General features: G+C 47.3%; 63 protein-coding genes and 1 tRNA gene (1 of these 64 only partly in view). 48 read left to right on the forward strand and 16 right to left on the reverse strand.

All coding sequences use genetic code 11. The features are described from left to right. Positions 1-95: 95 nt before the first annotated feature. From CWI81_RS12400 to rraB, 6 genes are all read left to right on the forward strand, one after another. Positions 96-701, forward strand: a complete 606-nt coding sequence (locus CWI81_RS12400; protein WP_420809718.1) for an NUDIX domain-containing protein — start codon at positions 96-98, stop codon at positions 699-701. Positions 702-711: 10 nt separating this feature from the next. Continuing rightward, on the forward strand, positions 712-1,170 hold the full coding sequence (locus CWI81_RS12405; protein ID WP_126785635.1) for a DUF1249 domain-containing protein: 459 nt from the start codon (positions 712-714) through the stop codon (positions 1,168-1,170). Between the two features lie 78 nt (positions 1,171-1,248). Then, entirely contained in the window at positions 1,249-3,141 is a 1,893-nt protein-coding gene (gene parE, locus CWI81_RS12410) for a DNA topoisomerase IV subunit B (protein ID WP_126785636.1), read from the forward strand. A gap of 12 nt (positions 3,142-3,153) precedes the next feature. Continuing rightward, positions 3,154-5,430 carry a DNA topoisomerase IV subunit A gene (parC, locus tag CWI81_RS12415; protein WP_126785637.1) on the forward strand — a complete coding sequence of 759 codons (2,277 nt, stop codon included), beginning with the start codon at positions 3,154-3,156 and terminating at the stop codon, positions 5,428-5,430. Between the two features lie 60 nt (positions 5,431-5,490). Further along, on the forward strand, positions 5,491-6,222 hold the full coding sequence (locus CWI81_RS12420; protein ID WP_126785638.1) for a 1-acylglycerol-3-phosphate O-acyltransferase: 732 nt from the start codon (positions 5,491-5,493) through the stop codon (positions 6,220-6,222). Then, entirely contained in the window at positions 6,219-6,581 is a 363-nt protein-coding gene (gene rraB / locus CWI81_RS12425) for a ribonuclease E inhibitor RraB (protein ID WP_126785639.1), read from the forward strand. The genes CWI81_RS12420 and rraB overlap by 4 nt, the downstream gene beginning before the upstream one ends. A 13-nt stretch (positions 6,582-6,594) precedes the next feature. On the opposite strand, the gene CWI81_RS12430 is transcribed toward rraB, so the two are convergent. From CWI81_RS12430 to pepA, 3 genes are read right to left on the reverse strand one after another with little or no spacing between them, the layout of a single operon-like run. Beyond that, the gene (locus CWI81_RS12430) at positions 6,595-9,444 is read right to left on the reverse strand and encodes a valine--tRNA ligase (protein WP_126785640.1); all 2,850 of its coding nucleotides are present in this window, start codon (positions 9,442-9,444) and stop codon (positions 6,595-6,597) included. Positions 9,445-9,451: 7 nt separating this feature from the next. Continuing rightward, on the reverse strand, positions 9,452-9,901 hold the full coding sequence (locus tag CWI81_RS12435; RefSeq protein WP_126785641.1) for a DNA polymerase III subunit chi: 450 nt from the start codon (positions 9,899-9,901) through the stop codon (positions 9,452-9,454). A 1-nt stretch (position 9,902) separates the two neighbouring features. Then, positions 9,903-11,411, reverse strand: coding sequence for a leucyl aminopeptidase (pepA, locus tag CWI81_RS12440; RefSeq protein ID WP_126785642.1), 1,509 nt, complete (start codon positions 11,409-11,411; stop codon positions 9,903-9,905). A gap of 133 nt (positions 11,412-11,544) precedes the next feature. Here pepA and lptF point away from each other — a divergent pair, with 133 nt between their 5' ends. Both lptF and lptG read left to right on the forward strand, forming a co-directional pair. Beyond that, on the forward strand, positions 11,545-12,645 hold the full coding sequence (gene lptF, locus CWI81_RS12445; protein WP_126785643.1) for an LPS export ABC transporter permease LptF: 1,101 nt from the start codon (positions 11,545-11,547) through the stop codon (positions 12,643-12,645). Then, a complete protein-coding gene (lptG, locus tag CWI81_RS12450) occupies positions 12,645-13,715 on the forward strand; it encodes an LPS export ABC transporter permease LptG (protein ID WP_126785644.1) in 1,071 nt (356 codons plus the stop codon). Before lptF ends, lptG begins: the two co-directional genes overlap by 1 nt. Before the next feature lies 1 nt (position 13,716). Here lptG and CWI81_RS12455 read toward each other — a convergent pair whose 3' ends face one another. Then, a complete protein-coding gene (locus CWI81_RS12455) occupies positions 13,717-14,226 on the reverse strand; it encodes an RDD family protein (RefSeq protein ID WP_126785645.1) in 510 nt (169 codons plus the stop codon). 210 nt (positions 14,227-14,436) lie between these two features. Here CWI81_RS12455 and CWI81_RS12460 point away from each other — a divergent pair. Further along, a tRNA-Leu gene (locus CWI81_RS12460) sits at positions 14,437-14,523 on the forward strand. 22 nt (positions 14,524-14,545) lie between these two features. On the opposite strand, the gene CWI81_RS12465 is transcribed toward CWI81_RS12460, so the two are convergent. After that, positions 14,546-15,439, reverse strand: a complete 894-nt coding sequence (locus CWI81_RS12465; protein ID WP_126785646.1) for a cation diffusion facilitator family transporter — start codon at positions 15,437-15,439, stop codon at positions 14,546-14,548. Between the two features lie 140 nt (positions 15,440-15,579). Between CWI81_RS12465 and CWI81_RS12470 the strand changes: the two genes are divergently transcribed. From CWI81_RS12470 to dnaB, 11 genes are all read left to right on the forward strand, one after another. Further along, complete coding sequence (locus tag CWI81_RS12470; RefSeq protein ID WP_126785647.1) at positions 15,580-16,359, forward strand: PhzF family phenazine biosynthesis protein; 780 nt, start codon at positions 15,580-15,582, stop codon at positions 16,357-16,359. A gap of 131 nt (positions 16,360-16,490) precedes the next feature. Continuing rightward, the gene (locus CWI81_RS12475) at positions 16,491-19,040 is read left to right on the forward strand and encodes an acylase (RefSeq protein ID WP_126785648.1); all 2,550 of its coding nucleotides are present in this window, start codon (positions 16,491-16,493) and stop codon (positions 19,038-19,040) included. Between the two features lie 141 nt (positions 19,041-19,181). Next, positions 19,182-21,500, forward strand: a complete 2,319-nt coding sequence (rnr, locus tag CWI81_RS12480) for a ribonuclease R (protein ID WP_126785649.1) — start codon at positions 19,182-19,184, stop codon at positions 21,498-21,500. After that, entirely contained in the window at positions 21,497-22,243 is a 747-nt protein-coding gene (gene rlmB / locus CWI81_RS12485) for a 23S rRNA (guanosine(2251)-2'-O)-methyltransferase RlmB (RefSeq protein ID WP_126785650.1), read from the forward strand. The genes rnr and rlmB overlap by 4 nt, the downstream gene beginning before the upstream one ends. Beyond that, a complete protein-coding gene (locus CWI81_RS12490) occupies positions 22,233-22,676 on the forward strand; it encodes a signaling protein (protein WP_126785651.1) in 444 nt (147 codons plus the stop codon). Before rlmB ends, CWI81_RS12490 begins: the two co-directional genes overlap by 11 nt. Before the next feature lie 147 nt (positions 22,677-22,823). After that, positions 22,824-23,174, forward strand: a complete 351-nt coding sequence (rpsF, locus tag CWI81_RS12495) for a 30S ribosomal protein S6 (protein ID WP_126785652.1) — start codon at positions 22,824-22,826, stop codon at positions 23,172-23,174. Between the two features lie 25 nt (positions 23,175-23,199). After that, positions 23,200-23,499 carry a primosomal replication protein N gene (gene priB / locus CWI81_RS12500; RefSeq protein ID WP_126785653.1) on the forward strand — a complete coding sequence of 100 codons (300 nt, stop codon included), beginning with the start codon at positions 23,200-23,202 and terminating at the stop codon, positions 23,497-23,499. A 10-nt stretch (positions 23,500-23,509) separates the two neighbouring features. Then, entirely contained in the window at positions 23,510-23,737 is a 228-nt protein-coding gene (gene rpsR / locus CWI81_RS12505) for a 30S ribosomal protein S18 (protein ID WP_006956988.1), read from the forward strand. A gap of 42 nt (positions 23,738-23,779) precedes the next feature. Then, complete coding sequence (gene rplI, locus CWI81_RS12510) at positions 23,780-24,232, forward strand: 50S ribosomal protein L9 (protein ID WP_126785654.1); 453 nt, start codon at positions 23,780-23,782, stop codon at positions 24,230-24,232. Positions 24,233-24,309: 77 nt separating this feature from the next. After that, positions 24,310-25,266, forward strand: a complete 957-nt coding sequence (locus tag CWI81_RS12515; RefSeq protein WP_126785655.1) for a DUF4097 family beta strand repeat-containing protein — start codon at positions 24,310-24,312, stop codon at positions 25,264-25,266. A 48-nt stretch (positions 25,267-25,314) separates the two neighbouring features. After that, the gene (dnaB, locus tag CWI81_RS12520) at positions 25,315-26,709 is read left to right on the forward strand and encodes a replicative DNA helicase (RefSeq protein ID WP_126785656.1); all 1,395 of its coding nucleotides are present in this window, start codon (positions 25,315-25,317) and stop codon (positions 26,707-26,709) included. Between the two features lie 18 nt (positions 26,710-26,727). On the opposite strand, the gene CWI81_RS12525 is transcribed toward dnaB, so the two are convergent. From CWI81_RS12525 to zur, 4 genes are read right to left on the reverse strand one after another with little or no spacing between them, the layout of a single operon-like run. After that, complete coding sequence (locus CWI81_RS12525) at positions 26,728-27,204, reverse strand: chemotaxis protein CheX (protein ID WP_126785657.1); 477 nt, start codon at positions 27,202-27,204, stop codon at positions 26,728-26,730. Between the two features lie 21 nt (positions 27,205-27,225). Next, positions 27,226-27,735 (reverse strand): DUF6702 family protein, encoded by a 510-nt coding sequence (locus CWI81_RS12530; RefSeq protein WP_126785658.1) that lies wholly within the window; start codon positions 27,733-27,735, stop codon positions 27,226-27,228. After that, entirely contained in the window at positions 27,725-30,070 is a 2,346-nt protein-coding gene (locus CWI81_RS12535) for a M1 family metallopeptidase (RefSeq protein ID WP_126785659.1), read from the reverse strand. The genes CWI81_RS12530 and CWI81_RS12535 overlap by 11 nt, the downstream gene beginning before the upstream one ends. Positions 30,071-30,124: 54 nt before the next feature. After that, complete coding sequence (zur, locus tag CWI81_RS12540; protein ID WP_126785660.1) at positions 30,125-30,565, reverse strand: zinc uptake transcriptional repressor Zur; 441 nt, start codon at positions 30,563-30,565, stop codon at positions 30,125-30,127. 141 nt (positions 30,566-30,706) lie between these two features. Here zur and dusA point away from each other — a divergent pair, with 141 nt between their 5' ends. The 17 genes from dusA (at position 30,707) to CWI81_RS12625 (ending at position 44,940) form a co-directional block, all read left to right on the forward strand. Next, positions 30,707-31,711 carry a tRNA dihydrouridine(20/20a) synthase DusA gene (gene dusA / locus CWI81_RS12545; protein ID WP_126785701.1) on the forward strand — a complete coding sequence of 335 codons (1,005 nt, stop codon included), beginning with the start codon at positions 30,707-30,709 and terminating at the stop codon, positions 31,709-31,711. A 182-nt stretch (positions 31,712-31,893) separates the two neighbouring features. Next, complete coding sequence (locus tag CWI81_RS12550) at positions 31,894-32,175, forward strand: hypothetical protein (RefSeq protein ID WP_126785661.1); 282 nt, start codon at positions 31,894-31,896, stop codon at positions 32,173-32,175. A 185-nt stretch (positions 32,176-32,360) separates the two neighbouring features. Continuing rightward, on the forward strand, positions 32,361-33,569 hold the full coding sequence (locus CWI81_RS12555; RefSeq protein ID WP_126785662.1) for a dipeptidase: 1,209 nt from the start codon (positions 32,361-32,363) through the stop codon (positions 33,567-33,569). Between the two features lie 217 nt (positions 33,570-33,786). After that, on the forward strand, positions 33,787-34,098 hold the full coding sequence (gene rpsJ, locus CWI81_RS12560) for a 30S ribosomal protein S10 (RefSeq protein ID WP_053954198.1): 312 nt from the start codon (positions 33,787-33,789) through the stop codon (positions 34,096-34,098). 38 nt (positions 34,099-34,136) lie between these two features. After that, positions 34,137-34,775 carry a 50S ribosomal protein L3 gene (rplC, locus tag CWI81_RS12565; protein WP_126785663.1) on the forward strand — a complete coding sequence of 213 codons (639 nt, stop codon included), beginning with the start codon at positions 34,137-34,139 and terminating at the stop codon, positions 34,773-34,775. Between the two features lie 18 nt (positions 34,776-34,793). After that, on the forward strand, positions 34,794-35,399 hold the full coding sequence (gene rplD / locus CWI81_RS12570; RefSeq protein WP_126785664.1) for a 50S ribosomal protein L4: 606 nt from the start codon (positions 34,794-34,796) through the stop codon (positions 35,397-35,399). After that, positions 35,396-35,698, forward strand: coding sequence for a 50S ribosomal protein L23 (rplW, locus tag CWI81_RS12575; RefSeq protein ID WP_126785665.1), 303 nt, complete (start codon positions 35,396-35,398; stop codon positions 35,696-35,698). Before rplD ends, rplW begins: the two co-directional genes overlap by 4 nt. A 14-nt stretch (positions 35,699-35,712) precedes the next feature. Then, positions 35,713-36,537 carry a 50S ribosomal protein L2 gene (rplB, locus tag CWI81_RS12580; RefSeq protein ID WP_126785666.1) on the forward strand — a complete coding sequence of 275 codons (825 nt, stop codon included), beginning with the start codon at positions 35,713-35,715 and terminating at the stop codon, positions 36,535-36,537. A 16-nt stretch (positions 36,538-36,553) separates the two neighbouring features. Continuing rightward, positions 36,554-36,832, forward strand: coding sequence for a 30S ribosomal protein S19 (rpsS, locus tag CWI81_RS12585; RefSeq protein WP_126785667.1), 279 nt, complete (start codon positions 36,554-36,556; stop codon positions 36,830-36,832). 13 nt (positions 36,833-36,845) lie between these two features. Next, positions 36,846-37,178: a 50S ribosomal protein L22 gene (rplV, locus tag CWI81_RS12590; protein WP_126785702.1), complete on the forward strand. Its 333-nt coding sequence runs from the start codon at positions 36,846-36,848 to the stop codon at positions 37,176-37,178. Between the two features lie 10 nt (positions 37,179-37,188). After that, positions 37,189-37,869: a 30S ribosomal protein S3 gene (rpsC, locus tag CWI81_RS12595; protein ID WP_126785668.1), complete on the forward strand. Its 681-nt coding sequence runs from the start codon at positions 37,189-37,191 to the stop codon at positions 37,867-37,869. A 12-nt stretch (positions 37,870-37,881) separates the two neighbouring features. After that, positions 37,882-38,295 carry a 50S ribosomal protein L16 gene (gene rplP, locus CWI81_RS12600; RefSeq protein ID WP_126785669.1) on the forward strand — a complete coding sequence of 138 codons (414 nt, stop codon included), beginning with the start codon at positions 37,882-37,884 and terminating at the stop codon, positions 38,293-38,295. Next, on the forward strand, positions 38,295-38,486 hold the full coding sequence (gene rpmC, locus CWI81_RS12605; protein WP_126785670.1) for a 50S ribosomal protein L29: 192 nt from the start codon (positions 38,295-38,297) through the stop codon (positions 38,484-38,486). The genes rplP and rpmC overlap by 1 nt, the downstream gene beginning before the upstream one ends. Then, positions 38,486-38,749, forward strand: a complete 264-nt coding sequence (gene rpsQ / locus CWI81_RS12610; protein WP_126785671.1) for a 30S ribosomal protein S17 — start codon at positions 38,486-38,488, stop codon at positions 38,747-38,749. The genes rpmC and rpsQ overlap by 1 nt, the downstream gene beginning before the upstream one ends. Before the next feature lie 175 nt (positions 38,750-38,924). Beyond that, positions 38,925-40,346: a selenoprotein S family protein gene (locus tag CWI81_RS12615; protein WP_126785672.1), complete on the forward strand. Its 1,422-nt coding sequence runs from the start codon at positions 38,925-38,927 to the stop codon at positions 40,344-40,346. A gap of 104 nt (positions 40,347-40,450) precedes the next feature. Beyond that, complete coding sequence (locus CWI81_RS12620; RefSeq protein WP_126785673.1) at positions 40,451-42,892, forward strand: TonB-dependent receptor; 2,442 nt, start codon at positions 40,451-40,453, stop codon at positions 42,890-42,892. Positions 42,893-42,954: 62 nt separating this feature from the next. Continuing rightward, the gene (locus tag CWI81_RS12625; RefSeq protein ID WP_126785674.1) at positions 42,955-44,940 is read left to right on the forward strand and encodes a tetratricopeptide repeat-containing sulfotransferase family protein; all 1,986 of its coding nucleotides are present in this window, start codon (positions 42,955-42,957) and stop codon (positions 44,938-44,940) included. A 26-nt stretch (positions 44,941-44,966) separates the two neighbouring features. On the opposite strand, the gene dbpA is transcribed toward CWI81_RS12625, so the two are convergent. The 7 genes from dbpA to CWI81_RS12660 are packed head-to-tail and all read right to left on the reverse strand — an operon-like array spanning position 44,967 to position 52,193. Next, on the reverse strand, positions 44,967-46,352 hold the full coding sequence (dbpA, locus tag CWI81_RS12630) for an ATP-dependent RNA helicase DbpA (protein ID WP_126785675.1): 1,386 nt from the start codon (positions 46,350-46,352) through the stop codon (positions 44,967-44,969). 50 nt (positions 46,353-46,402) lie between these two features. After that, positions 46,403-46,780, reverse strand: coding sequence for a Na+/H+ antiporter subunit G (locus tag CWI81_RS12635; protein ID WP_126785676.1), 378 nt, complete (start codon positions 46,778-46,780; stop codon positions 46,403-46,405). 11 nt (positions 46,781-46,791) lie between these two features. Further along, positions 46,792-47,061, reverse strand: a complete 270-nt coding sequence (locus CWI81_RS12640; RefSeq protein ID WP_126785677.1) for a K+/H+ antiporter subunit F — start codon at positions 47,059-47,061, stop codon at positions 46,792-46,794. Beyond that, positions 47,055-47,543, reverse strand: coding sequence for a Na+/H+ antiporter subunit E (locus CWI81_RS12645; protein ID WP_126785678.1), 489 nt, complete (start codon positions 47,541-47,543; stop codon positions 47,055-47,057). The genes CWI81_RS12640 and CWI81_RS12645 overlap by 7 nt, the downstream gene beginning before the upstream one ends. Continuing rightward, the gene (locus tag CWI81_RS12650) at positions 47,540-49,063 is read right to left on the reverse strand and encodes a monovalent cation/H+ antiporter subunit D (protein WP_126785679.1); all 1,524 of its coding nucleotides are present in this window, start codon (positions 49,061-49,063) and stop codon (positions 47,540-47,542) included. Before CWI81_RS12650 ends, CWI81_RS12645 begins: the two co-directional genes overlap by 4 nt. Next, complete coding sequence (locus tag CWI81_RS12655) at positions 49,063-49,404, reverse strand: Na+/H+ antiporter subunit C (protein ID WP_126785680.1); 342 nt, start codon at positions 49,402-49,404, stop codon at positions 49,063-49,065. The genes CWI81_RS12650 and CWI81_RS12655 overlap by 1 nt, the downstream gene beginning before the upstream one ends. Next, on the reverse strand, positions 49,404-52,193 hold the full coding sequence (locus CWI81_RS12660) for a monovalent cation/H+ antiporter subunit A (RefSeq protein WP_126785681.1): 2,790 nt from the start codon (positions 52,191-52,193) through the stop codon (positions 49,404-49,406). The genes CWI81_RS12655 and CWI81_RS12660 overlap by 1 nt, the downstream gene beginning before the upstream one ends. A gap of 276 nt (positions 52,194-52,469) precedes the next feature. Between CWI81_RS12660 and rplN the strand changes: the two genes are divergently transcribed. The 11 genes in view from rplN to secY are tightly spaced (at most 26 nt apart) and all read left to right on the forward strand, a layout consistent with a single transcriptional unit that may run on beyond the window. Further along, positions 52,470-52,838 (forward strand): 50S ribosomal protein L14, encoded by a 369-nt coding sequence (gene rplN, locus CWI81_RS12665; RefSeq protein ID WP_053954214.1) that lies wholly within the window; start codon positions 52,470-52,472, stop codon positions 52,836-52,838. A gap of 10 nt (positions 52,839-52,848) precedes the next feature. Then, a complete protein-coding gene (rplX, locus tag CWI81_RS12670) occupies positions 52,849-53,163 on the forward strand; it encodes a 50S ribosomal protein L24 (protein WP_126785682.1) in 315 nt (104 codons plus the stop codon). A 20-nt stretch (positions 53,164-53,183) separates the two neighbouring features. Next, complete coding sequence (rplE, locus tag CWI81_RS12675) at positions 53,184-53,723, forward strand: 50S ribosomal protein L5 (RefSeq protein ID WP_126785683.1); 540 nt, start codon at positions 53,184-53,186, stop codon at positions 53,721-53,723. Between the two features lie 11 nt (positions 53,724-53,734). Continuing rightward, entirely contained in the window at positions 53,735-54,040 is a 306-nt protein-coding gene (gene rpsN / locus CWI81_RS12680; RefSeq protein ID WP_126785684.1) for a 30S ribosomal protein S14, read from the forward strand. A gap of 26 nt (positions 54,041-54,066) precedes the next feature. Next, the gene (gene rpsH / locus CWI81_RS12685) at positions 54,067-54,459 is read left to right on the forward strand and encodes a 30S ribosomal protein S8 (RefSeq protein WP_126785685.1); all 393 of its coding nucleotides are present in this window, start codon (positions 54,067-54,069) and stop codon (positions 54,457-54,459) included. A 14-nt stretch (positions 54,460-54,473) separates the two neighbouring features. Continuing rightward, on the forward strand, positions 54,474-55,007 hold the full coding sequence (gene rplF / locus CWI81_RS12690; protein ID WP_126785686.1) for a 50S ribosomal protein L6: 534 nt from the start codon (positions 54,474-54,476) through the stop codon (positions 55,005-55,007). 9 nt (positions 55,008-55,016) lie between these two features. Then, positions 55,017-55,370 (forward strand): 50S ribosomal protein L18, encoded by a 354-nt coding sequence (gene rplR, locus CWI81_RS12695; protein ID WP_126785687.1) that lies wholly within the window; start codon positions 55,017-55,019, stop codon positions 55,368-55,370. 9 nt (positions 55,371-55,379) lie between these two features. Next, positions 55,380-55,889: a 30S ribosomal protein S5 gene (gene rpsE / locus CWI81_RS12700; protein WP_126785688.1), complete on the forward strand. Its 510-nt coding sequence runs from the start codon at positions 55,380-55,382 to the stop codon at positions 55,887-55,889. Positions 55,890-55,895: 6 nt separating this feature from the next. Next, the gene (gene rpmD / locus CWI81_RS12705) at positions 55,896-56,075 is read left to right on the forward strand and encodes a 50S ribosomal protein L30 (protein WP_126785689.1); all 180 of its coding nucleotides are present in this window, start codon (positions 55,896-55,898) and stop codon (positions 56,073-56,075) included. Between the two features lie 3 nt (positions 56,076-56,078). Further along, positions 56,079-56,513 (forward strand): 50S ribosomal protein L15, encoded by a 435-nt coding sequence (gene rplO, locus CWI81_RS12710; protein ID WP_126785703.1) that lies wholly within the window; start codon positions 56,079-56,081, stop codon positions 56,511-56,513. 5 nt (positions 56,514-56,518) lie between these two features. Then, positions 56,519-56,573, forward strand: partial view of a preprotein translocase subunit SecY gene (gene secY / locus CWI81_RS12715; RefSeq protein WP_126785690.1) — the beginning only. The gene runs 1,274 nt beyond the window's last position; the window shows 55 of its 1,329 coding nt (coding positions 1-55); it begins with the start codon at positions 56,519-56,521; its stop codon lies off the right edge, out of view.

Genomic DNA, 56,573 nt, shown 5'->3' on the forward strand with positions numbered 1-56,573 from the left:
ACTTTAAGCGAAAGATGGTTTCAGATCACGCCTAAGTGTAACAGAATGTATGTTTATCGATGAATTGAACGAGAAATACGATAATAAGGATGACTGTGAAGGCAAAATTTCATAAAAAAGATGTACAGGTTGAAAAACGAGAAGCGTTACACAAAGGCTTTCTTTCTATTTTTCGTTACAGACTGCAGCACCGACTGTTTAATGGGGGCTGGAGCGAGACGATCGATAGGGAACTGATGGACCGCGGCGACGCGGTGATGGTTATTCCTTACGATCCAAAAACTAATGAGCTGGTCGTGTTGGAACAGTTTAGGGTCGGTGCAATGGAAAATGAGCACGGCCCTTGGTTGTTTGAATTTGTTGCTGGTATGTTCGATGCTGATGAGTCGGCCGAGCAAGTGGCCGAGCGAGAACTGATGGAAGAGGCTGGGCTAAAGGCCGAGCAACTGCAATACGCGTTAAGTTATTACTCGAGCCCCGGCGGCACTAATGAACGCCTTAGTATTTATATTGCCAAAGTAAACGCAGCTGATGCCGTTGAGCTAGGCGGTATTGCAGAAGAACATGAGGACATTCGGGTGAGCCGAATAGACTTTAATGAAGCAATTAGAATGTTAGAAAAAGGATATTTTAACAATGCGGCAAGCGTGATTGGGCTACAATGGATGCAGTTGCACACCGAACGATTATTTAACGACTGAGGAGAGTGGCTTGAACGGACAAAAGCAGTATGTAGTTGATGTTGCTGCATTGCATCAGTTGCATGAACGCAACTACGCAGGGCTAGTAAACCTATTGCCTAACTCTGCAGATGTTCCGGTCACTATTCGTGCCGGTCAATTTCTTATGTTCGAGCTGACCATTAAAAGCGAGTCACGTTATACTACTGACGTTGATATTGTTCAGCAGCCCAGTCATTGGGCTGCAAATTACTTACAGGCTAGCCTGGAAGTTCGTTTATACCACGATGTTCGCATGGCAGAGGTCATTGCTAGTCAGGGCGTTAGACGCTTGGCCGTGCATTATCAACAACCTAACCAGGATATGCGTCATCGTGATGAAAAATTTCAGGTTAATCAGTTTTTGGCGGACTGGCTGACGCTTTGTCGAGAGCAGGGTCAGGTAAGAGCGGCGGTTACCGATAAATTTATGCCGCATGGCTTCAAATAAGAAGCTGATAACGGTACATTGATGGCAGCCATTCGGCGTCTATAACAATAAAGCGCTAAGCGATAATAACAGGAACTCATGACAGACTATAAATCCGATTCAATAGAAGTGCTGAATGGGCTGGAGCCTGTGCAGCGCCGACCGGGAATGTACACCGATACAACCCGACCTAATCACCTTGGCCAGGAAGTTATTGATAATAGTGTGGACGAAGCGCTCGCTGGCCACGCTAAAACTGTTACCGTTATCTTACACCAGGATCAGTCACTTGAAGTGTTAGACGACGGACGCGGAATGCCCGTTGATATACACCCTGAAGAAAAAGTTCCCGGGGTCGAACTGATCATGAGCAAACTTCACGCGGGTGGCAAATTCTCCAACAAAAGTTATCAATTCTCCGGTGGCTTGCACGGGGTTGGAATCTCGGTTGTTAACGCACTGTCGAAACGGGTCGAGTTGACCATCAAACGTGATGGTAAGGTCTATGAAATGGCCTACGAGAACGGTGACAAGGTCAGTGAGCTGGAGGTAACGGGCAGCTGTGGCAAGCGCAACACCGGCACCCGGGTTCATTTTTGGCCAGACACCAAATACTTTGATGCGCCGAAGTTTTCGGTGACTAAACTGCGCCATTTGTTGCGCGCGAAAGCGGTACTCTGTCCAGGCCTGACCATTCAGTTTAAAAATCATGTTGATGAACAAGAGGACAGTTGGTTTTATCAGGATGGTCTGACCGACTATTTAATTGAAGCAGTCAGTGACATTCCTACCCTACCAGAAGAGCCTTTTGACGGCAGTTTCTCGGGCCAGACCGAAGCCGTTGACTGGGCAGTCACCTGGCTGCCAGAAGGCGGCGAAGGGGTTAACGAAAGTTACGTTAATCTAATCCCAACCGCTCTTGGTGGCACCCACGTTAATGGTTTGCGGCAGGGTTTATTAGAAGCAATGCGCGAGTTCTGTGAGTTTCGTAATTTATTGCCGCGTGGCGTTAAATTAACCCCCGAAGATGTCTGGGAACGCTGTAGCTATATCCTGTCGACCAAAATGCAGGACCCGCAATTTGCAGGACAAACAAAAGAGCGGTTATCGTCGCGTCAATCGGCAAGTTTCATCTCGGGCATTGTAAAGGATGCTTTTAGTCTCTGGTTAAACGAACACACCGAACAAGCCGAAGCATTAGCAGATCTGTGTATCTCTAATGCGCAACGCCGACTAAAAGCCAGCAAAAAAGTGGTGCGCAAAAAAGTCACCCAGGGCCCAGCATTACCCGGCAAGCTGACTGACTGTAGCAGTCAGGAGCCGTCGCGTAGTGAGTTGTTTCTAGTCGAGGGTGACTCAGCCGGCGGTTCGGCCAAGCAAGCCAGGGACAGAGACTTTCAGGCGGTAATGCCGCTGCGCGGTAAAATTCTTAATACCTGGGAAGTTGAGCCCGACCAAATTTTGGCGTCGCAGGAAATCCACGATATTTCAGTTGCAGTGGGAGTGGACCCCAACACGGTTGACCTGGACAAGCTGCGCTACAACAAAATTTGCGTATTAGCGGATGCTGACTCGGATGGTCTGCATATTGCGACACTGCTGTGTGCCTTATTCGTAAAACATTTTCGGCCTCTGGTGGAGAACGGTCATATTTTTGTGGCGATGCCTCCGTTGTATCGTATCGATGTCGGCAAAGACGTTTTTTATGCTCTGGACGAGGACGAAAAACGCGGCATTTTAGACCGTATTGAAGCTGAAAAACGCAAGGGTAAGGTTAATGTGCAACGCTTTAAAGGCTTAGGCGAAATGAACCCGTTAACGTTGCGCGAAACGACTATGGATCCGAATACTCGTCGCCTTGTTCAGCTGACCATAGATGACGCAGAGCAGATGGAAGAACTAATGGACATGCTGTTGGCTAAGAAGCGTTCTTCAGATCGCAGAGCCTGGTTAGAAAGCAAAGGCAATATGGCCGATTTGGCTGAGCTGTAACGGAGATTATAAATGTCGACGGAAGTTACTGAACAGACACCGTTAAGCCGCTTTACCGAAGAGGCTTACCTAAATTATTCCATGTACGTGATAATGGACCGGGCACTGCCGCATATTGGCGATGGCTTAAAACCGGTGCAGCGACGTATTGTCTATGCGATGTCCGAACTGGGTTTATCAGCACTGGCGAAATATAAAAAATCAGCGCGTACCGTTGGTGATGTGTTGGGTAAGTTCCACCCACACGGCGACAGTGCTTGTTACGAAGCCATGGTGTTAATGGCTCAACCTTTTTCCTATCGTTATCCCTTGGTCGATGGGCAGGGCAACTGGGGCTCCCCGGATGATCCTAAATCGTTTGCAGCAATGCGTTATACCGAAGCAAAGTTGTCACGTTTTAGCGAAGTTTTACTCAGCGAATTAGGGCAGGGCACCTCCGATTGGATACCGAACTTTGACGGTACCATGAAAGAGCCTAAAGTCTTGCCTTCGCGACTACCGCATATTTTGCTAAACGGTGTGACCGGTATCGCGGTGGGTATGGCAACGGATATTCCACCGCATAACGTGCGTGAAGTCGCCAATGCCTGTGCTTTATTACTGGATAAACCCAGTGCCGACTTGGATCAGGTGATGGAGCATTTACACGGGCCTGATTACCCGACGGATGCAGAGATTATTACCCCCGCGGCGGATATCAAAAAGCTGTATGAGAGCGGTCGTGGCACCATCAAAATGCGCGCTAAGTATTTTATGGAAGATGGGGAAGTGGTTATTACCGCACTACCGCATCATGCGTCGGGCGCCAAAATTCTGGAGCAAGTAGCGGCTCAAATGCAGGCTAAAAAGCTGCCGTTAGTGTCGGACTTACGTGACGAATCGGATCACGAAAACCCAACTCGGCTGGTGGTTGTCCCACGCTCGAACCGAGTCGACGTAGAACAGTTGATGGCGCATTTATTTGCTACCACAGACTTAGAAAAACAATATCGGGTGAATCTGAATATTCTGGGTCTGGACGGCCGGCCTAAGGTTAAGCCGCTAGTCGGTATTTTAACTGAATGGCTGCAGTATCGACTGCAAACGGTTACTCGCCGCCTGCAGTACCGGTTAGACAAAGTGATGGCGCGGCTGCACTTGCTCGAAGGTTTGCTGATTGCTTACCTGAATATCGACGAAGTGATAGAAATTATTCGTTACGAAGATAAGCCCAAGCAAGAGCTGGTCAAGCGCTTTGGATTAAGTGATAAACAAGCTGAAGCGATTCTCGAATTAAAACTTCGCCACTTAGCCAAATTGGAAGAGATGAAGCTAAAAGGCGAACAGGACGAGTTAGAGAAAGAACGGGAAAAGCTGGAAACTTTGCTGGGCTCTGATCGTCGCTTAAAAACCTTGATTAAGAAGGAGCTATTAGCGGATGCTAAAGCTTATGGCGATGATCGCCGCTCGCCACTGGTAACCCGCAGTGAGTCAAAAGCGCTAACAGAACGAGAGCTGACCCCTGCTGAGTCAGTGACGGTAGTGCTGTCGAAAAAGGGCTGGGTACGCAGTGCTAAAGGGCATGATATCGATGGCGAAAAGTTAAGTTATAAATCCGGCGACAGTTTTCTGGCATCGGCCGAAGGTAAAAGCAATCAACCGGTGGTGTTTGTTGATTCCTCCGGGCGCAGTTACTCGTGTGAAGCACACCTGTTACCGTCTGCACGCAGTCAGGGGGAACCGTTGACCGGCCGCTTCAATATTGTCGGTGGTGAATCGGTTGAACATGTTTTAATGGGCAAAGAACCGCAACACTACTTATTAGCGTCTGACGCCGGTTATGGGTTTGTGTGTCAGTTTAATGATTTGGTTAGCCGTAATAAAAACGGGAAAGCTATTTTAACACTGCCAACTGGTGGCAAAGTATTAGCGCCAATAACGGTTAACGACGTTAATAACGATAGTGTGGTTGTCGTCTCCAATGAGGGCAGAATGCTGGTGTTCCCGGTTGCTGATTTGCCGCAGTTGAGTAAAGGCAAAGGTAATAAACTGATTAACATTCCGGCGTTACGAGCTCAAGGCCGCGAAGAATACGTAGTGGCACTAGCAACGGTACCCGAAGGCGCTGTGGTGACTTTACAGGCTGGTAAGCGCAAGCTGACCTTAAAACCATCAGATATTGAACATTATCGTGGTGAGCGCGGACGTCGTGGCAACAAGCTTCCACGTGGCCTACAGCGAGTAGATGCTATTACTGTTGAGAATGCTGCAGAGAAAAATGAGGTGGTTGAGCCAACGGATGACGACTGATCGGACGTTTATCAGCATTAAAAAAGCTATACTAGCGGGACTCAATAACAAGGAGAAAAGATGTTAGCTGCGTTTCGCTGGTTATTATTAGGGGTATTTGTTGTTCTTTTTGGTATTGGTGGCTGTTTGTTTTGCATCTTACGGCCATTCCATCGCAACAATACCTTTATATGGGCACGGGTTTTTGGTTGGGCGACCCGCATATTGGGGCTGAAACTTAGGGTGAAAGTACATTCTGATGTGCCTAACGGAGGGCCCTATGTCTATATATGTAACCACCAGAACAGTTGGGAAATATTTACGATAGCGGCAACTCTGCCGCCTAATACGGTCACGGTAGGGAAAAAGAGCCTGCGCTGGATACCGTTTTTTGGATGGCTGTATTGGCTGGCTGGCAATATCCTGATTGATCGCAAGAACAAAGGCAAAGCACACGGCACTATTGCGCAAACAGCTACCGCAATAAAAAAGAGAGATATTTCGGTGTGGATGTTCCCTGAAGGAACACGTAGTAACGGGCGTGGCTTGTTACCATTTAAAAATGGTGCTTTTCACACTGCGTTTCAGGCTGGCGTCGATATCGTACCGGTGTGTGTGTCTAACTTACATGATAAAATCAAAATGAACCGGTGGGATAATGGGGAGCTCCGAGTAGAGTTTTTACAACCGGTTAAAATAGCTAATTTTCGCAAAGAAACTCTGCGCGATTTAAGCAAACAGTGCCATCAGCAAATGGCGCATAAAATTGCTGAACTTGATAAACCACAGCAGTCAGAGAAGGAAAATGCATGACGGTTAATTTAGATGAGCTATTGCAACAAAGTCAGCAAACCATTGAGGCTCTGATTGATGATGGTGCTGACCCGTCGCAGCTTTATGAAATAGAGCACCATTTAGCCAGCCAGGACTTTACTAAGCTGGAAAAAGCGGCCGTCGAGTTGGTTAAAGAAGGCTACCACGTTGATGATGCTGATGAATTTGAAGACGAGCAAGGTCAGCGCTGGTTCGCATTTGCAGCTTCAGTCGATGTTGAACTGGATGAGGCTGTATTAGCTCGCCAGGTCCGAGAAGTCGCAGCGATAGCCAACGAGTGCCAGGTCGACTACGATGGCTGGGGAACGCTGCTCGACGACGAATTTGAAGAAGAGTAAAACAGAAGCGCTATTATAGCGCTTCTATTTTTTCCAGTTGCTCTTTCAGCTGATCAACCAATTCCTCAGCCTCTTTTTGCTTTTCACGCTCTTTAGCAATTACTGCTTCCGGCGCTTTACTAACAAAGTTTTCATTGCTGAGCTTGCCGCTAACGCGCTGCAGGTCTTTTTCCGCCTTTTCTATTGCTTTAGTCAGACGTTTAAGCTCTGCCTCTTTGTCAATCAGTCCCGCCATCGGAATATGCAGCTGCAGGTTATCGACTAAGGCTGTCATACTCGCAGGCGGCTCTTGATCGTCGGCTAAAAACTCAATCGAATCTAACTTGGCTAAGCTGGCTAAAAAGTTTTTATTCTGTTCAATTCGGCCAGTCGCTATTTGGTCAGCATGAGACAGTAACAGCGGCAGCGATTTATTAGGTGATAAATCCATCTCGCCACGAATGTTACGCACTGCAACGATAACCCGTTTTAGCCACTCCATATCTTGCATTGCCTGTACGTCGGTACTTTCTGTAACCGTCGGGAAAGGCTGCAGCATAATGGTCTCGCCACCTATGCCGGCTAATGGTTTAACACGCTGCCAGATGGTTTCGGTGATATAAGGCGTAATTGGATGCAACAAACGCAACAGCTGCTCTAACACTGAAACGAGCGTATGCCGGGTGCCACGCTGTTCTACTTCAGTACCGTTTTGTAGCACTGGCTTGGTCAGTTCAAGATACCAGTCACAGAATTGATTCCAGGTAAATTCATAGGCAATGGAGGCCGCCATATCAAACCGGTAGTTGTCCAGTGCTTGACGGAACTCTTTTACCGTTGCGTTAAAGCGAGCAAGGATCCATTGGTCAGCCAGGGACAGAGACATGTCGCCGCCTTTAGCTCCGCAGTCGTGCTGCTCGGTGTTCATTAACACAAAGCGGCTGGCATTCCACAGCTTATTGCAAAAATTACGGTAGCCTTCCAGGCGCTTCATATCCCAGTTAATGTCGCGGCCAGTCGAGGCAAGTGCTGTTAACGTAAAGCGCAGGGCATCAGTTCCATGCGCCGAAATTCCCTCAGGGAATTGCTTACGCGTGGACTTTTCGATTTTCTCACGCATTTTAGGCTGCATCAGGTTGGCGGTGCGCTTGGCCACTAACTCGTCTGCACTAATACCGTCGATCATGTCCAGCGGGTCTAAAACATTGCCCTTAGACTTAGACATCTTTTGACCTTCTTCGTCGCGAATAAGGCCAGTAACGTACACCTTCTTAAACGGAACTTGTGGTTGCCCTTGTTCATCTTTCATAAAGTGCATGGTCATCATGATCATGCGGGCAACCCAGAAGAAAATGATATCAAAGCCGGTGACCAGCACATCCGTAGGGTGGAAGGTCTTTAAGTCATCGGTTTTTTCCGGCCAGCCGAGGGTCGAAAACGTCCATAGTGCTGATGAGAACCAGGTGTCCAGTACATCTTCGTCCTGAGTTAAAGCGATATCGCCAAGGTTATTCTGCTGGCGCACTTCTTCCTCGTTACGGCCAACATACACATTGCCGTCGTTATCATACCAGGCAGGAATTCGGTGACCCCACCATAACTGGCGAGATATACACCAGTCCTGAATGTCACGCATCCAGCTAAAGTACATATTTTCGTACTGCTTTGGTACAAACTCGATACGGCCGTCTTCGACCGCTGCGGTCGCTTGCTCCGCCAGGGGAGCGGCGCGAACATACCATTGATCGGTTAGGTGAGGTTCAATAGGAACGCCGCCCCGATCGCCATAAGGCACCTTGTTGGTGTGCTTCTCAGTTTTTTCGAGTAAGCCATTACTATCAAATTCTTCAATTAGCTGCTTGCGAGCGTCGAACCGGTCAAGGCCTGCGTATCGCTCAGGCAGTTCGCCATTAAAGCCATTGAGTTCAGTTAGCTGCTCGCCGGTACTGGTATAAAGGCCTGCTTTTGCCAGTACGGTGGCGGTGTCGTCAAACACCGAAATCATCCCCATTTGGTTACGCTTACCAACTTCGTAGTCATTAAAGTCGTGAGCAGGGGTAATTTTAACGCAACCGGTACCAAATTCTGCGTCTACGTAGTCGTCTGCAATAATTGGAATACGGCGATTAACAACCGGTAGCTCGACCTGTTTTCCGACTAAGTGACGGTAGCGCTCATCGTCCGGATGCACAGCAATGCAAATATCGCCCAGCATAGTTTCTGGTCGGGTGGTTGCAACCACCAGGTAGTCTTTACCGTCCTGAGTTTTTGCACCCTCGGCCAGCGGGTAACGCAGGTGCCAGATAAAACCTTGCTGTTCTTTATTCTCTACTTCCAGGTCAGAAATTGCAGTCTGTAGCTTGGGATCCCAGTTAACCAACCGCTTGCCGCGGTAGATTAGGTTGTCTTTATGCAATTGCACAAACACTTCGCGGACCGCTTTTGACAGCCCTTCGTCCATGGTAAACCGCTCGCGATCCCAATCGACAGAGTCACCGAGGCGACGCATTTGCTGGGTTATCGTGCCGCCAGACTCGGCCTTCCACTCCCAGACTTTATCGATGAACTTGTCACGTCCCAGCTGCTGCCGCGATGAGCCTTCAGCAGCGAGTTGTCGTTCGACCACCATCTGAGTGGCGATGCCGGCATGGTCAGAGCCCACTTGCCACAATGTATTACTGCCGTCCATTCGCTGGTAACGGGTCAGTATGTCCATAATGGTATGTTGAAAAGCGTGGCCCATGTGCAAGCTGCCGGTGACGTTCGGTGGTGGAATCATAATGGAGTAGGAGTCACCTTCGCCACTGGGCTTAAAGTAGCCTTTTTCTTCCCACTGCTGGTAGAGGTTCTCTTCAATGTCTTTAGGGGAGTACGTCTTGTCCATAATGACCTTATTTCTGCTCTGGATTTAAAGGCTGGGTGTGCAACTGACACCCATTGGCCCGATAGTGTTTATAACGCTCGCGAGCGAGCTTTTTGCCGGCGTCATCGCTGGGCACAACATCAAATACCGTTTGGCTTTGTTGCGCCTGCACCGGTACTTGGTCTGCTAAGTTCAATAAAACATAGCCAGGCCGACGCTGAATGCCACTTGCTTCCGGCCAGCATAATTCAACAGGTACGCCATTGGCCGGGCCCTCGCCGTAGAGGTTATGCGGTATAAAGGCGTCTGCTGGCCGCTGCCATAACAGCTCGTCGAGGGCCTCGGCGTGAGTCTTATCGCGGCCCCAGACCCGAACTTTTTTGTGCTGCCGAAAAAGGTCCGCAATTCTATCGCAAATCAGGTTGTTTTGCTCGCTTTCGTCGACATCCGGCAGTAAGAAAAAAGTAACGTTTGGCATATCAGTCGTTAGCTTCTGAACTGTTGCAACGGTTGATCAAAAATTGCGTCAGTAAAGGCACCGGACGACCGGTCGAACCTTTATTAGCGCCACCGTTCCAAGCGGTGCCGGCAATATCCATATGTGCCCAAGTGTATTTTTTAGTAAAACGCGATAAGAAGCAGGCGGCGGTAATGGTGCCTGCTTCTTTACCACCTAAATTCTGCATGTCGGCAAATGGGCTATCAAGTTGTGACTGATATTCATCCCATAATGGCAAGCGCCAGGCTTTGTCACCACTTTGCGCTGCCGCATTGAGAATTTCGCTGGCTAGCGGGTTATGCTGACTTAAAACGGCCGATGCGTGGGAGCCTAAAGCGACCACACAGGCGCCGGTTAAGGTGGCCATATCAATAACCAGTTCCGGCTCAAACCGTTCGACATAAGTCAGTGTATCGCATAACACCAGTCGGCCTTCCGCGTCAGTATTTAAAACTTCAACGGTTTGTCCACTCATGGTAGTCAGAATATCGCCCGGGCGATACGCTTTGCCGTCTGGCATGTTTTCGCAGCCCGCCATAACTCCAATAACATTAATCGGCAGTTGTAGCTCGGCGAGCGATTGCATAGCACCAATAACGCCAGCGGCACCCCCCATGTCGTATTTCATCTCATCCATATTGGCAGATGGTTTGATTGAGATACCACCCGAGTCGAAAGTCAGGCCCTTGCCGACCAGAACAATCGGGGCTTGGTCGTCTGGCGCGCCGCGGTAATGCATCAAAGTGAGCACTGACTCGTGATCTGACCCACGACCAACAGCTAAGTATGCGTTCATACCCAGCTCTTCCATTTCTTTTTCCTCAACCGTGGTCACGGTTAGGTTGTCAAACTGTCCGGCAATTTCCTGAGCTTGTTCGGCAAGATAGCGAGGAGTGCAAATATTCGGTGGCATATTGGCCACATCACGACAGCGATCCATGCCAGCTGCAACGCCTAAACCGTGTTGTACAGCTTGTTCGCCAATAGCCAGTTCTTTGCGGCTCGGCACATTAAAGATTAATTTGCGTAACGGTCGGCGTGGCTCTTCTTTTTTAGTTTTTAATTGATTAAAACTGTATATAGAAGCACGTGCGGCCTCAACGGCCTGGCGTACTTTCCAATAAGTGTCACGGCCTTTCACATGCAGTTCGCTTAAAAAGCACACTGCCTCCATCGAGCCTGTCTCGTTAAGTGTATTGATAGTTTTAGCAATAATTTGGCGGTATTGGCGCTCGTCTAACTCGCGCTCTTTGCCACAACCTACCAACAGCACTCGCTCGGCTAACACGTTAGGTACATGATGCAATAGCAGGACCTGGCCCGACTTGCCTTCGAGATCCCCACGGCGCAATAGATTACTTAAGTAGCCCTCGCTGACATTGTCTAATTGCTCGGCTACTCCTGAAAGTCGACGTGGCTCAAACACTCCAACGACGATACAAGCAGAGCGTTGTTTTTCCGGGTTACCACTTTTTACGCTGAACTCCATGAAAAGGCTCCTGTTTCGATAGGGCTAAAGGCCTGCTATAGTTTACCTAAAGCATAAATTTGTTGTTAAAATAACAAGTTTACTTAAAAATCACAGCTATTCCAGTAAAAACCAATGTTAAGAGTTGAGACCAGTGCGCATTTTTAAATATTTAATCAGCGAGACGTTTAAATCTCAGCTCGCCGTTTTGTTTATTCTGATGACGATTTTCGTCAGTCAGAAGTTTGTGCGTGTGCTATCTGACGCGTCTGAAGGCGATATTCCGGGAACCATCATTTTTCAGTTGTTATCGCTGAATCTGCCAGCACTGTTGTCATTGATTCTGCCGTTAAGTTTATTTTTAGGAATTCTGCTGGCGCACGGCCGTATCTATGCAGACAACGAGATGACGGTGTTGCATGCCTGCGGAGTCAGCGAGTGGTACGTTACCCGCGTAACGTTGGTGGTAGCGCTTATTTTGGCGCTGGCAACTGCGGCGTTAACCCTGTGGGCAGTCCCCTGGGCTCTGGATCAGGAGCAACAAATAGAAGATAAAGCTCGCTCGGAGACCGGCTTAACCGCACTGATACCCGGCCGCTTCCAACAGGCTAGCAACCAAAAAGCCGTGATTTTTGTGCAGCAGCAAACAGATAACGGGCAGCTGGATAAGGTGTTTGTCGCCCAACACCAGCACGAGCAGGGCGAAATACAGTCCGGTAGTGTGGTTATGGCCGATACCGGCCGAGTGATCACTGAAACGTCGGGTTCACAGTGGCTGGAACTAAATTCCGGTAAGCGCTTTGCCGGCGACGGAGACAGCTATCAGTTAATGACTTTTGACAGTTATCGGTTGCAGATAAAAGAACAACCGGTGAATGAGCAATTGCGTAAACTTGAAGCTTACAGCACACCAGAGTTGTTGCGCGAGAACAGTACAGCCGCTATCGCCGAATTTCAGTGGCGGGTTGCCATCCCACTGGCAATGCCACTGCTCACTTTAATTGCGGTACCGTTAAGCCGGGTCAACCCAAGGCAGGGGAAATTCGCCCGGATGGCGCCAGCATTGCTGATTTACCTCGGCTATTTTTTACTGCTAATGGCGGCGAAATCGGCTATTCGTGATGGCGTAATTCCGACCAGCATTGGGTTATGGTGGATTCATATAGGGCTGCTGATTTTCGGCATCATTTTAATTGGCAAAGGTCGCCCAACGGGGCTGAGAGTATTAGCGAGTATGCGCTGGGGGCGTAGTTAATGTTTGGAATTTTAGACAGATACATTGGCATTACCGTCCTGCGAACGTCGTTATTAAGTTTAGCGGTGCTGACTGGGCTGTCATCACTTATTCGATTTGTCGAACAGCTAAAATCCGTCGGTCGGGGCAACTACGAAGTGATGGACGCCGCTCTATTTGTCTTTTATAGCCTGCCACGCGATATTGAAGTTTTCTTCCCAATGGCTGCATTGTTGGGGGGGTTAATTGGCATGGGCATGTTAGCCAGTAATTCTGAGTTGGTGGTGATGATGGCTGCGGGCCGGTCGCGGCTCAATATAATCACTGCTGTAATGAAAACCGCAATCATTATGATGGTAGCGGTTATGGCCATTGGTGAATGGGTGGCGCCGCCGATGGAAGCAAAAGGCCGCCTGATCCGTGCTCAGGAGATTTCCGGAGGGAGCTTAATATCGGCGCAACGTGGTGTCTGGGCTAAAGATGGCAACAACTTTATTAATATTGGAGAAGTGCAGGACACCGGTCAATTAAACAGTGTGCTTATTTATCAGTTTGATGGTGAGCAACAGTTAGAAACAGTCACTTATGCGCGTTCAGCGGTGTTTCAGGATCAAAGCTGGCGGTTAAATCAGGTAACCGTAACTGAATTGCTGGAACGAGAAATCATTGAGCGCTCGGTACCCTCGAAGACATGGCAGTCGTCCTTAACGCCCGATAAATTAGGTGTGGTGACGGTCAAGCCCGAATCGCTATCGATTAGCGGCTTAGTGGATTACCTGACTTATTTAGAGAGTAACCAGCAATCGGCGCAGCGTTATGAACTGGCGCTTTGGCGTAAACTACTGGCACCAGTAACTGTAGCCGTGATGTTGCTGGTGGCTTTGTCGTTTATCTTTGGACCGCTGCGCTCGACCAGTATGGGAGCAAGAATCTTGTTAGGTGTAATTACGGGTTTCGGTTTTCATGTCACTAATGAGATTTTTGGGCCATTGGCTCAGGTTTACCAGATTCCTGCGGTACTCGGTGCGCTGTTGCCAAGCCTGGTGTTTGCCGGCCTGGCGGTCTATTTTATGCAGCGAAAAGGTAACTGATTTAGAGATCCTGCCAATAAAATAGCTGGTTGGCTTCTTTTGATAATACCACCAGCTCGGTTCCGGCAACATAGTCTTGCAGCGCTCGACGGTTTTTAAAATCGAGTAACATCCATAGCGAACCTAAGCCTGCCAGACAGGTCAGTAAACGCAGCAGTGTTTGTTTTAGAGTAAGCTTACTACCGTCCCGGTTTTGCAATTTTAAACGCCAGGCTCGCATACCAATAGTTTGACCTGAGCTGCGCCAGAAATAGCCGAAAAAACACGCCAGTACAAGTAATAGATAAATGCCAAACCAAGGGCCTTGCGTTAGCCATGCGGCATGGTCAAAGTCTTCAGTCAGTGTTATAAAACTCATCGTTGCCAGCGCGCCGGCAACAGCCAGCGCGATAGCAGAGGCTAGCATGATGACCGCGGCTGCAACCAATAAATCATAAACCCACGCGGCTAAACGCCTTAAAAAACCTGCACTTGGGAAACTTGCGTGTAATTTTTGAGCTTCAGTAACCATAATGTTGAAGTAATCGTGATCAATTTAATGTGACGTCGATGATAGCACGGTGTTTATCAGCGGGCAGCAGGAAACCAACTTGCTGGGGGATTTGGTTAAGGAATCAGCAGTTGAGCAAAAAGCCGTTAAATTTCTTTAATAATTGCTTGATTAGCGCAAACTCGCGAGTATAATCCATCCCGTCACCAAATATGACATCCCATCTTTAATGCCGAGGTGGCGGAATTGGTAGACGCAGTGGATTCAAAATCCACCGCTGGTAACAGCGTGGGGGTTCAAGTCCCCCCCTCGGCACCAAGCTTCTGTTTTAAGTCAGTTTTCATCTTAGCCCATCGCGGCAGGTTTCGTCCGGATGCTCTAGCTCAATAGTGGTATGGCTTAATTGATATTCAGCTAAAGCTTCGTCAATACTTCTTTTTAAAGCATCGCGTTCTTTTACCTCGAGGTTTTTCGACAGCACCAAGTGCGCCGTTAGTACATGTGATTCGCCGTCAAGTGACCAGAAATGAAGGTGGTGCACGCCCGAGACATGGGGTAGCTGCTGTAATGAGTTGGCGACGTTTTTATAGGTCTGCGCATCGGGTGTGGCCTGGATAAATAATTTTATGGTCGCTGTTAAATTGCGAAATACATTCAACAAAATGAATACTGTAAATGCGATAGAAAGTAGCGGGTCAATAATTGGCCAGTCGACAAACAGCAGCACGACACCGACGATAAGTACCGCAACCCAACCTAAAACGTCTTCTAATAAATGCCAGTTAATGACGCGCTCGTTTAGAGTTTGGCCTTGGGAGAGCTTATAAGCGGCAAAGCCATTAACAGCAATGCCGAGTATGGCCAGCGCTATCATGCCATCAGCCACCGGCATTTGAGGATCCCAAAGCCTTGGCACCGCGGTAACGAGTACCCATATTGAGCCGGCAATTAATACCACAGCGTTAATAAAAGCACCGACTAGATTGAGTCGTTTATAGCCATAGGTGTAAAGGTGATTGGCTTGCTTGTTACCGAGTTTGTTTAGAGCCCATGCAAGCCCTAACGAGAGGCTGTCGCCTAAATCATGAACGGCATCGGCGAGGATCGCAGTACTATTGGTCAGAATACCACCAATAAACTCGATAATGGTAAACACAAAATTAAGCAAAAAAGCCCAGCCCAGGCGTGATGAAGGCATATCTTTCGAATGATCATGACCGTGGTGGTGTCCCATGATAAATTCCTTATCGCTTCTGAGCGTTACTGTGTTTAGCTACTGATCCTTTCTACAGATTTAATTTTGAATATCCAAGATGTTTATGAAAGGCTTATCAATAATCTCATTATGATTAACTTTTTAAAAGGTAAAAACACGTGCAACTCCCTTTGTATCAAGTCGATGCGTTTGCAGAAAAAGCGTTTGAAGGTAATCCTGCGGCAGTGGTACCACTGACTTCGTGGTTAGCCGATGAAGTACTGCAGGCAATAGCCGAGGAAAATAATTTATCGGAAACCGCCTTTATTGTTCCTGGTAACGAACACTTTGAGCTGCGCTGGTTTACCCCAGCTGCCGAGGTAGATTTGTGTGGCCATGCGACTCTGGCCGCTGGGCACGTCGTTTTTCAGCATTTGAACTTTGAGCAGCATGAGGTGCGTTTTCAAACGCGTAGTGGACAATTACAAGTAAGCCGCACAGAACAAGGCTTAATGATGGACTTTCCGGCAACAATGCCGAAAGCGACTGCAACACCAGCCGCTATCTCTGCGGCAATTCCCTTTGAACCTGTTGATGTCCTACTTGGCTTTGATCATATTGTGGTGCTGGAAAATGAAGAGCAGGTCAAACAGCTAAATCCTGACTTTAGCCAGCTGAAGCAGCTAAGCTCGCGGGGTGTGGTAGTAACGGCCAGGGGCCAGGATTACGATTGCGTCAGTCGTTGTTTCTACCCGAAATTAAATGTTGCAGAGGATCCGGTAACAGGATCTGCACATTGCCAGTTAGCGCCTTACTGGGCTCAACAGTTAGGCAAAACGACAATTAATGCTCGGCAGCTTTCTGCAAGAGCCGGCACAATGAGCTGTGAAGTGCTCGGTGACCGAGTTAGATTATTCGGTTCTGCGGTAGATTACCTGGTCGGCACGATAAATATCTGAGTGATATCAACGAAGCGGGTTGCAGGTTCGACCAGTAACTCCCATACTCAATCAGTCAACGAATGAGGTAGTATCGTTTTCATAATAACAAATGTTCGATAAAAGAACGGGCAAGATAAAGGAATAAGACGATGAATTTGCCGAAAAAAACATTGCTGTATAAGGGAATGCTGATGGCCGGAGTCGTTACTCTGGCTGGCTGTAATTTTGATAACGACGTGCCTGAATATGAGGCTCCACCAGTTGCTGAGGAGCCGGACTATAGCAGTCCACTACCAGATCAAGAGCCATTGTCGACTTTTGACGACGACGGCCAGCTCCAGGCTGACATCTCCTGGACTACCTATGGCGTGCCTTATGTCACTGCTGATAACCTGGAAAGTATGGCCTTCGGTGTGGGTTATGCCTACGCTCAGGATAACCTCTGTATCCTGGCTGATCAGATAGTAAAATTTAACTCACAACGTTCACAGTTCTTTGGCCCAGATAACCCGATTGGTTCGGGAAATAGTCAAAACCTTATCGACGACTTTGGATTTTTAGCATTAGGGATCCGCGATAACGCTGAACAGGGCTACGATAGCTTAAGTGAAGAGTCACAGGCACTGTTAGAAGGGTATGCGGCGGGCTACAATAAATATCTGGGCGATACACCCACAGCGAGCCTCGACCCTCAATGTGCCGGACAACCCTTTGTGCGAGAAATTACCCCAGTAGACGTGCTCACCTATGCGCAAGGCGTGGCGTTGCTGCCAGGTGCCAGTAACTTTACCGGCGCAATTTTCGCTGCCGCACCTCCGGGTGAAGACTTTTCTCCAACGCCGGTGATGTCAAGCGACCAGACCGCCAGTATTGATTTGCAGCCGGTTGCTATCGAAATGCCGGAAGCGAATCCGACAGAAATGGGTTCTAACGGCTGGGCTATTGGTCGTGACTTAAGTGCAACGGGGCAGGGGATGTTGTTGGCCAATCCGCACTTCCCACACACCGGTAATCAACGTTTCTGGCAGTTTGGTATTGAAATTCCGGGTGAACTAAAAGTGGCTGGCGGCTCATTATCGGGTATGCCGGGTGTGGTTAATATCGGCTTTAATGAAAACGTGGCCTGGACTCATACGTTCTCCACAGCTAACCGCTTTGTGGTTCACCAATTAGAACTGGATCCAGCGGATGATAATAACCTGACCTATTTGGTGGACGGTGAACCTAAAGAAATGACCACCAAAACTCATCAGATCCAAGTAAATGTCGGCGGTGGCCAGACTATTACCCTGGAGAAAACCAGTTATCACAGCGAATTTGGTGCAATTATCAAAGTACCAGGCTCGCCGATTACCTGGGGTGTTGACGACTTTGGTAAAGAAGTAGCGTACGCGATATATGATGCGAACTTGCCGAACTACGAAGTGCTTGACCATTGGCTGGCAATGAATCGTGCGCGTAACATTGAAGAATACCGTCAGAGCTATATTGATTATACCGGTACGGTATTCAATAACGCGATGGCAGTTGATGACGACGGCGATGCGTTCTTTACTGATGGTTCATCGGTCCCAAATATCAGTGATGACGCGCTAGCCGCGTGGCAGGACAACCAGCTACTGCAGGGGATTAGCTCGACTGCGGGCTTCCCGGTGATGCCAGGTAATTCGGCAATGTTCAAAGCCGATGGCAAGATGCCGTTTAGCCGGGCTCCGTCGTTATTACGGACTGACTTTGTGCAAAACTCGAATAACAGTTACTGGTTAACCAACCCGGCAGAGCCAATTGATGATGTCGCGACGTTATGGGGACCTACTGACAACGAGCAATCCTGGCGTTCGCGCTTGGGTCAAAAAATGCTAGCTGAAGGCGGTTCTGTTGATGGTAAGTTCACTCGTGAAGATATCGCTGAAAAACTGTTAAGTAATCGCAGTTTCTTAGCTGAAGAAGTGCTTGAACCGCTGTTGTCACTGTGTGAACGTCAGGGTGAACAGCCGGTTTCTACCGTTGCTGGGGAGCAAAACATTAAGCCAGCTTGTGATGTGTTGGCTCAGTGGGATGGCACCATGAACAAGGACAGCGTTGGTGCGATGCTATTCCGCGAGTTTGCAACAGAGTTTGCGAATGACCCGAAATGGACAGTGGACTTTGATCCTCAAGATCCACTGAACACGCCGCGCGGTCTGGCTAACAATGTGTCTGTGTTAAGCGATCTTGGTAACGCTATGGTGCGCATTGAGTCTCTCGGCTTATCAATAGATGCTCCGCTTGGCGAAGTGCAGTTTGTTGAGCGTGCGTTACCGACAGGGCAACCATCAGGTCAGCGGCTGCCTTGGGGTGGTGCAAACAATATTGAAGGTGGGTTTAATGTGTTCCGTGCCAATACCGGCTCCGACGGAACTATTTATCCGCGTTTGATTTATCCTGAAGTTGACGGTTCTAATCTGACTGAGGCGGGTCTGGGTTACCATATCAGCTACGGCTCAAGCTGGATGTTTACGATGGAGTTTACCGAGGAAGGGCCTCTAGCTCATGGCCTTCTGAGTTATTCTCAGTCGCGTAACATCTATTCTGATCATTATCTTGATCAAACTCTGCTGTATTCTCAGGAACCACAGCTAAGACCGATTTGGTTTGATAATGCAGAAGTTGAAGAAAATGCGATTCGTCAGGAAACTATCAACCTGACTACGGAATAACAGCTAGCGTTAATAAAAAAGCCTCCGTTGATGTAGCGGGGGCTTTTTTTATGCAATAGGAAGTTAACTGACAATTCGGCATAACAGGCGTATACTGTTGGCGAATTAAAAAGCAATAGTTTGCGAAAAATATAGGAACTTATGACTGAAACCAATAACAGTAGTCCAGAGTACGACGTTGAAATCCCTAGCCGTGAGCAACTGCTTAGCTTGGTAACAGAGCGTCCTAAACCGGTACCTTTTGATGACTTTATTAGCCATTTTAAACTTGATGATGAACGTCAGCAGGTTGGCTTAAAGAGACGTTTACGGGCCATGGAGCGGGACGGGCAACTGGTTTACAACAAGGCAAATTCGTATGGACTGCCTGAGCGGATGCAATTGATTCGCGGCCGTATTATAGGTCACAGAGATGGTTTTGGTTTTTGCCAGCCAGATGAGGGTGGTAAGGACATTTTTATTCCGCATCACCAAATGTACTCGGTGTTGCACGGTGACAAAGTGTTAATAAAACCGGCCGGCACAGACAATCGCGGGCGCCAGGAAGGACGAGTTGTAAGAGTAGTAGAGCCACGTAACAATGATATTGTCGGACGTTACTTTGTCGAAGATAATATTGGTATTGTGGTTCCCGATGACTCGCGCGTTAGTCAGGACATTTTGATTCCTGATAACGATAACATGGGTGCCCGGCATGGCCAGTTAGTGGTGGTCTCTATCACTCGACGGCCAAATAGAAGAACCAGTCCAATCGGTAAAGTTACCGAAGTAATGGGTGATCATATGGCGCCGGGGATGGAAATCGAAATAGCCATCCGCGAACACGATATTCCCAACGAGTGGCCAGAGGGAATTGATGAAGAGCTGGCGCAGTACTCAGAAGAAGTGCCTAAAGAAGCTTATGCCGGAAGAGTCGATTTACGCGACTTACCACTAATTACTATTGATGGTGAAGATTCGCGGGACTTTGACGATGCGGTTTGTGCGCTTCCAGAGGACAAAGGCTGGCGCCTGTGGGTCGCTATCGCCGATGTCTCTTATTATGTTAAGCCCGGCACGCAGTTAGACAACGAAGCGGTTAATCGTGGCAACTCTGTTTACTTCCCCAATAACGTTGTGCCAATGCTACCGGAGAAACTGTCAAATGGTTTGTGTTCTCTAAACCCTAACGTCGACAGACTGTGCATGGTGGCAGAAATTGAAGTAGGTCCTCGCGGTAAACTTAAACAATCGAAATTTTATCCCGCAGTAATGAACAGTCATGCACGCTTAACCTACAACAAGGTTAAGCAAATACTTGATGGCGATAAAGAGCTGCGCGAGCAATATAAAGATGTAATAAGCAATATCGAAGAGTTGCACAATGTCTATAAAGCGCTGGCGGCCGTGCGTAAACGTCGTTCTGCAATTGAATTTGATACTCAGGAAACGCGGTTTATTTTTAATGCTCAGCGGAAAATTGAGCGGATTGAGCCGGTTAAACGCCATGTCGCGCACAAGATTATTGAAGAGTGCATGATAGCTGCCAACGTTGTTACTGCGCGGTTTATCGAAGACGATGACGACGTTAACGCGTTGTTCCGTGTGCACGAGGCTCCTGCGGATGAACGGCTTACTAACTTCCGAGCCTTTTTAGCCGAATTAGGGTTAAGTCTGAGCGGGGGCGACAGCCCGACGCCGACGGATTACGGCAAGCTGTTGGAGGAAGTCAAAGATCGTCCGGATCACGAGTTGATAGAAACCATGTTGTTGCGCTCGATGCAACAAGCGGTTTATCAGCCGCAAAATGAAGGTCACTTTGGCTTGGCACTTAAATCATACTCGCACTTTACCTCACCTATCCGACGCTATCCGGACCTAATTTTGCACCGTGCAATCAAGTCTATTTTGCGCAAAAAAGAAGGTTCAGAGGAAGGTTTAAGCGGGGCCTGGAGCTACAGCGACAAACAGCTGGATGATCTGGGTGTGCATTGCTCAATGACTGAGCGTCGAGCTGACGATGCAACACGGCAGGTTGATGAGTGGCTTAAATGCGAGTTTATGCTGGATCATATTGGCATGGAATTCGAAGGCGTGGTGTCATCAGTGACTAACTTCGGGTTGTTTGTCAGGCTGAATGATTATCAGATTGATGGTTTGGTTCATATAAGCAACTTAGGCGATGACTATTACCAGTACGATAACCAGAAAGGCATGTTGATTGGTGAGAACACACGTACTATTTACCGTTTAGGTGATAATGTAAAAGTTCGCGTTAAAACGGTCGATCTGGATGAACGTAAGATTGATTTAGAACTGATTAATGCAGAGAGCCCAACGGGTAAACAACGTAAAAATAATAGCGGAAAAACCGAGCGTAAGCGTCAGCAAAAAGGTAATTCAAAGCCTCGCTCAGGAAAGCCTCGTAAGCGTAGTAAGAATAAAGCGAGCTCGTCCAACAAAGGAAGCAACAAGTCATGAGCCAAAAGGTCACAGTTTTTGGGCTTCATGCGGTGCGTTCGATAATTGATCATCATCCAGACCGCCTAGTCGAGCTGTATGTCTCAAAAGAACGTCAGGATGATGCGGTTAATGCCATTGTGGCGCAGGCCCATAGCATGGGTGTCAGGCCACAGTGGGTGCCCCGTCAGGCACTCGAAAAGCGTGCTGAAGGCGGCAATCATCAGGGCGTGGTAGCAACCGTTAAGCAGTTGCCGACGTTAACCGAGAGTGATTTCGCTAAGCTGATTGAACAAACTGACGGCACCCCATTGTTTTTAGTGCTTGATGGGATAACAGATCCGCATAACCTGGGTGCTTGTTTACGTACCGCGGATGCGGCAGGAGTGACCGCGGTGGTGGTCCCGAAAGATAAGTCAGCGCAAATAACCCCGATCGTTCGCAAAGTTGCCTGCGGGGCTGCAGAGACTATGCCGTTAGTTGTGGTAACTAATTTAGCCCGAGCATTGCGTGAACTGCAAAGTTTAAATGTCTGGATAGTAGGTACTGCAGGAGAAGCGACTCAGTCTGTTTATCAGGTTGATTACCGCGGCCCTACCGCACTTGTAATGGGTGCAGAAGGTAAAGGAATGCGGCGTTTGACCCGCGAAACCTGTGATGAATTGGTCGCTGTACCACTTGCCGGTACGGTGAGTAGTCTGAATGTGTCAGTGGCTAGTGGTGTCTGTTTGTTTGAGGTAGTAAGACAGCGCGATGGATCTTAAACGACGATTATTTCCTATTGCGATAGCGCTTACGTTAGTCGCAATGGTGTTTATCAGTTGGACACCTAATTGGGAGTCGGCTGAGTTTTTGCGTTCAGCAAAACCTTATGTAGCCTTTGATTATCGCTTTGAATCGGAGCAGACGCAGGTATTGCAAGATGTTGCCGACGATATTCACAACCGATTAGACGTACGCCATGAGTGGCACAACGTTGATGCGGATCAAGCACAATATGACGTGTTGATTCAGCTCCGACAAACGGAGCAGTCGATTCAGTTAGAAGCCTCTATCAATAAGAACGATAAACCCTTTGATCATGTTATTGTACGAGGCCAGTCAGAAGTTAAACACGAGCTATCAGAACGACTGGTAAAGCTGCTGACTAATAGCATTGAGACAGAGCACCAAACCGAAAATTCCTCACAAGACTAGTTAATCTAATTGCATTTTGCTGCGTTATGCGATAGTATCGCGCGGCTTAAATCAGCCACTGTATTTATTACTTTAGATTGAGTTCCTTGCTTCTATGTCAGTGCGGCTGAGCTGAAAAGAGGCTATACGAACCAAAAGGAAACTGTAATGCGTCATTACGAAATCGTATTTATGGTCCACCCGGACCAAAGCGAGCAAGTACCTGGCATGATCGAGCGCTACAGCGAAACGATCAAGCAAGGTGGTGGTGAAATCCATCGTTTAGAAGACTGGGGCCGTCGTCAACTGGCTTACCCAATCAACAAGCTGCATAAAGCACACTATGTTCTGCTGAACATCGAAGCGACTGCAGAAGTTGTGGAAGAGCTGGAAACTGCATTCCGTTATAACGATGCAGTATTGCGCAACATGATTATGCGCAAAAAAGAAGCGATCACAGAACCTTCTCCGCTGACCAAGCCGAAGGAAGATCGCAAAGGTGACAGTGAAGCCGCATAATGGCAAGGCCTTCACAGAGTAGTTTATGAATCGACTGCACATTACGGGAACGGTTTGCAAACCGGCAAAGCTAGAAACCAGTCCTTCAGGGATTGAGCATCTGCTATTAACGGTAGAGCACCGCTCAATGCAGCCAGAAGCCGGAATGAACAGGCAGTCATACGTAAAGCTACAACTCATTTTGAGTGGTGAAGGGTTACAACACTGGTTACATAAATTGACGGTGGGTAGTGAAGTACATGCAGAAGGTTTTCTGCATCGCCATGAAGACAACAATGGTTTGTCGCGGCTAGTTCTTCACGCTCAGCATCTAGAACAGATTTAAGGAGACCATCATGGCTCGTTTTTTCCGTCGCCGTAAGTTCTGCCGTTTTAAGGCAGAGGGCGTAAAAGAGATTGATTACAAAGACATCGCTACGCTTAAGAACTACATTACCGAATCTGGTAAAATCGTTCCTAGCCGTATCACTGGAACCTCTGCTAAATATCAGCGCCAGTTAGCTCGTGCTATCAAGCGTGCTCGTTATTTGTCACTGCTGCCTTATACTGATTCACATCAGTAAGATAGCAACGGTTCGAATACCAAGATTAGGGGTAGCGAAAAAATGAATATCATCTTGTTAGATAAAATTGCTAATCTGGGTGGCCTTGGCGACCAAGTTAGTGTTAAGTCAGGTTATGCTCGTAACTTCTTGTTCCCACAAGGAAAAGCGGTTCCAGCAACCAAGTCGAACATCGAATTGTTCGAGCAACGTCGTGCCGACTATGAAGCAAAACTAGCCGACCAGCTAGCTGCTGCTGAAGCTCGCGCGGAAAAAGTCAACGCATTAGACGCAGTAGAAATTGCATCTAAAGCCGGTGACGAAGGTAAATTGTTCGGCTCTATCGGCACTCGTGATATTGCTGATGCAATCACCGCTGCCGGCGTAGAAGTGAAGAAAAGCGAAGTATTGATGCCGCACGGAACTATTCGTGAAACTGGCGAATTCGATATCGAATTGCACTTACACGCCGATGTTTTTGCAAATGTCACATTAAAAGTAGTTGCTGCTGATTAATTTCTTGCGCACTATGTGATATTAAAAAAGCTGCCCTAGGGCAGCTTTTTTTTTAACAACCGATAAGGAGAGCGTTGATGAGAATTTTAACGTTGTTAGCGGGGCTTGTGTTGACGATGACAAGCTTTTACTCGTTAGCTCAGGAAAGCGTTGATAAAACCTTGGATGTAACGGCTGGAACGCGTGTTTATTTAAATAATGAACGCGGCAACCTAGAAGTTATCACGCATAAAAAAGATCAAGTGCGGTTAGTGGGCACGCTGGATGAGAAGGCGGAAGACTTAGTGTTTGAAGTGCGTAGCAACGGTGTTCGTATCGATGTTCGCACGCCAGAGCAAAAAGGCTGGGGTTCCGACAATAGTTCTGGATCTGACCTTACCTTATACATGCCTGAGAGCAGTCTGCTGAAAGTTGACAGTGTGTCGATGAATATCAATGCATCCAACCTGATGGGTGGTATCGATGTGACATCGGTCAGCGGTGATATCAATTTAGCAGGAGCAGAACAGCAGATTTTATTAAAAACAGTTAGTGGCAACATCGCTACCTCTGAATTGGCCGGTGATGTGACGATCGAAACGGTTAGTGGTGATATTGAAGACTTCGACAATAAATCCCCGGAAGGGAAATACCAGGCCGTGAGCGGAGATGTAACAATACGTTCATCAAAACTTAGAGTGTTTGAGTTGCAAAATGTATCGGGCAAAGTGAGCCTTGAATTGCCGGTTGTCGATCGTGTTTTGTTAAAAAATGTCAGTGGAGATGTTGAAGTATTAATGGGTCTCAGTGAAAACGCCAGGGTTGAAGCATCATCGGTAAGCGGCGACTTAAATATTCGGTTGAATGACCAAATTAACGCATCATTCGCAGTTAATTCGAGTGCTGGCGGTGACATAATTAATGGGTTGACCGATGCAGTGGCCGAACAATCGCGTTGGGGAGCCTCGGCGTCACTTGAGTTTCCGGTAGGAACTGGAGCGGCGGAAGTAAAACTACGTACCGTCTCAGGAACTGTCGAAATTAAACAGGATTAGCGCTATAGTAGGCGCGGTTAATTACCGGATAAAAGAGTAATAAAGTGCATGGCTGAACCAGCAAGAACAAAAGATAGGTCGGTTGAGGCGTTGCGCTCGGCCCCTCACTCTATCGAGGCTGAGCAATCGGTACTCGGCGGACTGATGTTGGATAACGATGCCTGGGATAAGGTGGCAGGTAGTATCATTGCCGAAGACTTTTATCACCGCGGCCATCGCTTAATTTTTCAGGCAATGCAAAAGCTGTCCGATAACAGCCAGCCGATGGATCTTGTTACTGTATCAGAGGTACTCGAGGCACAGGCAGAGCTGGATAAAGTGGGTGGCTTTGCTTACCTTGGTGAAATCTCCAAAAATACCCCTAGCGCCGCTAATATACTTGCCTATGCGAATATTGTGCGGGAGCGTGCTGTATTAAGAGAAATGATCGCAGCGGCGAATGACATCGCCGAATCGGGATATGATACTCAGGGGCGTAATAGCCAAGAGCTGTTAGACGAAGCTGAGAGTAAAGTCTTTCGTATCGCTGAGAAACGCACTAGTGCGACAGAGGGGCCCAAAGGTGTAGGCGATATTCTCGCGCGGACCGTTGAGCGTATTGAAGCATTAAGTAAAATTAAAAACCATAACGGTGTTACCGGTGTTTCTAGTGGTTTTCACGATCTCGACCAGATGACCGCGGGATTGCAACCGTCTGACCTGCTGATTGTTGCGGCGCGACCTTCTATGGGTAAAACCACCTTTGCTATGAATCTGGCTGAAAATATTGCAATGAATCAGGACAAGCCAGTATTAGTGTTTAGTCTGGAGATGCCCGCAGAGCAGATCATGATGCGTATGCTGGCCTCGTTAAGTCGGGTTGATCAAAATAAAGTACGAACCGGGCGACTAGAGGACGATGACTGGGCTCGCATCGCTTCGGTAATGAATATCCTAAACGACAAGAATAATCTCTATATTGATGATGCATCGGGACTTACCCCAACCGAAGTACGTTCCCGATCGCGGCGAATAGCCCGTGACCATGGTGGTTTGTCGATGATTATGGTGGATTACTTGCAGCTGATGACCGTGCCCGGCATGTCGGAAAACCGTACTCTGGAAATTGCTGAGATTTCGCGCTCGTTGAAATCTTTGGCGAAGGAGTTGAACGTGCCAGTGGTAGCCCTGTCTCAGCTTAACCGTTCGTTAGAACAGCGTTCTGATAAACGTCCGGTGAACTCAGACTTGCGCGAGTCCGGCTCTATTGAGCAAGATGCCGATGTCATCATGTTTATTTATCGTGATGAGGTTTATCATCCGGATAGCGCGGAACAGGGGCTAGCCGAAATTATTATTGGTAAACAGCGGAATGGGCCAATTGGTAAGGTCGAATTAAAATTTCATGGGCATCTATCGCGGTTTGACAATTATGCACGCGGCACCGACGACGAACGCTATTAAAGAAAAGCCTAGTTTTTACTAGGCTTCACTTATTTTGTCGAAACAAATCTCAATGTACGCTTTGCCCGCCAGGTGACTAAAGGGCATGATAATTCTGGGTCCCTCAGAGCGGTGAGAAATGGTGTGGTCTTTGCCAGAGACGACAATTGGTGTCGCCATATCGAATTCATAGCCGCTTTCGCCTAAGGTTTTCTTGGCACCGCCGGTGACCATGTTAGTGATCTCACCGACCATGTCACAGACTTCGTCATCAATCGATTCTGGCATTTCACCAAGCATTTTATGCATGATTTCGCAGGCCAGGTTTTCCTCGAATGAGATAGAAAACGAGCCTTTTACTTTAGGCCCTACCATACCAATAATTCCGGAGACATCACCACGCGCGTATTCATCCCTTTTTAGCTGCGGTTTCCCGGGTTTCAATTCCATTTGAGCCATCATTGACAGGACGTTTTGTAACGCCTGCAAAAATGGATTTACAAACTCAGCATTCATTAATAGTGCTTCCTTTATTGCTTAGTCTGATAAACACTTAACACCTTGATAGCGGCTGTCATTAGTTAATGTTACGCCATGGGTCTTTTCATCAGTTAAAAAATTTACGGTATTAACTTGCGCCGGAAAGCTTTCCATCAGCAATGAGTTACGTACCTTCCAGGCACAAAAATCTGGTTTTTCCTGAGCGAGCTCCTGATAAAACCATATGTTCTGAAAATCAGCCTCGAAGCCTACCCAGTTTAGCCGGACGTTTTGATCGCTACTGTCGAACAATTGAAAGTGCTTTGCAACCCACTTTCTTAACTTTTGCTCGGCAGCTGGTTGGTCTATACGAAAATCACGCCCAAATTGTTTAGTCATGGCGCGTTGAATATCGTGCAGAGTGTATTGGTGAACCACTTCAACGCTATTAGAACGGGAATTATAAGATATTTCCGTTAAACCAAAAAAGTACTTATGAGCAGCTGCCGGCGGCAGCTGCATCATTAGACCTGAGATGGCCAGCAACCAAAGAGCTTTACGATGCATCTTCAGCGTCGTCAGTTTTCAGTGGTTGGTTATAATCTTCCATCATACTCTTGTCATTATCATCACGCTTAAACAGTTCTATGCGCGATGGCACAGGGCGAGCCGGCCAGAAGTTATTCGACACATCAACATCAGCGGTTTCCCAATACGGGTCCAGCACGATTTCCTTGATGGTTTTGTCGCGAATAAATAACTTGCTGACCTGCTGCGGCGAACGGCGCCAGATTTCGGCAGGAATACGGACATGCTCTTTACTGCCGTCTTCGTAATGCAAATCCATTAAAATGGGCATGACTAAACCACCATGGTTGCTATAATCAATCACGTAAAAATTGCTGCCATTTTTCAGCATTTCTTGTTGCTCTTGATTTAAGCCGTTAAGTAACTTTTGGTACTTATTACGATCGGCATTGGTGACCGTGTATTCATCATTCTCGTTATAAAAATCCTGTAAATCTTCCTGCTGATGGATCTTATAGACGACATCCTGGTTGCGCATCGCAGTAATAGACTCTGGATCAAGGTCATCGACTTGTTCCTGCCATGCTTTTTCGATTTCCGGGTCTTGCGTATTGACGGTCAGTAAGTTGACCTTGTCTAAACTAATATCTACATGGTCGGTGGTATAAAACCAACCTCTGAAGAACCAATCCAGGTCTACACCGCTAGCGTCTTCGAGAGTACGGAACAAATCTTCTGGCGTCGGCCGTTTGAATTTCCAGCGCTGTGCGTATTGGCGGAAAGCAAAGTCAAAAAGCTCACGGCCGACAATGGTCTCCCGGAGAATATTTAAAGCGGTGGCAGGCTTGCCGTAAGCATTGTTACCAAACTGCAAAATAGACTCAGAGTTGGTCATAATGGGCATTTGGTTATCACTAGCCATGTAACTGGTGATATCACGTGCATCGCCACGCCATGATGGATAGTCAGGCTCCCAACGCTGTTCTGCTAAGAACTGCAAATAGGTATTAATACCTTCGTCCATCCAGGTCCATTGACGTTCGTCTGTATTTACGATCATGGGGAAGTAAATATGGCCAATTTCGTGAATAATGACTGAAATCAAACCGTATTTAGTGCGCTTGGAATAGTATTTCTCGCCGCTTTCCTCGTCTACGTATGGGCGCGGACCATTAAAGGTCAGCATGGGGTATTCCATACCACCGACCGGGCCGTTTACAGAAATAGCCACCGGGTAGGGGTAGTCAAAGCTATAGTCATTATAGGCGTCGATGGTGTGAATAATTGAGGCAGTAGAATACCTTTCCCACAATGGGTTACCTTCCTCTGGATAATACGACATAGCTAACACATCGGTGTCGCCTTTTTGATAACGCTGCGCATCCCAGATAAATTTACGTGATGAGGCCCAGGCAAAGTCGCGTACTTTCTCTGCTTTATAGACCCAGGTCTTAGTCTCGTCGGTGCCTTCTTTTTGGTTTTCTAGCGCTTCTTCTTCAGTAACTATCTTTACGGGTTTATCCGCGCTTTCAGCTTGTTCTAAACGCTCGCGCTGTTGTTCAGTTAAAACATCATCCGGGTTTTGTAAGACTCCCGTTGATGCAACAATATGGTCGGCAGGCACAGTAATAGCGACCGTATAGTCACCGAACTCCAGTGCAAACTCGCCGTTACCGATAAATTGTTTATTTTGCCAGCCCTCTACATCGTAGTAAGCCGCCATTCGCGGAAACCACTGCGCCATCTCGTACAGGTAGTTGCCGTCTTCTTCAAAATATTCATAACCGCCGCGGCCACCGAGGACATCCGCTTCGATAATATTGTTCTGCCAGCCGATATTAAAACTGACGCTATCACCATGTGCGAGAGGTTGTTCTAGATCGATGCGCATCATCGTATCGTTAATGGTGTAGGCCATAGGTTCACCACGTTGGTCGCTAACGTCGGTGATAGTGTAGCCTGCCGGAAACTCTTGCTGTGTTAGCATACTTTCCATTTGACTAAAGCTAGTGCGAGCCAGCTTATCACTGGAAGTTGCCCGAGTTTTAGGCCCGATTGAGTCTTTCTTAAAGCGGTTTTGATCCAGCTGAACCCATAAGTAGCGCAAGGTATCGGGAGAGTTATTGGTATAGGTTATGGTGCTGCGTGCACTGACGCTTTGCTGCTCATCGTTTAGCGTTATCTGAATGTCGTAGTCGACCTGCTGCTGCCAATACTCATGACCGGGAGCGCCGGATGCTGTGCGATAAACGTTGGGCGAGCGAAATTTGTCGTCGTTAAGTTGACGAAACTTGTCTTCGAAAGCCTGGCTATTAGCCGCCGCGCTAATGCTAAGCGTTGCGACCGCAAAGCCGACAAGGTGGCTTAATTTCATAACGGTTTCCTAATTGTTTATAGTTTTAATTGGCTGGTAAATCGTTTACTGCTACTAATGACATTTGGCGCATAAACCATGTGCTTCGATGGTTTGTTGCTGGACTAAAAAGCCCTGATCTTCCGCTTGATTCTGCAGTTCTTCGTAAACGCCATCGGACTGGATCTCCTGAACATCACCGCAAGAACCACAAATTAGCATTTGCACTGGATGTTGGTGGTCGAAATGCGAGCAAAGTACAAAACTATTCGACGAGGAGATTTTGTGAACAAAACCTTGCTCCTGGAGAAAGTCCAGAGCGCGGTAAATAGTTGGCGGTTTGGCGTTGGGTACCACCATTTTTAGTTGCTCTAACAGGTCGTATGCGCCTATTGAACCGGCTTGCTGCGCCAATATAGAAAACACTTCTTTGCGGGTACTGGTCATACGCGCTCCACGCTGCTGGCAGAGCTTTTCGGCCTTACGTATCAGACGTTCTGTTTCGGGCTTCGTCATAATAGCTTTCTTTACTTTAAGTGAGTGTTCATTGTAAAGCCTTTTCAAAGCCAGGCAACTGCTTTTCTGTTTAGACGTAATGAGAGTTGAAACAATATGCGGTATAATGACGCCTTTAATTGCGAGCCAAACTGGGTCTCTATGAAGTCGTATCCTTTTAAAACCTCAGTCGCCCCGATGCTGGATTGGACTGACCGGCATTGTCGGTACTTTCATCGTTTGTTAACACAGCAAACGATGCTTTATACCGAAATGGTAACGACAGGCGCCATTCTCTATGGCAAGCAGGACTTTCTTGCTTATCACGATAGCGAACACCCGGTGGCGTTGCAACTTGGCGGGAGCGAGGCTGATGCGATGGCGCGCTGCGCGGAATTAGCTCAGCAGCGTGGTTACGACGAAGTTAACATCAATGTTGGGTGTCCATCGGACCGTGTTCAAAACGGCAGTTTTGGTGCCTGCTTAATGGCCGAGCCGAGGTCCGTCGCAAGTTGTGTGAAAGCGATGAAGAAGGCGGTAGATATTCCGGTTACAGTGAAGACCCGGCTCGGTATTGATGAACAGGATTCGGACGCGTTTTTGTATGGTTTTCTTGATGCTGTGGTCGATGCCGGCGTCGATCAGTTGACCTTGCATGCTCGAAAAGCCTGGTTGAAAGGTTTAAGCCCCAAAGAGAACCGTGAAATTCCCGAGCTGCAATACGACCGTGTGTACGCTGCTAAAAAGCGATACCCCAGCGTTCCTATCGCGATTAACGGCGGGATTAAGTCTCTAGAGCAAGTTGTACAGCAACTGACTCAGGTCGATTCAGTAATGGTGGGTCGCGAAGCCTACCAAAACCCTTGGTTATTAACTCAGTTTGACGACCTTACTTGCGATTCTGTGATGCAACACCAGCCGCTGGACCGGGAACAAGTCGCACGTAAAATGATTCCTTATATTGCTGCTCATATCGCTCAGGGAGGTCGTGCCTGGCATGTTGTGCGACACATGCTCGGTTTGTTTCAGGCTCAGAAGGGGGGCAAAAAGTGGCGTCAGTATCTAAGTATAAAAGGTCCAAAAGCTCAACATGCGGAGCAATTGATAGAAGGCGCGATTAGTTTTAAAAACGATAGCGTAACTCAGTTGGCGGATTTGACTAACTGAATGGTTAAAACGGCTAACGGATTGGTTTTTATTCAAATAGTATTTTTTAAAATCTACCAGGAAGAAATATAAAACCTATATAAAACAGGGTTTTATAAAATAAATTGCGGTTGGCACAACCTTTGTATTAGTAACTTCGACTTAATCAATGAGTCGATACTAATAGTAAAGGAGATACCACTATGAAAGCTTTATTAATTAGCTCAGTTGCAGCTGCATCCATTATGTTTTCTGGATCGGCGATTGCCCAGCAAGCCGAGCAACAAACGTCCTCTTTCGTTGCTGAGCAGGTTGCTTCGATTTCGGTAGAACTGTTTAACGCAACCCAAACCACTGTTTTGCAATCACTGCAGAGTTGGGGCGAGCAGTTGCTAGCCGACGAAGCAGAGTCTACTCAAGTAGCGGCGAGCCAGTCACCTGAGCCGCAACAGCAAGCTCAGGCTATCCCTAAGAAAACTCAATAAAGTCGTTAAGAGGACATAACCATGTTTATAGGTAACTGGTGGATGGCCTGGTTAATGGCGCCGGTAGTAGGTACGTTAGTAGTCGGCGCTTTTATTGCTTTCAGCGCATCAATGGTGCGTCACAGTTAAACTTTTGCTAACCTGCTTGTTCGAATGATAAAACGCGGAGTTACCGAGGAATAAGCATGTTAAAAACAACGATAAAAGCGTCCCTGCTAGCGGTAATGGGAATTTGTGCAACGGCTGCGGTTAATGCGGACGAATATCAGGCAAGTGATAAGGCACAGCTGTTAGCCGATAAATACCTGATTGTTGATACGCACATAGATGTTCCATATCGAATTCACAATCGCTGGGAAGATGTGGCTCGCAGTACAGAGTCCGGTGACTTTGACTATCCCAGAGCGGTAAAAGGTGGATTGAATGTGCCGTTTATGGCCATTTATATCCCGGCAGAATATGAGCAGACGGGCGGTAGTATTCAACTGGCTCACGAATTAATTGACAGTATGGAAGCGCTCGTTGGCCGGGCTCCGAATAAGTTTGCACTGGCTTACAATACCGACGAAATTGCCGCCAATACTGAGCAGGGACTAATGTCGATTGCCATGGGTATGGAAAACGGCACGCCGATGGAAGGCGATTTAGATAACCTGCATATGTTTTATGAGCGTGGTGTCCGTTATATCTCTTTGGCGCACTCGCAAACCAACCATATTTCAGATTCATCCTACGATATTCGAAAACAATGGAACGGGCTCAGTGAGTTTGGCTTTGAACTGGTAGAGGCAATGAACAATGTCGGGATGATGGTCGATGTTTCTCATATTTCCGACGAAGCCTTCTATGATGTGATCGAGACAACCAAAGCACCAGTGATAGCGTCACATTCTTCGTTGCGTAAGTTTACTCCTGGGTTTGAACGCAACATGAGCGACGATATGCTGAAAAAGTTAGCTGAGAATGGCGGCGTGATACAAATTAACTTTGGCTCTTCGTTCGTAGCGCAGCAAGCCAACCGTTATCGTGACGTAATGAAAAAACGAATTGAAGCGGTTAACCAACAATTTGGTGAAGATAGCGAAGAAGCTAAAAAACGGGTAGCCGAAATAGAAGCGAACAATCCTTACCCATACGCCACGCTAGAGCAAGTGTTGGATCATATTGACCATGTAAAACAACTAATCGGTGTTGAACATATTGGTATCGGTTCGGATTACGACGGTGTGGGCGACTCACTGCCGGTTGGTCTGAAGGACGTGTCTACCTATCCGAACTTAGTTCAAGGGTTGCTTGATCGCAACTATTCAGAGAAAGAAATAGAAATGATTCTGGGCGGCAACTTTATGCGGGTCTGGAAGCAAGTTGAAGAATACAGCAGCGAACGTCCTTAACGTACAAAATGTTGACAAGTGGTCGTGGAGCTGTATAATTCGCGGCCACATCAAATTTCCCTGAATCGTTTTGATTCATAACTTTGATGTTCCACAACAGTCCCGATAGGGGACTGAATGGTTGACGTAGATAATCGCACCCCCGGTATGTGCCAGGGAGGTTTGCGTTTGTCTGTGCTCTTTTTTAAATGCTCTTTTATTGAGGCTTTGATTTTTTATGGCTAATCAAAGAATTCGGATTCGTTTGAAAGCGTTCGATCACCGTCTGATCGACCAGTCGACTGCAGAGATTGTTGAAACTGCAAAACGCACTGGTGCTCAGGTACGTGGTCCAATTCCACTGCCAACACGGAAAGAACGTTTCACCGTGCTGACTTCACCACACGTAAATAAAGATGCGCGTGACCAGTACGAAATCCGCACCCACAAGCGTCTGATTGACATCATGGATCCTACTGATAAGACCGTTGACGCATTAATGCGTTTGGATCTGGCAGCTGGCGTTGATGTACAAATCAGCTTGGGTTAAGTGGGCAGTAATAGGATTACACACGAGAGGTTTTAACAATGGCTATAGGTCTAGTCGGTCGTAAAGTAGGAATGACGCGTGTCTTCCAGGAAGACGGCGCTTCTGTTCCTGTTACTGTGATCGAAGTGTTGGCTAACCGCATTACTCAGATTAAATCTGATGACACTGACGGTTATCGTGCGCTTCAAGTGACCACAGGCGAGAAGAAAGCAAGCCGTGTTACCAAGCCTTTAGCAGGTCACTTTGCTAAAGCGGGTACTGAGGCTGGTCGCGGTCTTTGGGAATTTCGTCTGAAAGATGGCGAAGGTGAAGACTACGCAGTTGGTTCTGAACTGACTGTAGAAGTATTTGCAGAAACTAAGAAAGTGGATGTTACTGGAACTTCAAAAGGTAAAGGCTTTGCCGGTACCGTGAAGCGCTGGAACTTCCGTACTCAGGACGCTACCCACGGTAACTCTTTGGCACACCGTGCACCGGGTTCAATCGGTCAAAACCAGTCGCCTGGTAAAGTTTTTAAAGGCAAAAAAATGTCTGGTCAAATGGGTAACGAGCAGGTCACCACTCAATCACTTGAGTTGGTCCGTGTAGATGCAGAACGCAACTTGTTGTTGATTAAAGGTGCGGTTCCTGGAGCTACTGGTAGTGATGTTATCGTTAAACCTGCGGTCAAGGCGTAACGTCTGAGGAGAATGGTGATGGAATTAACATTGAAAGACGCAAAAGGCGCTCTTGAGGTTTCCGAAGCTACCTTTGGACGTGAGTTTAACGAAGCACTTGTCCACCAGGTAGTGGTTGCATACGCAGCCGGTGCTCGTCAGGGCACTAAAGCTCAGAAGACTCGTTCTGAAGTTGCAGGCGGCGGCAAGAAGCCATGGCGTCAAAAAGGTACCGGTCGTGCTCGTGCGGGAACTATCCGCAGTCCGATCTGGCGCTCAGGTGGTGCGACTTTCGCGGCTAAACCGCAAAGTCATGCCCAGAAAGTAAATAAGAAAATGTACCGCGGTGCCCTTAAGAGCATCGTGTCAGAATTGATTCGTCAGGATCGTTTAACAGTTGTTGAAAACTTCAGCGTTGACGCGCCGAAGACCAAGCAATTGGTTGAGAAACTGAAAGGTCTTAATCTGAACGACGTTTTGATTGTAACTAAAGACGTTGATGAGAACTTGTTCTTAGCATCACGCAACTTGCATAAAGTTGATGTACGCGACGTACAAGGCATTGACCCTGTTAGCTTAATCGCATTCGAAAACGTCCTGATGACAGCCGACGCAGTTAAGCAGCTTGAGGAGGTGTTATCATGATGCGCGAAGAACGTTTGCTTAAAGTGATCCTTGCACCTCACGTTTCGGAAAAAAGCACTGACACTGCTGAAACCAACAACACTGTTGTTTTCAAAGTAGCTAAAGATGCAACTAAATCCGAAATTAAAGCAGCTGTCGAAAAATTGTTCGAAGTTGAAGTCGAGAACGTACGTACCGTTAACGTAAAGGGTAAAACCAAGCGTACCGGTTTCCGTTTCGGTAAGAGAAACGACTGGAAAAAAGCGTATGTATCCCTGCAAGAGGGTGCTGACATCGACTTCGTTGGCGGCGCTGAATAACAGGAGGAATTATCATGGCTGTAGTTAAAAGTAAGCCTACATCTCCGGGTCAACGCCACAAAATTAAAGTCGTTGGTCAGGAACTGTACAAGGGCAAGCCTTACGCACCATTGCTAGAAAAGAATAGCAAATCAGGTGGTCGTAATAATAACGGTCGTATCACGGTTCGTCACATTGGCGGTGGTCATAAGCATCATTACCGTGTTATCGACTTTAAACGCAACAAAGATGGTATTCCTGCTAAGGTTGAGCGTATCGAATACGATCCCAACCGTTCAGCGAACATCGCTTTGGTACTGTATGCAGATGGTGAGCGTCGTTACATTTTGGCACCTAAGAACTTGAAAGCGGGCGACCGTGTTCAGTCTGGTTCTGATGCGCCAATCAAACCTGGTAACACACTGCCAATGCGCAACATTCCTGTAGGTACTGTTGTTCACGCGCTAGAAATGCAACCTGGTAAAGGTGCTCAGTTAGCTCGTTCAGCGGGTGCTTATGCTCAGATCGTAGCTCGTGATGGTGCTTATGTTACTGTCCGCTTACGCTCTGGCGAGATGCGTCGCGTACAGTCTGAAGGTCGTGCAACTATCGGTGAAGTGGGTAACGCAGAACACATGCTGCGTCAATTGGGTAAAGCTGGTGCAATGCGCTGGCGTGGTGTTCGTCCTACCGTTCGTGGTGTGGCGATGAACCCAGTCGATCACCCTCACGGTGGTGGTGAAGGCCGTACCTCTGGTGGACGTCATCCAGTGACTCCATGGGGCACGCCGACCAAGGGCTATAAAACCCGTAAAAACAAGCGTACTGATAAGTTCATCGTACGCCGTCGCAACAAATAAGAGTTGAGGATAAAACATGCCACGTTCTCTTAAAAAAGGTCCATTTATTGACCTTCACCTGCTAAATAAGGTGGAGAAAGCGTTGGAAGCCGGGGATAAAAAGCCAATTAAAACTTGGTCCCGTCGTTCAATGATTAGTCCAGATATGATCGGTTTGACGATCGCTGTTCACAACGGCCGTCAACATGTTCCAGTTTTCGTCTCTGACGAAATGATTGGTCATAAACTGGGTGAATTCGCACCAACCCGTACTTATCGCGGCCATGCTGCTGATAAGAAAGCGAAGAAACGGTAAGAGGTAGAGAGTGATGGAAGCAATAGCTAAACACCAATTTGCCCGCGTTTCTGCTCAGAAGGGCCGTTTGGTCGCAGACCAAATTCGCGGTTTGCCAGTGGAAAAAGCACTGGACATTCTGGCGTACAGCCCGAAAGCAGCAGCTGGCTTGATCAAGAAAGTTCTTGAATCAGCTATCGCTAACGCGGAACACAACGAAGGTGCGGATATTGATGAGCTGAAAATTGCTAAGATCTTTTTAGACGAAGGTCCTACAATGAAGCGTATCAAGCCACGTGCGAAAGGCCGTGCCGATCGTATCTTTAAGCGCACCAGCCACATTACTGTGGTCGTGTCAGATAGCTAGGAGATAAATTATGGGTCAGAAAGTACATCCTAATGGTATTCGCCTAGGTATCTCCAGACCATGGAATGCAACCTGGTACGCGAATACAAATGAATTTGCTGATAACTTGCACAGTGATCATCAGGTACGTAAGTTCCTGACGAAAGAACTTCGCAACGCATCAGTATCGCGCATCGTTATCGATCGTCCTGCAAAGAGTGTTCGTGTGACTATTCACACTGCACGTCCGGGTGTCGTTATCGGTAAAAAAGGCGAAGACGTAGAAAAACTGCGCAAGCAGGTTCAGAAATTGACAGGGTCTCCCTCTCAAATCAACATTTCTGAAGTACGTAAGCCTGAGCTGGATTCTCAGCTTGTTGCCGACAACATTTCCGGTCAGTTGGAACGTCGTGTAATGTTCCGTCGCGCGATGAAGCGTGCTGTACAGAACGCTATTCGCCTAGGTGCTAAAGGTATCAAGGTAGAAGTTAGCGGTCGTTTAGGCGGCGCTGAAATCGCACGTACTGAGTGGTATCGTGAAGGTCGAGTTCCACTGCACACTTTACGTGCAGACATCGATTACTCGACGTCAGAAGCGAACACCACTTACGGTATCATCGGTGTTAAGGTCTGGATTTTCCGTGGTGAAGTTCTAGGTGGACTGCCAACTGAAGAAAAGCCAGCTCCTAAGCGCGGCAAAAACCGTAAGTAAGGAGAGACGATAATGTTACAACCTAAGCGTACAAAATTCCGTAAGGTTCACACAGGCCGCAACCGTGGTCTGGCGCAGTCTGGTAACAAAGTCAGCTTCGGATCGTTCGGTTTGAAAGCGACTGACCGTGGTCGTATGACCGCGCGCCAGATAGAAGCAGGCCGTCGTGCGATGACTCGTCACGTTAAGCGTCAGGGTAAAATCTGGATACGCGTATTCCCAGACAAGCCAATTACCAAAAAGCCATTAGAAGTTCGTATGGGTAAAGGTAAAGGTAACGTCGAGTATTGGGTAGCCCAGATCCAGCCAGGTCGTGTACTTTACGAAATGGACGGTGTTTCAGAAGAATTGGCACGTGAAGCGTTCCGCCTTGCGGCACGTAAACTGCCTTTCAAAACCACTTTTGTGACTCGGACGGTAATGTGATGAAAGCAAGTGAACTGAAAGAAAAAACCGTTGAGCAGCTGCAAGAAGAATTGCTGAACTTGCGTCGTGAGCAGTTTAATCTGCGCATGCAAGCGGCAACTGGTCAGCTGAATCAGACTCACATGATGAAGCAAGTACGTCGCGACATCGCGCGTATTAAAACCATCTTAAACGATAAGGCAGGTGCGTAATGTCTGAAGAAAAACGTATTCGTACTCTGCAAGGCAAAGTTGTCAGCGATAAGATGGATAAGACCATCACTGTAGCTGTAGAGCGTCGTGTAAAGCACCCGGTCTACGGTAAGTACATCTCGCGTACAACTAAAGTACACGCACACGATGAAGAAAATCAGTGCAAAATGGGTGATCTCGTGATTGTTCGCGAATCTCGTCCATTGTCTAAGAATAAGTCTTGGGCACTGATGGAAATTGTTGAGCGCGCTACTGTTGTCTAATAGCAGATAACGTACTGTTAACAAAAAGGCCTCCTTATGGAGGCCTTTTTTTTGATCTAAATAATTTAAATAGCGGTATTATTCATAAACTTATACTAAGCTAAATAACGGATGAGTTGTTATGGTAATTGTTAGTTAGCTTGTTTACGTGCACTTTACTATAAGGAGTTAGCACATGTCGAAGGGATGGATATTAGCCGCATCAGTGCTGGCCGCATCGCCCGCGATTGCGGCCGCGCAGCAAGACGAACAGAGTGTTCAGGCAGAAATAGAAATGCTTAAGAAAAAGCTGTCCGAATTAGAACAACGTTTGGCTGAGCAAGAACAACAAAAAGAGAAAATGAAAGAGCGTCATCAGCAGATGATGACAAAGAAAGAGTATCAGGGCGAAACTAAAAAGGGAAAGTCCGGTGCTACTCGAGCCAACTCTGCTGACTCTGGAGTGCACGCGAAACTCGCAAAACTTGAAGAAAAAACCGAGGAGAATCAAAACTGGCCAATCAAAGTTCATGGCGCTGTTCGTTTTCAGTATGAATATAACAATTATGATTCAGACAATGAAAACCGCACCGGTGACTTAGACTTTGATATTTTCCGGTTAAACTTTGACGGTGAAATTGGCGATGTCATTCTATCTGCGGAGTATCGTTGGTTCCACTACATGGATGTGGTTAAACATGCATGGTTTGGGTATAACTTTACCGATGAATGGCAGGCTCAGGTTGGGGTCGTTAAAGTGCCTTTCGGCAACATGCCTTACAACTCGCACAGCTATTTCTTTAACTCTACTTTCTATGTCGGTTTAGAAGACGAGCATGACAACGGTGTGAGAGTTCTTTATCGCGGTGATGACTGGCATTTTGATATTGCTTATCACAAGTCTGACGAGCAAGGCGGGGTAGATGGCTCTACTAGTGACAGAACGGCACGTTACAACTACGATACTGTCGGTATCCGATTGCCTGGGCAGGGCGCTTACGACCAGCCCGGAGTACCAATTGGGGAAAGCAACAGCTATGCATTAAGAGCGGCGCGGATATTTACCTTTAGTGAAGATGAAAATCTGGAGGTAGGTCTTTCTGCGCAGGGAAATAACTTTTATTCGGGGGCCGTAGCTGATGAGTTTGCCTCTGCCCAACAGTTTGCGAACCAAAATGTGGGTAACCGCTTCGCCTGGGGCGTTCATGGTAACTATAATAATGGGCCGTGGAATGTGCAGTTACAATACGCCGATTACGACTATGACCTAAAGCTGGATAATCGGGGTGTCTACATGGGTGCATACGCCTATTACGACGCGATTCCTACCGAAGCGAAAATCTATACGGGCAACGTGGCTTACACTAAGTCGGTCGATATAGGTCCTATTACCAGCCTGACCTTTTACAACGACCATAGCATTATTACCGATAAAGCCGGCTACCAGGATGATACCTGGATGAATGTGTTAGGCGTCGCAGTAGCAGCTGGTGGTGGCTTTTATACATATGTTGACTATGTAAGAGCAAAAAATCAGCCGTTTATCGGTGGCAATATTGCTACTGACGGGGGCGAAGTCAATGACCGCTTTAACATCAATTTTGGTTATTACTTTTAAATGCGTATAATGTGCAATGCATTATAGAGTTCGAAGGCGGCTACTCAGTGGCCGCTTAATTTTTCATAGGAGAAAACCCAAAAAAAACCAATCCGGGAGAGAGCATGTTTAAATACGATAAGTTGAGCTCTGCTATCTTTATAGCATTAGCTGCTTCTTCGTCAGCAGTTGCACAAGAGCAAGACGTGCAGCAAGAGGAAGCAGAAAATAATCGAGAAATAGAAACCATCAACGTAACCGCAACCAAGCGGACCACCAACATCCAGCAGACACCGACCGCTGTTCAGGCAATGAGTACTAAAGACCTGAGAGAGCAGAACATCGGTAACTTCCAGGATTACGCGCAATATGTACCTAACGTCACCTCCGGCGGCCGCGGCCCTGGACAAAATGACGTGTTTATTCGCGGTATGTCTATCCAACCAATTTCTGTAATGCTTTCTGGTGCACAGGGCACTATGCCTAACGTTGCCATGTATGTTGATGAGCAGCCAGTGACAGCTCCAGGTCGTAACCTGGATGTGTACGCGACTGACTTACAGCGTATCGAAGTACTACCAGGGCCACAGGGTACTTTGTTCGGAGCAAGTTCACAGGCCGGGACTATTCGTTACATCACCAATAAGCCTCTGTTAGGGACCTTCGAAGCTGGCTTCACAACAGGCTTTGAAACCATGGCTGAAGGCGAAATGAGCAGTTCGGCAGAAGGCTATATTAACATTCCAGTGACGAATGACCTGGCAGTCCGGGGTGCCTTCTATAACGTGAATCGCGGTGGTTATATTGATAATAAAGCCGGTCAGTTTTCTATTGATCCGGATAGCCCTCACTTTCGTGGTTTAAACGAAGGGTTGCTGGGGTTAATTGATGACGGCACCACTTTTACCAACGCGAACAATACTGACTTAGCAGAAGATGACTTTAACGATAGCTATTACAAAGGATTTCGTCTGAGCGCTAAGTATCAAATTAACCGTAACTGGGATTTCCTGGTGCAGCATCAGGCACAGGACTTAGGGGCTGACGGTGTCTTCGATTACGACCCCGAAATTGGTGATCTGGAAGTTGAGCGTTATTTCCCAGATGAGCTAGAAGACAGCTTTGACCTAACTTCATGGACGTTGAATGGCCGTTTAGGCGCACTCGAAATTCTTTATACCGGTGGTTATTTAGACCGTGAAGTCGAGCAGTCAATCGACTACACCGGTTATAACACAGAAGGCTCGTTTATTATCTATTACACCTGTACTTATGGTGATGATGGAATGGCCGAAAATTGTGTTGATCCAACCAAAGGCTTCAAGGGTTATCAAGAGCACGAGCGAATTACCCAGGAAGCACGTATAAACTATGACTTTAACGACTCTGCGCGTATCACCGCAGGTGTCTTCTATGATGACTACGAAATTAACACTCAGGATAACTACGTGTACTTCGCCAATCCTGACGCGTTAGGCTTCGTGCCGAATGCGCCTATCTCTGACGCGTATGCGAACAATCGCGATACTCGGCCACCAGGCGTAGGTTTCTTTAATGACATCACTCGTACTGAAGAACAAATCGCTTTATTTGGTGAGTTCACATACGATCTGACTGAAAAGTTATCGGCGACAGTCGGGCTGCGCTGGTACGATATGGAGTCTGACTTTACAGGCCAATCGAGCTTCTCTTCGAAAGGCGAAGACACAGACGCCGGTCGTGATTATGACCAAACAGCCGGTCATTCAAATGAGCCGTTAGAGCTTGATGATGTGATCCCTAAGTTCAGTTTGAGTTATCAATACGATCCGCAAACACTATTTTTCACTACGTACTCCGAAGGTTTCCGCCCAGGCGGCTTTAACCGTGCAGGTGGTCAAGGTAGTGAAGAAACAGGGTTTGTACCAACGGTTTACCAAACCGACGAAGTAAAAAACTATGAATTCGGTTGGAAAACCTTAATGCTGGATAACAGCCTGCGTTGGAATGGTAATGTGTATTTCATCGACTGGACTGATATGCAGATTAACCGGTTAAATACCGATATCTCTATTCTGGCTTTCGTGGATAACGCGGCAGATTCAGAAATCCGAGGCTTGGAGACTGACTTCACCTGGCGCATGACAGACAACTTTACCTTGCATGGTGCAATGTCTTATAACGATACCGAACTTGTTTCGACAGGGGCTGGCATTGTGCGGACATTACCGGTCGGTTCAGAGTTACCATTGACGCCTGAATTACAGGCAAATATTCGTGGCCGTTACATGTGGACTCTGGAAAACAACTGGGATGCGCACGCGCAACTGGGTTGGATATATGCGGGTGAAACTTATCCGTCAATTGTCGCGCAAGAGGTAGAACAAGCTGGCGGCAAGCAGGACTCATATAATATCCTGAACGCTTCTGTTGGTGTTATGAAAGATCAGTGGAGCGTTAAGCTGTATATGAAAAACTTGACGGATGAACGCGCTGAGCTGTTCACCAATACTCAGGATGACATATTGAGAACCACAACTAACCGTCCGCGGTCAGTTGGCCTATCGGTCTCCTATTCATTCTATTAAAAAGTTGTAGAAGGGGCTGTTAAAGCCCCTTTTTTTGTTTCCTTTTGTGAATTAGAAAAGCCATGGATCAGATAAAACGAGCACTTGCGAGTAAACAATTTTCAAAGGCGTTAGAGCTCTTAGAGGGATTATCGACAGATTTGCCCGAAGAAGAGAAGAAGGAACAGCTATACCTATTGGCGGTAACTTACCGCTATTTAAAAAATTTTAGACAAGCCGAACATAGTCTCAGAAGCTTGTTAAGCTACTGGCCTGAATATGGGCGTGCGTTTCAGGAGTTGGCACACTGCTATCGCGATCAGGATAACCTTAAGCAAGCCAGAAGCAATTATTATCAAGCGGTTAGATATAACCCAGCGCTGCATGCAAGCTGGACTAATCTGGCGTCATTGGAGCAAGCTTTAGGTCAGCCCCAGCAAGCTGAACGAAATCAACAGCAAGCCAAGTTTTTATTACAGCAGCCGAAAGAAGTTCTCGCTGCTATGAATTTATTCCACGAGGGTAAATACTACAAAGCTGAAAAAATTTGCCGAGCGTTTTTACAGAAGCAACCACACCATATCGAGGCAATGCGAACCTTAGCAAATATTGGCTCGAAGCTTGATGTATTAAATGATGCAGAGTTTTTACTTGAGAGTGCACTAGTATTAGAACCAGATTATGATCATGCTCGCTTTGACTATGTAAAAGTGTTACAGCGCCGACAAAAGCATGAGGCAGCCTACACCCAGGCTCAGAGGCTGCATAAGAAGCAACCCGAGAATCCAGCTTACAAGGCGTTGTACGCCAATCAATGCGCGGCGCTTGATAAATATGAGCAGGCCTTAGAGCTTTATGATCAGATTTTGACTTCCGGTGAGGGTGACATAGCCGGGATTTTATTGGCCAAAGGTCACGTAATGAAAGCCCTTGGTGACACGGAAAAAACGGTTGAATACTATCAGCAAGCATACGCGGCACGACCTACGTTTGGTGATGCATACTGGAGCCTGGCCAATTTAAAGACCTATCGCTTTAGCAAACAACAAATTGAGCAAATGGAGCAGCAGGTTAGCCAAGAAACGCTGCCGACAGTGGACAAAATTCACTTATTATTTGCATTAGGTAAAGCGCTCGAGGATGCCGGCGACTATCAGCAGGCATTTTATTACTACCAGCAAGGAAATCGGCTAAAAAGCGAGAGCAGCAGTTTTAATGCGGGTGTGTTAGAAAGTCGAATGGAGTTGCAAAAAGAGTTCTTTAGCAGTGAAAAAGTAACGCAAATAAAAGCAAAAGAGCCGGTCAGAGCCGACCGTGAAACGCCGATTTTTATTGTCGGTTTACCACGTGCGGGGTCGACGCTTATTGAGCAAATTCTGGCATCACACTCGCAAATTGAAGGCACCATGGAATTACCGAATATTCCAGCCTTAGCTCATGGGCTTAATGGCCGTCAATTGCAATCTGAGCAACCGCGCTACCCGGGAATACTCGATGAGTTTGACTCGCAGAGGCTCACCGAACTGGGCGACCGGTATTTGCAAGAAACTAATATTTACCGCAGTGGAAAAGCTTATTTTACCGATAAAATGCCGAATAACTTTCGTCACATCGGATTGATTAAGTCGATCCTTCCCAACGCAAAGATTATCGATGCGAGGCGCCATCCGCTTGATTGTTGTGTTAGCGGTTTTAAACAGTTTTTTGCCGAAGGTCAGGAGTTTAGTTATGACCTGGAAGTATTAGGCCGTTACTATAGATACTACCTGGACTTGATGGATCATTGGCATAGCGTCTACCCTGGAGAAATCTATACCTTGGTACATGAACAGCTGGTGGAAGACCCGGAGCAGCAAATAACTGAGTTGCTGGGCTATCTAGACTTGCCTGTTGAGCAACAATGTTTTGATTTCCATAAAACGGAGAGAACTGTAAAAACAGCGAGCTCGGAACAAGTTAGGCAACCAATTAACCGTTCGGGCATGGGACAATGGAAACGCTATGAGCCCTATATTGAGCCATTAATAAATGAATTAAAACCGGTTATGGAGCGCTGGGACAAAGTATAGTCCCAGCAACAAGTTGCGACAGGTCTTTAAAGAGCTTTTGCGCGGAAGCGCTTGCCTTTTATTTTATTGTTATTGATGCGTTCCAACGCCTGGCTTGCCAGACGTGAATTAACTGCGACAAAGGCAAAATTACTCTCGACTTTTATTTTTCCAATATCATCAGCGCTTAGCGCATTGTCTTTAGTTAGTGCGCCGACAATATCTCCGGGTCTAAGTTTGTCCTTTTTACCACCGCTTAACTGTAAGGTTGCCATGTTGGCACGCAGTGGCTGCATATTAGCTGGAGTAGGTACTGTTCTTAACTGAATAGGGTTAGTAAAGCTATCTTCGAGTAACCGCATTTTGTAGTCGTCTTGCGCTGCAATTAACGTTATTGCGACCCCATGTTTACCGGCTCGCCCGGTCCGGCCAATACGGTGCGTATGAGTAGCTAAATCATGCGCCATATGTACATTGATCACCAAATCGAGCTCAGCTATATCAAGCCCGCGCGAGGCAACGTCGGTGGCTACTAATACCCGGAGGCTGCCATTACTGAATTGTATGATAGCTTGCTCGCGGTCTTTCTGCTCGAGCTCACCGTGCAACGCCAGAACACTGAATTTATTAGCACGAAGCGTGCTAACTATATCTTTTACCTGATTTTTTGTATTGCAAAAGACCAGGCAGTTGTCGGGTTGCTGCTCACTGAGTAAGCTCATGACCAGCTGAGAGGGATCAGTGTCCAGTGAGTAAAATTGCTGTTCAATTTCTGCTTTGTCTTGTTCTTGAACCGCATTAATTTGAACGGCGTTTGTTGTAATCTGTTCTGCTAAGGTCTTGATATTGTGTGGGTATGTCGCACTGAATAATAATGTTTGTCGTGTCTTGGAGATATGGCTAATAATGGCAGTCAATTCGTCTTGAAAGCCCATCTCCAACATTCTGTCAGCTTCATCAAGAACCAGTGTTTCCAGTTCAGACAGGTCAACATTGCTCTGTTGCAGGTGATCAAGCATCCTGCCTGGTGTTGCAACCAGTACGTGTGCACCATGTTCAAGTGAGTTGCTCTGAATACGTGTCGGTTCGCCACCGCATAGCGTTAAAACTTTGATGTTAGACATGGTTTTAGCTAACAGTCGAATCTCTTCAGCAACCTGCTGTGCGAGCTCGCGGGTAGGGCATAACACTAACGCCTGAGGCGAGAAACGCTTTACATCAAGCTTCGACAGTAAAGTCAGTGCAAACGCGGTTGTTTTTCCGGTCCCTGTATTAGCACGAACTACGGCGTCGGCCTTGTCCAACGTAACTGGCAAACTGAGCGACTGAACTAAGGTCATTTGTTGATAGCCAATTTCGTCAAGCCGGTTCAGTAAGGCGGGTGGTAGGTTTAATTGCTTAAAATGAATAAGCTCTGAAGTATTGTCAGACATTTAACAGGGTCGCCAAGTGTAGGTGATGGTTGTGGGACAATTATCTGCGATTACTTTTTATCGTGCTCATGCGGATAAGAGTCTTCTTCTTTGCGATAGTCGCGGGTATTTTTAAACATACTGAGTTCGGTATGCAAAGCGGCCTTAGCCATAATATGCGCACTAATTGGTGCAGTAAGAAATAGGAAAATAGCGATCAGTAACTCGCTGAGGGTTAACTGACCTTGCACTGAGGTTGCAATAATCGAGGCAATAACGATACCACCAATACCTAAGGTGCTGTTCTTGGTCGGTGCGTGCAACCGAGTATAGAAATCTGGTAGCACCGCCAAACCTAATGAACCAATAAATGCAAAGGCAGCGCCTAATAGAATAAAGAAGCCCACTAAATATTGGCTCCAGAGCGGTAATTGATTTAACGCGTCCATAGTTATCTCCGTTACTCTATTAGGTCGCCACGCAACAGGAACTTGCCCGCTGCAATGGTACCAACAAACCCAAACATGGCGATAAGCAGTGCTGCTTCAAAATAGGTTTGAGTATTTTGATGCATTCCCAACAACAATAATAATGCCAAAGAATTGATGTAAATGGTGTCGAGGGCTAATATCCGATCGGGTAACTCCGGGCCTTTTACTAACCGCCAGAAATTCATCAGTATGGCTAAGCTGAAAAGTAAAAAGGCAATTTGAAGAATAGTACCTAACATTCAAATATCTCCTTTAAACGGCGCTCGTAGCGGTTTCTTATGGTTTCTATCACTTGCTCCGGATCTTCCTCGGAAAAAGCATGAATTAAAATACCTTTGCGACCGCGGGTAATTTCGCAGGACACTGTGCCTGGCGTTAGGGTAATAGTGCTGGCCAAAATTGTAACCGGCAGTTCTTCTTTCATATCAAGAGGAAAAACCAAAAGTGCTGGTTTAATAGAGCGCGGACGTCTAATTATTAGTGCAGCGACTTTAAAGTTAGCGACAATAATGTCAAATAATAAAATAAAGAAATAAACAACCGCGAGGTGTGGCTTTTTAACCCGCGCAAACGCCGGCCATGCAGGCCTGAACAAAATTGGCATTAACAGTGAGAATATAACGCCGAGCAGGAGCACGCCAGCGCTTACTGAATTAAACAGCAGTAACCAGATAAGCAATAAGAACACGCTTAGGAAAGGAGCGGGTAATATCTTATTCATGGTGTGGTCTCCGCTTGTTGGCCTAATACGAACATTGGATAGCTAGCAACATCATCCAGCTGCTCTGCTACCTCAGTCGTATAATCACGTATTGGACTCGCAAAAACGGTCATCAATAACGACAATAGCAGCAGTAGTGCTACAGCAATTCGTTTGCCTGCCGGGGCTGATTGCTCCGACGGCTTGCCCGACAATGTGTGCCAAATCATTTTACTACCCACTCGTGAAATCGACACCAACATGACTAAGGTGGCGGATAAAACAGCACCCCATAAAACAAAGCTGTGGCTGTTTGCTGTGGCCGACTCCAGAATCATTAACTTACTGATGAATCCTGACAGTGGCGGTAGACCAATTATCGAGATGGCCGCGAGCAAAAACATGATGGCATAAGTTGAATGATTTGCCATTTTCTTACCTGAAACAATTCTGGAGGCGGTTTTGCCCCGTTCATAGGCCATCAGGTCGGCAAGCAGAAACAAGGCGCCGGTGATAAAAGTGGAATGGACTAAATAAAATAAAGCAGCGCCGGTGGTTGCGGTCGACGCAAAACTAAAGGCGGCTATCATGGTTCCAATTGAGATAACCACTAAGTAGGCAACAAGCAGTCGTAAGTCTCTTGCTGCCATTATTCCGGCGGAACCCGCTAACATGGTGAGCAGGCCCATTACCCATAACCAGTCGTGGGCGACTAACGCCAGCTCATTTGCTTCTGGTCCAAACATCAAAGAGTAAACTCTTATGATTGAGTAAACTCCAACTTTGGTCATTATGGCAAATAAAGCGGCGACTACGCCTGTGGTAGTTGAGTACGCTTGAGGTAGCCAAAAATGCAATGGCAGAATAGCGGCTTTGAGTCCAAATACCACCAATAAAACTAATGCTCCCGCTTTTGCTAATACAGCCTGGTCTCCGTCCAATTGCTGAATATGGCCTGCCATGTCAGCCATATTGAGGGTGCCGGTTACCCCGTATAAGGTGCCAATACCAATTAGGAATAACGCAGAACCCAACAAGTTTAGTAGCACGTAATGCAGCGTGGCGCGTACCCGAAACTTACCGCCACCATGCATTAGCAATGCATAAGAGGATATTAGTAGAACTTCGAAGAAGACAAATAGGTTAAAAATATCGCCGGTGGCAAAAGCCCCCATAATGCCCATTATTTGAAATTGAAACAGAGCTTGAAAGTGAGAGCCCAGATTGTCTTCTGAGAAACAGCCGTAAATAAGTACCGGCAATGCAAGAATAGCGGTAATCAACATCATCATGGCACTGAGTTTATCAACCATAAGCACAATGCCGAATGGCGCTTCCCAATTACCAAGCTGATAGATCAGCATTTCTTGTTGTCGTACTTCGAACAGTAAAAATATTGCCGCCGTCAAAGTCAGTAAACTTGCTGCTAAGCCAATAGCCCGGCGCTTTGGTTGCGGCCTGTTGCCCCAGGGCAGTAGCTGTATTAAGGCGGTAAATAATGGAATAAGAATAGGCAATATCGCCAGGTGTTGCTGCCACATTAGCGTTTGCCCTCCGTACTGTTGTTCTGATCGTTAACTTCATCAGTACCAATCTCGCCGCGAGCACGAACCGCCAAAATAATAGAGTACGCAGTCATTGCGAACCCGATAACAATAGCAGTTAGCACGAGTGCCTGTGGTAACGGATCTGCATAGCTTTCCTGGGTGCCAAGAATTGGCGCGCCGTCTATGGTTAAACGGCCGGTTGAAAATAAGAACAAATTAACCGCGTAAGACAGCATGGTGATGCCAACCACGACCGGAAATGACCGACCACGGAGAATTAAAAATACGCTACAAGCGGTCAGAATGCCGACCGTAACAGAATATAGTGTTTCCATTAATTGCCCTCGTATGTTGGACGGTGGCGAGTGGTCATCTTGCCAAAGTTACTTAAAATCATCATGGTTGCACCAATGACCGTTAGAAAAACGCCAAGGTCGAACAGTAGCGCCGTAGCAAATTCCCACTTACCCACGACTGGCCAGTTCAGGTAAGTGAACCAGCTAGTCAGGAAGGGTTTGCTAAATATCCAGCTACCTACACCGGTAAGAGCCGCTATCATCACACCAATTGACATTAACGACTGATAGTTAACATTAAATCGATCTTTAACCCAGTCGACTCCGTTGGCAATGTATTGCAAGATCATTGCAGATGCAGCAATTAAGCCTGCGATAAAACCGCCGCCGGGCAGGTTATGGCCGCGTAAAAAGATATAGACAGCCACCATCATCGCCATTGGTAAAATTAAGTTAGCCACGTTTGTCAGCATCAATGGGTGTTTAATTCGATGCCATGGACGGCCGTCGACATCGCTGGATGGCATGAACGGCTTTAACTTATTCAATAACTTGTGAATACCGGCTGCTGCAATTGCCAACACGGTTATTTCACCCAAGGTATCAAAGCCACGGAAATCAACCAGGATAACGTTAACGACGTTGGTTCCGCCGCCACCTGTTTTGGCGTTTGCGATGAAGAAATCAGAAATGCTTTCGAGCGGTGACGTTAAAATAGCGAAGTTAAGCGTTGCTACAATACCACCGATAAAGCTGGCAATAATAATATCGCGGAATACTCGGTGACCGCTAGAAGCTCGAGCGGTTTTTTGCGGCATGAAAAACAACGCTAAAATCATTAGCACAATACTAACAACCTCGACCACCAGCTGAGTCATCGCCAAGTCTGGCGCTGAGAAATGCGCGAACGAGAGGGACACCATTAGGCCAACGACTGACAGCATCATTAGCATCACAAAACGATTGCGGTGCAAGGTGGCAGTGCCGAAGGCAGCAGCAATTAATACTAATGCACCAACCATAGACACCATGTCGATAGGCAGCTGTGGGTTAGAACCGGTAACTGCGCTTATTTCCATTAATGTGGGTAATAAAATAACGATAACGCTGATCAGCACAAAGGCCATGTAGCGCTGCAATGAGCCCGTGTCTAACCAGTCGAAAAAGCGTGCACATGCGTCATTAATACGCTGCACGATTCGCTCAAAGTTGTGTTTTGCGTCTTGACCGTCAAACTGACGGTTAAAAGTGAATAGTTGATCACGAGCAGAGTAGATAACGATACCACCGACGACCGCAACCAGGCTCATTAATAATGGTACGTTAAACCCATGCCACAAGGAAAGTTTAACCTCAACCGGAATAGCGGTAACAGCGCTGGCAGCTTGATTAATAATTCCCGAGACGGTCGCCATCGGGGCTAACCCTATAATAACGCACAGGCCAGCTAATAAAGCGACCGGGGCCGACATCATGCGGGGTGGGTCGTGCGGTTTTTTCGGCAGTTCTTTATAGTCACCGTTAAAAAACACGTCGTGAATAAAACGAATAGAGTAGGCCACTGATAACGCGGCGCCGACGGTCGCGAGAATAGGCACAAACCAGCTCAGACCGCCGAATAAATGTTGCTGTACCGCCTGATCTAAGAACAATTCTTTTGACATGAAACCGTTAAATGGCGGAATGCCGGCCATTGACGCTGCAACCACCATGGCTAATGTTGCGGTTAACGGCATTAGACCCATTAAGCCCTGCAGCTTCCGCATATCGCGAGTGCCGCTCTCGTGGTCGATAATTCCAGCCGTCATAAACAAGCCCGCTTTAAAGCAGGCGTGATTAATAATATGGAACATCGCGGTAACCACGGCTCCTTGCGTACCAATCCCGAGCATCATACAGATGAGGCCTAAATGGCTAACGGTAGAGAACGCGAGCAAGCCTTTCAGGTCATGCTTTAGTAGCGCGAAGTAGGCACCAATTAACATGGTGATTAAGCCGACCACAGTAACGATGGTAAACCAAAGTTCAGTGCCTGCCATTACCGGATGGAAGCGAGCTAATAAGAAGATCCCGGCTTTAACCATGGTGGCAGAGTGTAAGTAAGCACTTACCGGAGTTGGCGCAGCCATGGCATGAGGTAACCAGAACTGAAATGGAAATTGTGCGGACTTAGTAAAGGCCCCAAGCAGCACCAGAATCAATGCCGGGGTGTAGTAAGCGTGGGCTTTAATTTGGTCAGCTGCCGCTAATACCTGATCGAACTGATAACTACCGGCTATGTTGCCAATAATTAACAAGCCGGCAAGTAATGCTAACCCTCCGGCACCAGTTGTGGCCAACGCCATCCGTGCGCCACGGCGGGCGTCGCTGCTGTGAAACCAATAACCAATCAGCAAAAAGGATGAGATGCTAGTTAGTTCCCAAAACGCCCACATCAACAAAATATTGTCGGCCATAACGATGCCCAGCATCGAAGCCATAAATAACAATAGACAACCGTAGAAGCGTGCGTCGTCATCTGCTTCTGATAAGTAGTAGTGGGCGTATATTATGATCAACACGCCGATGCCTAATATAAGGCCGACAAATAGCAATGATAAGCCATCGAGTCGAACAGCAAAGTCCAAGCCAAGCCCGGGCAGCCATTCCACCAATTGTTTAGGGATCTCGCCTGCGAGCGTCTGCGGCGCGTACTGTAGTACGGTCAAGATACTGGCTATGGTAATAAGCAGCGTAACTAATGTCTTTACGCTACGGGGTGCTTGTTTGAGTACTAAAGGTAACAGTGCGCCAAACAGTGGCGCCATAATAATGAATAATAAATTCATAGGCTCGTTATTGTTCCAGTTGCTAACGCTCAGTCACTGTTTCTACAGAGCACACTATTTAGATTGAAGGTACGAATTTACCATTGTATCGGATGGCTGCCAACTGAATCCGAAAGCAGAAAATGGGCAATTGACCGCGACTTACCAAAAAAAGTGAGATTGGCCTACCATCTCCATTTTTTATCTGTTACAATTCGCGGCCCTTTTTATAAGGGAAAAACCAAAAGGCAGCACGACCCGAGAGGGTCTGTTTTTTTAACTAAGCGGGGCACTGAAATGATCCAAATGCAAACTACCCTGGACGTTGCCGATAACTCCGGCGCGCGCAGCGTACAATGTATTAAGGTTCTAGGTGGTTCGCACCGTCGCTACGCAAACATCGGCGATATCATCAAAGTTACTGTTAAGGAAGCAATTCCGCGCGGTAAGGTGAAGAAAGGCGATGTTGTGAATGCGGTGGTCGTTCGCACCAGAAAAGGCGTCCGTCGACAAGACGGGTCGGTCATCCGTTTTGACCGCAACGCGGCTGTGTTGTTGAATAGCAACCAACAGCCCATTGGCACTCGTATTTTCGGGCCGGTAACTCGTGAGCTGCGTTCAGAGCAGTTTATGAAGATTATCTCGCTGGCACCAGAAGTACTATAAGGAGTCAATTATGGCGGCAAAAATTAGACGTGATGACGAAGTAGTCGTCCTGGCAGGTAAGGACAAGGGCAAGCAAGGCAAAGTCCTAAAGGTTCTTACTGATAAAGATCGCGTGATCGTAGAAGGCGTAAATGTCGTGAAGAAACATCAGAAGCCAAACCCGGCTCTTGGTGAATCTGGCGGTATTGTTGAAACAGAAGCGCCTATCCACGTATCGAACGTAGCGATCCTTAACCCAGAGACAGGTAAAGCAGATCGTGTTGGATTTCGAGTTGAAGACGGCAAAAAAGTCCGTTTCTTTAAATCGAACGACGCAATCATTTAATTCAATTTTGGAGTTTTACGATGGCGAAACTGCATGATTTTTATAAAGAATCGGTAGTTCCTGGACTGATGAAAGAGTTCAGCTACAACAGCGTCATGCAAGTCCCTCGGATTGAGAAAATCACCCTTAATATGGGTGTGGGTGAAGCTCTGGCTGACAAAAAAGTACTTGATAATGCAGTGGCTGACTTAGAGGCAATCTCTGGTCAAAAGCCGGTTCGTACTGTAGCACGCAAGTCTGTCGCCGGTTTCAAAATCCGTGAAGGCTACCCGATTGGCTGTAAAGTAACTCTGCGCGGCGAGCGCATGTGGGAATTCTTTCAACGTTTAGTATCGATTGCAATCCCACGTATCCGTGACTTCCGTGGCCTCAACGCTAAGTCGTTTGATGGTCGTGGCAACTATAGCATGGGTGTTCGTGAGCAGATCATCTTTCCGGAAATCGACTATGACAAAGTCGATAAGGTACGTGGTCTTGATATCACCATTACCACAAATGCTGGCACAGATGACGAAGCTCGTGCTTTGCTAGCTGCCTTTAACTTCCCGTTCAGAAAGTAAGGTGTAGAGTTATGGCAAAACAGTCAATGAAAGCGCGTGACGTGAAGCGAGCAAAGCTTGCTTCAAAATACGCAGAAAAACGCAACGCACTGAAAGCGGTCATTAGTGACGTAAATGCATCAGACGAAGAGCGTTGGGAAGCAGTGCTTAAGTTGCAGCAGCTCCCACGTGATGCCAGTCCGACGCGTCAACGTAACCGTTGTCGTATAACTGGTCGTCCTCATGGTTTCCTTCGTAAATTCGGCATGAGCCGTATCAAGGTACGTGAGATGGCGATGCGCGGTGAAATTCCTGGCTTGAAAAAAGCTAGCTGGTAAGCCACGAATCACGGGAGAAAGCAAATATGAGCATGCAAGATCCAATTGCGGATATGTTCACACGCATTCGCAACGCTCAAGGTGCTAACAAAGTTACAGTGAAAATGCCTTCATCTAAGCAGAAAGTGGCAATTGCCGAAGTGCTTAAGCAGGAAGGTTTCATCGTAGGTTTTAGTGCTGAGAGTACTGCAAAACCTGAGCTTGAAATCGAATTGAAGTATTTCGAAGGCAAGCCAGTAATCGAATCAATCGAGCGCGTTAGTCGCCCTGGTTTGCGCATCTATAAGAAGCGCAACGAGTTGCCTAATGTGATGGGTGGTCTTGGTGTCGCTGTTGTTTCAACATCGAAAGGCCTAATGACCGATCGTGCCGCTCGCCAAGCTGGTCTTGGTGGCGAAATCGTCGGCTACGTAGCGTAATCAGGAGGTAGGAAATGTCACGTGTTGCTAAAGCACCCATTGAAATTCCTGCTGGCGTTGAAATTTCGCTAAATGGCCAGGAAGTTACGATTAAAGGCGCCCAAGGCTCACTGAGTCGCTTAGTCAATAATGCCGTTGAATTGGTAACAGAAGACAACGTTCTGCGTACTGTTCCACGTGAAGGCGTTGCTAACGCAACTGCCCAAGCAGGTACAGCGCGTGCATTATTGCAAAATATGGTGGTTGGGGTAACTAAAGGGTTTGAACGTAAGCTACAACTTATGGGTGTCGGTTACCGTGCGCAAGCACAAGGTAAAAAACTGAACCTAACTTTGGGCTTCTCACACCCTGTGGAGTTCGAAATTCCGGAAGGAATTACTATCGATACTCCTTCTCAAACCGAGGTTGTCGTTAAAGGCGCAGATAAGCAGTTAGTTGGCCAAGTGGCAGCTAACATTCGTGCATACCGTAAACCAGAGCCTTATAAAGGCAAAGGTGTTCGTTATGCAGACGAGCAAGTGCGCCGTAAAGAAGCCAAGAAAAAGTAGGGTAATACGATGGACAAGAAAGCAGCTCGCTTACGTCGTGCTACTCGCGCACGTAAACAAATTAAAGAGTTGGGTGCAAATCGACTGGTTGTACACCGTACACCGCGTCATATCTATGCACAGTTGATCGCACCTAACGGTTCTGAAGTGCTGGCAGCCGCCTCGACGGTTGAAAAGGCAGTCCGCGACCAAGTGAAAGCGACAGGTAATGTCGATGCCGCGAAAGTTGTGGGTAAAATCATCGCTGAGCGTGCGGTAGAAAAAGGCGTTAAAGACGTCACTTTCGATCGCAGTGGTTTTAAATACCACGGCCGCGTTGCTGCATTAGCAGACGCTGCTCGCGAAGCTGGACTTCAGTTCTAGGAGACGAAAATGGCAAATGCAAATAATGCAGAAGCTCAAAACGGTGAACTGATTGAGAAGTTGATTACGGTCAATCGTGTAGCGAAAGTGGTTAAAGGTGGTCGCATCTTTAGTTTCACTGCACTGACTGTGGTTGGCGACGGTAAAGGTAAAGTCGGATTTGGTTATGGTAAGGCTCGTGAAGTTCCAGCCGCTATTCAAAAAGCGATGGAAAAAGCACGCCGCAATATGGTAACTGTCCAGCTGAAAGGTGAGACTTTACAACATCCTGTTAAGGGCCGTCATTCAGGTTCACAGGTATACATGCAGCCTGCATCAGAAGGTACGGGTATCATCGCTGGTGGTGCTATGCGTGCGGTTCTGGAAGTAGCAGGGGTTCATAACGTGCTGTCAAAGGCATATGGTTCAACCAACCCAATCAACGTTGTTCGCGCGACAATCAAAGCGTTGAACGACATGAAGTCGCCGGAGCAAGTTGCGGCGAAGCGTGGATTGCGCGTTGACGAAATACTGGGGTAGTGAACAATGGCAAAGACAATCAAAGTAACACAGACGCGTAGCGCTATCGGTCGTTTGCCGAAGCATAGAGCTACACTTCGTGGCTTGGGTCTCCGCCGCATTGGTCACACAGTAGAGTTGGAAGACACTGCTGCAGTCCGCGGTATGGTGAACCGAGTTAATTACATGGTTAAGGTGGAGGGATAAATGATGGAATTAAATAATCTTTCTCCTGCACCTGGTGCAAAAAGCAGCAAAAAGCGCGTTGGACGCGGTATTGGATCAGGTCTGGGTAAAACCGGCGGTCGTGGTCATAAAGGGCAAAAATCACGCTCTGGTGGCACCGTTAAGCCAGGTTTCGAAGGCGGTCAGATGCCAATTCAACGCCGTCTGCCGAAGTTTGGTTTCACTTCTCGCAAGTCAATGACGACTGCGGAACTGAATCTGGCAGAAATCGCGAAAGTCGAAGGTGATGTTGTTGATTTAGCAACACTGAAAGCTGCTGGCTTGATTCGTAAGAACGTGTTGGCTGCTAAAGTCATCAAGTCTGGCGAAATTAGTCGCAAGGTGACTGTAAAAGGTCTGAAAATCACCAAAGGCGCTCGCGAAGCTATTGAAGCTGCTGGCGGCAAAATCGAAGGATAGGGCTCATGGCTAAACCAGGATTGGAATCAAATCGAGCGCAAGGTGGCATGTCGGAACTCA

It is taken from the genome of Idiomarina seosinensis, from assembly GCF_003987275.1.
GTDB classification, from domain to species: domain Bacteria; phylum Pseudomonadota; class Gammaproteobacteria; order Enterobacterales; family Alteromonadaceae; genus Idiomarina; species Idiomarina seosinensis.

Bases quoted from the DNA above. Each gene is read 5' to 3' on its own strand.
- rplB (WP_126785666.1), top strand. From the start codon at position 35,713: ATGGCTGTAGTTAAAAGTAAGCCTACATCTCCGGGTCAACGCCACAAA.
- rplE (WP_126785683.1), top strand. From the start codon at position 53,184: ATGGCGAAACTGCATGATTTTTATAAAGAATCGGTAGTTCCTGGACTG.
- rplF (WP_126785686.1), top strand. From the start codon at position 54,474: ATGTCACGTGTTGCTAAAGCACCCATTGAAATTCCTGCTGGCGTTGAA.
- CWI81_RS12635 (WP_126785676.1), bottom strand. From the start codon at position 46,780: ATGGACGCGTTAAATCAATTACCGCTCTGGAGCCAATATTTAGTGGGC.
- CWI81_RS12515 (WP_126785655.1), top strand. From the start codon at position 24,310: ATGAGAATTTTAACGTTGTTAGCGGGGCTTGTGTTGACGATGACAAGC.
- CWI81_RS12430 (WP_126785640.1), bottom strand. From the start codon at position 9,444: ATGGACAAGACGTACTCCCCTAAAGACATTGAAGAGAACCTCTACCAG.
- CWI81_RS12475 (WP_126785648.1), top strand. From the start codon at position 16,491: ATGAATTTGCCGAAAAAAACATTGCTGTATAAGGGAATGCTGATGGCC.
- CWI81_RS12465 (WP_126785646.1), bottom strand. From the start codon at position 15,439: ATGGGACACCACCACGGTCATGATCATTCGAAAGATATGCCTTCATCA.
- CWI81_RS12490 (WP_126785651.1), top strand. From the start codon at position 22,233: ATGGATCTTAAACGACGATTATTTCCTATTGCGATAGCGCTTACGTTA.
- lptG (WP_126785644.1), top strand. From the start codon at position 12,645: ATGTTTGGAATTTTAGACAGATACATTGGCATTACCGTCCTGCGAACG.
- rplV (WP_126785702.1), top strand. From the start codon at position 36,846: ATGGAAGCAATAGCTAAACACCAATTTGCCCGCGTTTCTGCTCAGAAG.
- rplD (WP_126785664.1), top strand. From the start codon at position 34,794: ATGGAATTAACATTGAAAGACGCAAAAGGCGCTCTTGAGGTTTCCGAA.
- CWI81_RS12530 (WP_126785658.1), bottom strand. From the start codon at position 27,735: ATGCATCGTAAAGCTCTTTGGTTGCTGGCCATCTCAGGTCTAATGATG.
- CWI81_RS12620 (WP_126785673.1), top strand. From the start codon at position 40,451: ATGTTTAAATACGATAAGTTGAGCTCTGCTATCTTTATAGCATTAGCT.
- rpsH (WP_126785685.1), top strand. From the start codon at position 54,067: ATGAGCATGCAAGATCCAATTGCGGATATGTTCACACGCATTCGCAAC.
- CWI81_RS12625 (WP_126785674.1), top strand. From the start codon at position 42,955: ATGGATCAGATAAAACGAGCACTTGCGAGTAAACAATTTTCAAAGGCG.
- CWI81_RS12455 (WP_126785645.1), bottom strand. From the start codon at position 14,226: ATGGTTACTGAAGCTCAAAAATTACACGCAAGTTTCCCAAGTGCAGGT.
- rpsQ (WP_126785671.1), top strand. From the start codon at position 38,486: ATGTCTGAAGAAAAACGTATTCGTACTCTGCAAGGCAAAGTTGTCAGC.
- priB (WP_126785653.1), top strand. From the start codon at position 23,200: ATGAATCGACTGCACATTACGGGAACGGTTTGCAAACCGGCAAAGCTA.
- rraB (WP_126785639.1), top strand. From the start codon at position 6,219: ATGACGGTTAATTTAGATGAGCTATTGCAACAAAGTCAGCAAACCATT.
- rlmB (WP_126785650.1), top strand. From the start codon at position 21,497: ATGAGCCAAAAGGTCACAGTTTTTGGGCTTCATGCGGTGCGTTCGATA.
- CWI81_RS12525 (WP_126785657.1), bottom strand. From the start codon at position 27,204: ATGAATGCTGAGTTTGTAAATCCATTTTTGCAGGCGTTACAAAACGTC.
- rpsC (WP_126785668.1), top strand. From the start codon at position 37,189: ATGGGTCAGAAAGTACATCCTAATGGTATTCGCCTAGGTATCTCCAGA.
- CWI81_RS12640 (WP_126785677.1), bottom strand. From the start codon at position 47,061: ATGTTAGGTACTATTCTTCAAATTGCCTTTTTACTTTTCAGCTTAGCC.
- rplC (WP_126785663.1), top strand. From the start codon at position 34,137: ATGGCTATAGGTCTAGTCGGTCGTAAAGTAGGAATGACGCGTGTCTTC.
- parE (WP_126785636.1), top strand. From the start codon at position 1,249: ATGACAGACTATAAATCCGATTCAATAGAAGTGCTGAATGGGCTGGAG.
- rplI (WP_126785654.1), top strand. From the start codon at position 23,780: ATGAATATCATCTTGTTAGATAAAATTGCTAATCTGGGTGGCCTTGGC.
- CWI81_RS12555 (WP_126785662.1), top strand. From the start codon at position 32,361: ATGTTAAAAACAACGATAAAAGCGTCCCTGCTAGCGGTAATGGGAATT.
- pepA (WP_126785642.1), bottom strand. From the start codon at position 11,411: ATGGAGTTCAGCGTAAAAAGTGGTAACCCGGAAAAACAACGCTCTGCT.
- rpsN (WP_126785684.1), top strand. From the start codon at position 53,735: ATGGCAAAACAGTCAATGAAAGCGCGTGACGTGAAGCGAGCAAAGCTT.
- CWI81_RS12650 (WP_126785679.1), bottom strand. From the start codon at position 49,063: ATGTGGCAGCAACACCTGGCGATATTGCCTATTCTTATTCCATTATTT.
- rplP (WP_126785669.1), top strand. From the start codon at position 37,882: ATGTTACAACCTAAGCGTACAAAATTCCGTAAGGTTCACACAGGCCGC.
- rpmD (WP_126785689.1), top strand. From the start codon at position 55,896: ATGGCAAAGACAATCAAAGTAACACAGACGCGTAGCGCTATCGGTCGT.
- CWI81_RS12420 (WP_126785638.1), top strand. From the start codon at position 5,491: ATGTTAGCTGCGTTTCGCTGGTTATTATTAGGGGTATTTGTTGTTCTT.
- rnr (WP_126785649.1), top strand. From the start codon at position 19,182: ATGACTGAAACCAATAACAGTAGTCCAGAGTACGACGTTGAAATCCCT.
- CWI81_RS12655 (WP_126785680.1), bottom strand. From the start codon at position 49,404: ATGGAAACACTATATTCTGTTACGGTCGGCATTCTGACCGCTTGTAGC.
- rplX (WP_126785682.1), top strand. From the start codon at position 52,849: ATGGCGGCAAAAATTAGACGTGATGACGAAGTAGTCGTCCTGGCAGGT.
- dusA (WP_126785701.1), top strand. From the start codon at position 30,707: ATGAAGTCGTATCCTTTTAAAACCTCAGTCGCCCCGATGCTGGATTGG.
- rplW (WP_126785665.1), top strand. From the start codon at position 35,396: ATGATGCGCGAAGAACGTTTGCTTAAAGTGATCCTTGCACCTCACGTT.
- CWI81_RS12645 (WP_126785678.1), bottom strand. From the start codon at position 47,543: ATGAATAAGATATTACCCGCTCCTTTCCTAAGCGTGTTCTTATTGCTT.
- rplN (WP_053954214.1), top strand. From the start codon at position 52,470: ATGATCCAAATGCAAACTACCCTGGACGTTGCCGATAACTCCGGCGCG.
- CWI81_RS12660 (WP_126785681.1), bottom strand. From the start codon at position 52,193: ATGAATTTATTATTCATTATTATGGCGCCACTGTTTGGCGCACTGTTA.
- CWI81_RS12435 (WP_126785641.1), bottom strand. From the start codon at position 9,901: ATGCCAAACGTTACTTTTTTCTTACTGCCGGATGTCGACGAAAGCGAG.
- CWI81_RS12615 (WP_126785672.1), top strand. From the start codon at position 38,925: ATGTCGAAGGGATGGATATTAGCCGCATCAGTGCTGGCCGCATCGCCC.
- rpsJ (WP_053954198.1), top strand. From the start codon at position 33,787: ATGGCTAATCAAAGAATTCGGATTCGTTTGAAAGCGTTCGATCACCGT.
- CWI81_RS12535 (WP_126785659.1), bottom strand. From the start codon at position 30,070: ATGAAATTAAGCCACCTTGTCGGCTTTGCGGTCGCAACGCTTAGCATT.
- rpsF (WP_126785652.1), top strand. From the start codon at position 22,824: ATGCGTCATTACGAAATCGTATTTATGGTCCACCCGGACCAAAGCGAG.
- rpsR (WP_006956988.1), top strand. From the start codon at position 23,510: ATGGCTCGTTTTTTCCGTCGCCGTAAGTTCTGCCGTTTTAAGGCAGAG.
- rplO (WP_126785703.1), top strand. From the start codon at position 56,079: ATGGAATTAAATAATCTTTCTCCTGCACCTGGTGCAAAAAGCAGCAAA.
- rpsS (WP_126785667.1), top strand. From the start codon at position 36,554: ATGCCACGTTCTCTTAAAAAAGGTCCATTTATTGACCTTCACCTGCTA.
- rpsE (WP_126785688.1), top strand. From the start codon at position 55,380: ATGGCAAATGCAAATAATGCAGAAGCTCAAAACGGTGAACTGATTGAG.
- rpmC (WP_126785670.1), top strand. From the start codon at position 38,295: ATGAAAGCAAGTGAACTGAAAGAAAAAACCGTTGAGCAGCTGCAAGAA.
- CWI81_RS12550 (WP_126785661.1), top strand. From the start codon at position 31,894: ATGAAAGCTTTATTAATTAGCTCAGTTGCAGCTGCATCCATTATGTTT.
- dnaB (WP_126785656.1), top strand. From the start codon at position 25,315: ATGGCTGAACCAGCAAGAACAAAAGATAGGTCGGTTGAGGCGTTGCGC.
- zur (WP_126785660.1), bottom strand. From the start codon at position 30,565: ATGACGAAGCCCGAAACAGAACGTCTGATACGTAAGGCCGAAAAGCTC.
- parC (WP_126785637.1), top strand. From the start codon at position 3,154: ATGTCGACGGAAGTTACTGAACAGACACCGTTAAGCCGCTTTACCGAA.
- dbpA (WP_126785675.1), bottom strand. From the start codon at position 46,352: ATGTCTGACAATACTTCAGAGCTTATTCATTTTAAGCAATTAAACCTA.
- rplR (WP_126785687.1), top strand. From the start codon at position 55,017: ATGGACAAGAAAGCAGCTCGCTTACGTCGTGCTACTCGCGCACGTAAA.